Genomic DNA, 57,195 nt, shown 5'->3' on the forward strand with positions numbered 1-57,195 from the left:
GCCCGACTTGTTCGGCACCGCGGGCCTCGACTCGCCGTAGCCGGTCGCCTTCAGCCGGCCCTTGTCGACGCCGCCGTCGTCCACGAGCCACGTGAGCACCGTCTCGGCGCGGCGCTCGGAGAGGTCCTGGTTCTCGGACTCCGAACCCACGGAGTCGGTGTGGCCTTCAATCGCGATCTCGGCGTCATCGGGCAGCTCGTCGCCGATGTGCTCGCCGACCGCCTTCAAATGCCGCACCGCCCCGTCCTTCAACTCGTGGGAACCGGAGTCGAACAGGACGTCGGAATCGAGGTTGTAGGCGATGGCACCGTCGCTCTCCAGCACCTCGGTCTCCCCGGCCCGCCGGCTCTCGATGCGGTCGCTCTCGACCTTGACGCTGGGGACCTTCACGCTGGGGACAACGACGCGGGGCACCTCGATCGCGGGGATGCGCGTACCGTCCTCGGCGCGCCCGGAGGGGCGGCGCAGCGACGGCCGCGACAGCGACGGGCGGCGCTCGGAGGAGCGGTACACCGAAGAGCGCCGCACCGAGGAGACGCGCTCACCGGCCTCGGTGGGCTTCTCCTGGCACACCTCGTCCTCGCTCTTGCCCGGGATCTTCACCTCGTTCAGGACCTTCTCGTTCTCCGCCTCCGACCTGATGGACACCCCTTCGGCGCTGAGGCCGGGGATCGAGGCCGAGGGGATCCGCACGGCGGGGATCACGGCGCCGGGGATCTCCACCGCGCCCAGGCACCCGCCGGGCGCCTCCGCCACCTCGGCGCACTGCGCGGGGACGCGCTGCGCCGGAATCGACACGCCCGGGATCTCGCCTGCCTCCTGGAGGACGGTGCCGGACTTGTCCTTGATCTCCGGGATCTGCACGGCCGCGGTGCGCACCGCGGCGATCTCCACCGCCTCGATGAAGACGCTGTCGCCGGTGCAGTCGGCGGGATCCGCGTCGGGGGCCGCCTGAGCCGCCGAAGGCGACGGGCTCGACTCGGCCGCGCCGTCGCCACCTGCGCTCTTACCGTCGGGGGCGAACCGGTCCAGGGTGCCGCACGCGGTGAGCGCAAGAGCGAGCAGGCAGACGGGAGCGGCGTGGAACAACTTCATGGGGGATTCTCCTGGCGATCGGGGGATTCGGCCCGGCCTCGGAGTGAACGACCGGGTCACGTGGGTACGACTGCGGGCCGCCGGAAAAGGTTCCCGGCGGCCCGCGGCTTTACCCTGCGTTCATCGGCCCGCGATGAACGCGGTGTCCCCCGCATCCGGTGTTTCGGCACCGGGTGCGAACACGCCCACGGCGTCGTAGGCGTGCCAGGACCCTTCGGTCTTGGTGATGCTGATGACGTTCTCACCCCGCACGAAGTCCCTCGCCGGCAGCCGGAGCTCGACGAACGACGGCCGCAGCGCCGTGCCGGGCACCGTGGCGTCGCCTTCGAGGGAGCCGCGCGTGGCACCGCCCCGGAACTCGATCTCCACGGTGTCGGTGTCGTTGACGGCCAGAGTGGCCTTCCCCGCAGCGGTGGCGTGGGTGTCGATGAGCCAGATGGCGAGCCCCAGCTCCTCCTCCGGTTCCGCCTGCAAGGAGAACCGCATGGCGAAGGTGTGCTGCTTGCGGCCGGCCCAGGAGTCGGCCGGGCCGGGGTGCAGGTAGCTCCAGTCGGTGCGCGGATTGCTCTTGCCCACGGTGAAGTCGACGCCCTTGGGGAAGCGCGCGGCGTAGAGGGCGTAGTCGGCGGGTGCCAGCGCGAGTTCGAGGCTCTTGGAGTCGAACTTGCCGACCTGCGCGAGCGGGCGGCCCCGCACGACCAGCGACTCCTCGGTGGTGCCGTCGACGGTCCGCGACGCGCCGCTGCGCTCGCCCGCCGCGTCGACGGTGACGATGGTGTAGTGCCGGGTCTGCTTCTCCGGGCCCAGTGTGGCGTGGGTGAAGCGCCCGTAGACGGTCTTGCCGATGAGGTTCTCGGGGACGGGTTCGACGTCGGCGGACTCCGAGGCGTACACGGCGTAGTGGTCGACCAGCGGTTCCCAGGAGGCGAGCCGCCAGGTGAGGTCGATGGCGCCGATGCGGCCGTCGGTGTGCAGCCGGGTCACCGGCCGGGGACTGCGGCTCACTGCGTTCCTCCGCTCACGGGGTTGAGGCCGGGCCGGCCGGCCTCGGTGACGAAGCGCGCCGCCGAGGTGACCTTCCCGGAGTCGTCGGCCTCGACCTGGTCGACGACCCTGAAGTCGGAGGTGACCTCCGCGCCGGTCATGCCGACGTGGACGTATCCGCGCTGGCCGTTGTACAGCCTGACGTGCGGGTTGCTCAGCCACAGCTCGGCGAGCTCGTCGGTGGGCGCGCCGTTGCCGTTGGAGGAGATGGACGTGGTGATGAGCTCGGTCCCGATGGTCTCGGAGTCGGGATCGGTGAAGTCGCGCTTGAGGTCCGCTGCGACGTGCCGGTGGATGTCGCCGGTGAGCACGAGGGGGTTGTCGACCCGCTGCTCGGTGAGAGCCTCGAAGAGGCGGTCGCGGTTGGCGGTGAACCCGTCCCAGGAGTCGTAGCTGTAGCTGACCCCCGGCCCCGGTGTGCGGTCGATGCTCGCCAGCACCACCTGCTGGACCAGGACGTTCCACACGGCCTCGCTGCGGCCGAGACCGTCGTAGAGCCACTTCTCCTGGTCGCGGCCGAGGAGCGAGCGGTCGGGGTCGGTGTGCTCGCCGCCCGGCGCGGTGTCGGTGGGCGGAGGATCGCGGTACTGCCGGGTGTCGAGGACGTTGAACTCGGCGAGGCGCCCGAACCGCACCCGCCGGTACAGGTCCATGTCGGGGCCCTTGGGCAGGGCGTCGACGCCGATGGGCTGGTTCTCGTACCAGGCGCGGTAGCCGACCGCGCGCCTGCGGACGAAGTCCTCGGGCGTGATGTTGTACTCGGAGTGCTCCGCCGCGTAGTTGTTCTCGACCTCGTGGTCGTCGGTGGTGACGAGCCACGGCGCGGCGGCGTGGGCGGCCTGGAGGTTCGGGTCGAGCTTGGTGAGTGCGTAGCGCAGGCGGTACTGCTCCAGCGTGACCGTCTCGGCGGCGTGCTCCTCGCCGAGCTCGCCGGCGCCCTGGCGCCACAGGTTGCCCGACGTGATGCCGTACTCGTAGATGTAGTCGCCGAGGAAGAGCACCAGGTCGAGGTCCTGCTCGGCCATGTGGCGGTACGCGGTGTAGTGGCCGTGGTACCAGGCGGCGCACGATGCCATGGCGAACGCGGCCGAGCCGGGGCGGGAGTCGCGGGCGGGCGCGGTGCGGGTGCGGCCCACCGGGCTGATCTCGCGGCCGGCGCGGAACCGGTAGTAGTAGTCGCGGCCCGGTTCGAGCCCCTTGACCTCGGGGTGGACGGAGTGGCCGAGTTCGGCGGACGCGACGGCCCTGCCGCGCCGGACGATCTTGGTGAACCGGCGGTCGGCGGCGACCTCGTACTCCACGGTGACGTCGCGCCGGCCCATGCCGCCGTGGCCGTCGGGGGCGAGCGGCTCAGGCGCGAGGCGGGTCCACAGCGCGATGCCGTCGGACGTGGGGTCGCCCGACGCCACACCGAGTCGGAAGGGGTCGGCCGGCACCGCCCCGGTGAGCGGGGCGGCGTGCGCGGGCGCGCCGGTCCCCAAGGTGAACGCTGCGGCGGTGATGCCCGTGAGCGCGAGGAAGGCACGCCGGTCGGGATGGATGCTCGGTGGATCTTGGCCCATGCGACGGTTCCATCTACTCGGGGATGGACGCTTACCGAACGAGCCTCAGAGTTTTCGATTGACGTGCTGTGTTGCCAGGGTGAAACGGATGTGGACCCTGAGGAACAAGTTCACTTCACAGCGTCGCCTAAACCGGGGGCGAAGTACACCAACCGGAACGTGAGTTGCCGGAATCGGTCAGCGGCTCGGCGGGTCGGGCGCGTCACAACGGCGTGCGGGCCGCCACCCGGCATGGGCGGCGGCCCGCATCGCTGTCCCCCGGGTCCTCCCGGGTCAGCGCGCGGCGCTGCCCGCCGCCGCGTCGGCCTCCTGTGCGGCGCGCGGCCTGCCCCAGGGCAGGAGGCGGTCGACGGCGTAGCGTCCGCCGTTGAAGCCGAGCGCGAGCGCGGCCGCGCCCAGCACGAGGACCAGTTCGAAGGCCGGGCCGCCATCGGCGCTGACGAGCGGCTGGCCGACGTGGGCCACGGTGTAGGCGGCCGCCATCTGCGCGGCGAGCAGCACGCCCGCCACCGGCAGGAGCGCACCGATGACGAGGGCGATGCCGCCGCCGAACTCGATGACCATGGCGAGCGCCGCGGCGGCCGCGGGCATCGGCACGCCCATGGCACCGAAGCCCTCGGCGGTGCCCGCGACCCCTCCGCTGATCTTCTGCCATCCGTGCACGATGAAGACGATGCCGACGGCTATGCGCGCGATGAGCGCGGTCGCATCGGCGGCGCGACGCATCGTCGTGGTCGGTGCGAACATCGGTGACTCCTCGATGAGCTGCTAGTTACAGGGAAAACTCTTCCTTGGAAAGGGTATCCTATCCGCTACCCCGCCCACACGGAAAGCGACCGGATGCGATTTGTGCCGCACCGCCGCCGTGCCGCGCGAACGCCCCTGGTCCGCCCCGTTGTTCGCTAGGCTCGCGTGGGCACCTTCGGCACCGCGGAACCGCGTTGCCTGGCAGAGCCTTATCGAACAGGTGTATGATCGGGACTTCCCGTACCCGCACACCGAGCCGAAGGGGATGCCACCGCCGTGGTCACCGAGGTCTTCACCCGCAAGTACTGCGACCCCCACGCCCTCCTCGACGAGAAGATCGAGGCCACCGAGGTCATCCAGTTCGCCTGGGATGGCGCCCTCCGCGAGGTCGACTCCTGCGGCGAGTGCAAGAAGGAGTACGACGCCCGCGTCGAGCCGCTCCTCGACTACTCCCGCCCGGTGAAGAAGCAGCGCCGCGCCAAGAAGTCCGACTCCGAGTCCGGGGACGCCGCCGACTCCTGAGCCGTGCCGCCGCGGGCGCGGCACCCGCCGCCCCGACGGCGGTTCGACCCCTTTGCCTGTCTCCGTACCGAATCTGATGGAATCGCCCGACTAAACGGTCGTGTTCAGGTGCGCTCACGAAAAGCGGTAACATCGCGCGACGTAAGCACACTTGCCCCAAAAGGGTCTATATCGGGCGCGGAGACAGGATATTGAGCATCTGGCGCACTAAGAGCATCGAACAGTCGATCAGGGATACCGATGAGCCCGGCCACAAGCTCAAGAAGGACCTCACCGGCTTCGACCTGATCGTCTTCGGCATCGGTGTGATCATCGGCACCGGCATCTTCGTCGTCACCGGGCGCCAGGCCGCCGAGAACGCCGGCCCGGCGATCGTGGTGTCCTTCCTGATCGCCGGCCTGGTGTGCGCGCTCGCGGCCATGTGCTACGCCGAGTTCGCCTCCACGGTGCCGGTGGCGGGCAGCGCCTACACCTTCGGTTACGCGAGCCTCGGCGAGTTCGTCGCCTGGATCATCGGCTGGGACCTCGTCCTGGAGTTCACCCTCGCCGCGGCCGTGGTCGCCACCGGGTGGTCGGGGTACGCCGGCGACCTCATCGGGATCCCCACCAGCGTGCCCATCGGCGGCGGGCTCACCCTCAACTTCGGCGCGATGTTCATCGTCGTGCTCCTGGGCACCCTCGCCACACTCGGCACCAAGCTCTCCAGCCGGGTCTCGGCCGTGATCGTCGCCATCAAGGTCGGCGTCGTGCTGTTCATCATCGCGGCCGGCGCGCTCTACGTGAAGGTGTCCAACTGGACCCCCTTCATCCCTGCTGCCGAGCCGCTCCCGGCCGCCGACGTGTCGGTCCGCCACCTCCCGCTGAGCCAGGTCCTGCTGGGCATCGAACCCGCCCAGTTCGGCCTGTGGGGCGTCATCGCGGCGGCGTCGATCGTGTTCTTCTCCTTCATCGGCTTCGACATCGTCGCCACCACCGCCGAGGAGACCAAGAACCCGCGGCGCGACATGCCCGTCGGGATCTTCGGCTCGCTGATCATCGTCACCGTGCTGTACATGGCCGTGGCCGCCGTCGTCACCGGCATGCGGCCGTTCGGCGAACTCACCGGCGACGCCCCGCTCGCCGAGGCGTTCCGCCAGGTCGGCGCCGACTGGGCGGGCACGCTCATCTCGCTCGGCGGGGTCATCGGCATCACCACCGTCATCCTCGTGCTGATGATGGGCCAGTCGCGGGTGGCGTTCGCCATGTCGCGCGACGGCCTGCTGCCCCGCGGCCTGTCCCTGACCAGCAAGCGGTTCGGCACGCCCTACGTCATGACCATCATCACCACGGTCGTGGTGGCCGTGCTGGCCGGGCTGGTGCCCATCGCCGCGCTGGAGGAGATGGTCAACATCGGCACGCTGTTCGCGTTCGTCGTGGTCTCCATCGGCGTCATCGTGCTGCGCCGCACCCGCCCCGACCTCCCCCGCGCGTTCCGCGCCCCGTGGGTGCCGTTCCTGCCCATCGTCGCGGCGCTCGCCTGCGTGTGGCTGATGCTCAACCTCACGGTCGACACCTGGATCCGGTTCCTGATCTGGATGGCCATCGGCGTCGTCGTGTACTTCTGCTACGGCATGCGCCACAGCCGCGTCGGCCGCGCGAACCGCACCCAAGAAGGACTGAACACCGGCGAGAAGTCGGACTGAACAAACGCGGCGGGCGGCCCTCCACCGGGCCGCCCGCCGCTGCTCCACCGGGTGGACTCAGGACAGCGGGGTGCCGTTCTTCCAGACGGCTGCGACTTGGGGGACGCCCGGGCGGTAGGCGAGGTAGACGGGGTTGGGGGCGTCCAGCAGGACGAGGTCGGCGCGGGCCCCCGGCGCCAGGTGCCCCACATCGTCGCGGCGCAGCGCCCGCGCTCCGCCCGCTGTGGCGGCCCACAGGGCCTCCTCAGGGGTCATGTGCATCTCGCGCACCGCCAGCGCGATGCAGAACGCGATGCTGGACGTGAAGCACGACCCCGGATTGCAGTCGCCCGCCAGGGCGACCACGGCGCCCGCATCGAGCAGCGCGCGGGCGTCCGGGTAGGGCTGGCGGGTGGAGAAGTCCACGCCGGGCAGCAGGGTCGCGACGGTCGCCGAGTCGGCGGCGCCCCTGCCCGACTCGGCGAGCGCGTCGACGTCGGCCGCCGCAAGGTGCGTGCAGTGGTCCACCGACGCCGCGCCCATCTCCACGGCGAGCCGCACGCCCGGCCCTTCGCCGAGCTGGTTGCCGTGGACGCGGGCCAGCAGCCCCCGGTCCATTCCCGCGCGCAGCACCCGGCGCGACTGCTCCTCGTCGAACGCGCCCCGCTCGCAGAACACGTCGACCCACCGGGCGTGCGGCGCGCACGCGTCCAGCATCGGGCCGGTGACCTCGGTGACGTAGCCGTCGGTGTCGCCCGCGTACTCCGGGGGGACCACGTGCGCGCCGAGGAACGTCACCTCCTCGGTGAGGCCGGCCGCGATGCGCAGCGCGCGCTCCTCCTCGGCGACGCTCAAGCCGTACCCGGACTTGATCTCCAAGGTGGTGGTGCCCTGCGCCTGCGCCTCCGCCAGCAGCGACGCGGCGCGGGCGTGCAGTTCGGCGTCCGTCGCGGCGCGGGTGGCCGCGACCGTGGTGCGGATGCCGCCTGCCTCGTAGGGCCGCCCGCTCATCCGGGCGCCGAACTCGCGGCTGCGGTCACCGGCGAACACGATGTGGGAGTGGCTGTCCACGAAGCCGGGGATGACGCAGCGCCCGGCGGCGTCCACCCTGGTGTCGGCGTCGGGCGCGCGGTCGCGCGGCCCGGCCCACGCCACCCGGCCGCCGTCGAGGACCAGCGCCGCGTCGGCGAGTTCCCCGGTGCGCCCCTCCCCCAGCTCCGGATCGTTGGTGACAAGGGTGCCGATGCCGTCGATCAGCACGGATGTGGGGGTCTCGGTCACGCGAACAGCTCCTTGATCTCGGCGTGCAATGACGCGGGGGCATCGGGCATGGACCGGTGGACGCCGTCGCGGACGATCCAGCGCCCGTCCGCCATGACGTGGCGGACGTCCGCTGCCGTCGCGGCGAACACCGCGGTGTCGGTGGCGCGTTCCGGGTCGAAACCCGCGGTGCGGACCCCGTCGAGGCCGATGGTGACCAGGTCGGCGCGGTAGCCCTCGGCGAACCAGCCGGCCCGCTCCCAGCCGAGGGAGTTGCCGTGGCCGTGGCCGTGCAGCGCCTCCAGCAGCCACGGGGAGCCGCGGGTGCCGCGGGTGCCGGTGCGCAGTCGCTCGTGCATCTCCACCGCGCGGGCCTCCTCGAACATGTCGATCGTGGAGTGGCCGTCGCTGCCGAGGCTCACGGGCACCGGCTCCAGGTCGGCGAGGCGGGGCAGGCCGTCGGCGAGGTCCCGTTCGGTCGTCGGGCACAGGCACACCGTGACGGTGGAGCCGGCGTCGCGGAGCAGCCGAACGTCGTCGTCGCCGAGGTGGGTCGCGTGGACGAGGGTGGGGTGGACGGCGTCCAGGAACCCGGTGTCGGCGAGCAGGCCGGTGGGTGTGCGCCCGTAGGCGGCCACGCACGCGGCGTTCTCGGCCGGCTGCTCGGACAGGTGGATGTGCGGCCCGGTCCAGGTGTCGTCGGCGCTCTGCTCGTGCAGTTCCACGAAGCGCCGCACGCCCTCGGCCGGTACGGCGCGCACCGAGTGCAGGGCGGCGCCCTTGCGCGCGTGCGCGCCGTCGGGGCGGAAGGCGTCGACGCGGGCGGCCCAGTCGTCCACGTCGCGGTCGCCGAAGCGGAGCTGGGTGCCCTCCAGCGGAGTGTGCGCGCCGTCGGCGGTGAGCCCGCCCTTGAGGTAGCAGGTGTCGAGCAGGGTGATCCTGATCCCGGCGTCGGCCGCGGCCGCGACCAGCGCCGCGCTCATGGCGTTGGGGTCGGCGTAGCGGACGCCGCCGGGCGCGTGATGCAGGTAGTGGAACTCGCCGACGGCGGTGACGCCGCTCAGCGCCATCTCGGCGTAGACGCCGCGGGCCAGCCGGTAGTAGGAGTCGGGGTCGAGCCGGGCGGCGGCCCGGTACATGCGCTCCCGCCACGTCCAGAAGCTGCCGCCGTGCTCACCGGTGCGCCCGCGCAGCGCGCGGTGGAAGGCGTGCGAATGGGCGTTGGCGAAGCCGGGGACGGTCAGCCCGGCCAGGCGTTCGGCGCCGTCCGGCGGCGCGGCGCGTGCGCCGATGGCGGTGATGCGCCCGTCGGCGACGTCCAACAGCACGCCGGGGGTCGCGGCTGCGGCGCTGGACGCGGTATCGAGCAGCGCCCACTCACACCAATAGCGCGCGGTCAGGGCCACGGTCGCCTCCTCAGCATCGGATCGGCCCGCCGCAGGCCTCGTCGCGGCGGCGGATACAACGGTCGGCCCGGCAGCGGGCCTGTGCCCGGGATCTGTTACCCCAATCAGCCCGTGGTGCTTCGCGCCGCTTCAATGCCGTTGGCTTAATGCGCGGGTTTCGACCTCGGCCCGGCGGAGGGGTGGGCGCCGAGAGCGTCCTCGCCCGCAGCGGACCTGGGCAAGGCTGCCGGTGAGCCTGGCTCCGGCCCCCTGGGCCAAAGGACGCTCTCGCCCCCGAAAGCCCGCGCCCCGGGGCGCCCTCCTCCTGGGGCAGGCCCGCCCCCTCCTCCGCGGCCTCCCTGGACAGTGCCGGGTCATCGGGTGAGGAGGTCCGTGAGGGTGTCGGCGAGTGCGGCCACGCCCGCGTGGCAGTCGGCGGGCTCGGCCCACTCCTCCGGCGCGTGCGAGACGCCCGTGGGGTTGCGCACGAACAGCATCGCGGCCGGTGCGACAGCGGAGAACACCCCGGCGTCGTGCCCCGCCCCCGTCGGCAGTGCCGGTGCGCCGCCGGCCAGCGCCGCCACCTGGTCGCGCAGCCCGCGTTCGAAGTCGACGACGGGTGTCAGGGACTCCTGGTAACTGGCGAGCGTGACCCCGTTGCCGCCGGAACTGCGGCGGGCCGCCGACTCGATCTCGTCCACCATCGCGCGCAGGGTCGCCTCGTCGGGGGCGCGCGCGTCGAGCCAGGCGCGGACCCGCGACGGGATGGCGTTGGCGCCGTTGGGCGAGACCCGCACCTTCCCCACGGTCGCCACCGCGTCCAGCCGCTGCGCCGACGCGCGGGCCGCGAGGACCGTCTCGGCGAACGGCAGCATCGGGTCGTTGCGGTCGGCCAGGCGGGTCGTCCCGGCGTGGTCGGCCTGCCCGGCGAAGTCGAGCCGCCACCGGCCGTGCGGCCAGATCGCCTCGGCGACGCCGATGGGTGTGTCGCGGTGGACGAGGGCGCGGCCCTGCTCGACGTGCAGTTCGAGGAACACCCCGATGCGGCCGACCACCTCGGGGTCCGGCCCGATGCGTTCGGGGTCGAGGCCCGCCGCCTCCATGGCGCGCGCCCACGTGACGCCGTCGCCGTCGGTGAGGGCGCGGGCCCGCTCCGGCGCGGTGACCCCGGTGAGCAGCCGCGACCCCAGGCACGGGACGCCGAAGCGGGCGCCCTCCTCCTCGACGAAGACGCCGACGGCGAACGGCCGCCGCGGCGCGACGCCGCGCCGCTTCAGCTCGTCCACCGCTGCGAGCGCGCTGACGACCCCGAGCGGGCCGTCGAACGCGCCCCCGTCGGGCACGGAGTCGAGGTGGGACCCTGTGACGACCGCGTCGGGTCCGGGTTCGCCCCACCACGCCCACAGGTTGCCGTTGCGGTCGCCGCGCACGTCCAGGCCGCGCCGCTCCGCGGCCTCGGTGAACCACGCGCGCGCCTCCGCGTCGGCAGCGGTCCAGGAGAAGCGGCGGTACCCGCCGGTCCCGCCGAAGCGGCCGATGGGCAGCAGCTCGGACCACAGGTCGTCGAAGGTGTGGCTCATGCTCGTCCGTCCTATTCGCGTGTGTCCCGGGTGGGGGTGGGTGGACGCAGCGGCGTCGGCCCGCCCCCACCGCAGTCTGCCCGCGCAGGGCCCGTGTCCCGGAGCCGCCGCGCCCGCGCGGTCAGCCCTCGCGCATCGGGACGCGGAGCCCGTTGTCCTCGGCGACCGCATCGGCCTCGGGGTAGCCGGCGTCGACGTGGCGCAGGACCCCGGTAGCGGGGTCGTTGGTCAGGACCCGGTCGAGCTTGCGGGCCGCGAGGTCGGTCCCGTCGGCGACGCTGACCTGCCCGGCGTGGATGGAGCGGCCCATGCCGACCCCTCCGCCGTGGTGGATCGACACCCAGGACGCGCCGGAGGCGGTGTTGACGAGGGCGTTGAGCAGCGGCCAGTCGGCGATCGCGTCGGAGCCGTCCTTCATGCCCTCGGTCTCGCGGTACGGCGACGCCACCGAGCCGGTGTCGAGGTGGTCGCGGCCGATCGCGAGCGGCGCGCTGATCTCACCCGAGGCGACCAGCTCGTTGAACCGGGCGCCCGCCGCGGCCCGCTCCCCTTGGCCGAGCCAGCAGATGCGGGCGGGCAGCCCCTGGAAGGCGACCTTCTCGCCCGCCATGCGGATCCACCGCGCGAGGTGGTCGTTGTCGGGGAACAGGTCGAGGATCGCCCGGTCGGTGCGCGCGATGTCGGCCGGGTCGCCGGAGAGGGCCGCCCACCGGAACGGGCCCTTGCCTTCGCAGAACAGCGGGCGGATGTAGGCGGGGACGAAGCCGGGGAAGTCGAAGGCGCGGGAGAATCCCGCGGTCCGCGCCTCGCCGCGGATGGAGTTGCCGTAGTCGAACACCTCGGCACCGGCGTCGAGGAACCCGACCATGGCGGCGACATGCGCCGCCATGGAGTCCTGGGCGCGGCTGGTGAACTCGGCGGGCTTCGCCGCGGCGAGGTCGCGCCACTCCTCGAACGCCACCCCGGCCGGCAGGTACGCCAGCGGGTCGTGTGCGGAGGTCTGGTCGGTGACGATGTCGATGGGCGCGTCGCGGCGCAGCAGCTCCGGCAGCACCTCGGCGGCGTTGCCGAGCAGGCCGATCGACAGCGGACGCCGGGCGTCGCGCGCCTCGGTGGCCAGGCGCAGCGCGTCGTCGATGCCGTCGGCGCGCACGTCGAGGTAGCGGTGGGCGATGCGGCGCTCGATCCGGCTGGCGTCGCACTCCACGACGATGGCGACGCCGCCGTTCATGGTGACTGCGAGCGGCTGGGCGCCGCCCATGCCGCCGAGGCCCGCGGTGAGGGTGATGGTGCCCGCCAGGCTCCCCCCGCTGCCGCCGCCGAGTTTGGCGGCGACGGCGGCGAACGTCTCATAGGTGCCCTGGAGGATGCCCTGGGTGCCGATGTAGATCCACGACCCGGCGGTCATCTGCCCGTACATGGTCAGGCCGAGGTCGTCCAGGCGCCGGAACTCCTCCCAGTTCGCCCAGTCGGGCACCAGGTTGGCGTTGGCGATGAGCACGCGCGGCGCCCATTCGTGGGTGCGCAGGATGCCGACCGGGCGGCCGGACTGCACGAGCAGGGTCTCGTCGCCCTCGATGTCGCGCAGCGAGGCGCTGATGCGGTCGAAGCTGCGCCAGTCCCGGGCGGCCTTGCCGGTGCCGCCGTAGACGACCAGGTCGTCGGGGTGTTCGGCGACCTCGGGGTCCAGGTTGTTGTGCAGCATGCGCAAGGCGGCCTCTTGCGGCCAGCCCTTCGCGCTCAGCCGGGTGCCGCGGGGGGCGCGGACGGGGCGCGGTCCTGACGTGGTCATGGGCGTGATTCCCCTTTTTTCTGTGGGCGGGCGGGTCCTCAGTGGGCGGGCCGGTCAGCGCAAGGGGGTGACCCCTGCGGCGGCGCGCCGCACGGTGCCGTCGGCGACGAGGGCCGTCGCGGCGTCGATCTCGGGGGCGAGGTGGCGGTCGGGGCCGGGGCCGGCGACCTTCTCCCGCACCGCTGCGACGACGGCGCCGGTGGCGGGGCCGGGCCGCAGCGGTGCGCGCAGGTCGACGGCCCGGGCGGCGGTGAGTACTTCGATGGCGAGGATGCCGGTCAGCCCGTCGACGGCACGGCGCAGCTTGCGCGCCGCCGACCACCCCATGGACACGTGGTCCTCCTGCATCGCGGAGCTGGGGATGGAGTCGACGCTCGCCGGTGCGGCGAGCCGCTTGAGTTCGGAGACGATGGCGGCCTGGGTGTACTGGGCGATCATGTGGCCGGAGTCGACACCGGGGTCGTCGGCGAGGAACGCCGGCAGGCCGTGCGAGCGGGCGACGTCGAGCATCCGGTCGGTGCGCCGCTCGGAGATGGAGCCGAGGTCGGCGACCGCGATGGCGAGGAAGTCGAGGACGTAGCCGACGGGGGCGCCGTGGAAGTTGCCGTTGGACTCCACCCGGCCGTCGTCGAGGACCACGGGGTTGTCGATGGCCGCGGCGAGTTCCCGCCCGGCGACCGCTTCGGCGTGCGCGAGGGTGTCGCGCGCGGCCCCGGCGACCTGCGGCGCGCAGCGCAGCGAGTAGGCGTCCTGCACGCGGTTGCAGTCGGGGCCGCGGTGGGAGGCGACGATGGGCGAATCGGCGAGCAGGGCCGCCATGTTCGCCGCGGCGGCGGCCTGGCCGGGGTGCGGGCGCAGGGCCTGGAGGTCGGACGCGAACACCCGGTCGGTGCCGAGCAGCGCCTCCACGCTCATCGCGGCGGCGATGTCGGCGGTGACGAGCAGGCCGCGCAGGTCGTGGATTGCCAGCGCGAGCATCCCGGTCATGCCGTCGGTGCCGTTGATGAGCGCGAGGCCCTCTTTCGCGGCGAGTTCGAAGGGGCGCAGTCCGGCGGCCGCCAGCGCGGCCGCCGCGTCGGTGTCGGCGCCCGAGGCGTCGAGCACCCGCCCCTCCCCCATCAGGGCGAGCGCGACGTGCGACAGGGGCGCGAGGTCGCCGGAGCAGCCGAGGCTGCCGTACTCGTGGACGACGGGGGTGATCCCGTGGTTCAGCAGCGCCGCGAGCAGTTCGGCGGTCTCGGGCCGCACTCCCGTGTGGCCGGAGGCGAGGGTGTGCAGCCGCAGCAGCATCAGGGCGCGGACGACGTCGCGCTCGACAGCGGGGCCGGTGCCGGCGGCGTGCGAGCGGATCAGCGAGCGTTGCAGGCGGGCGCGGAGCTCGGGGGCGATGTGCCGGGTGGCGAGCGCGCCGAACCCGGTGGTCACCCCGTAGGCGGGTGCTGTTTCGGATGCCAGCGCCTCGACCCGCTCGCGGCCGTCGGCGAGGGCCTTGCGGGAGTCGTCGGAGAGGCGGACGGGCGCGTTGTCGCGGGCGACGGCGACGACATCGGTGATGCTCAGCGGCTCTCGGCCGAGGGTGATGGGCGCTGCTGTGGGCATGCCCCCATTGCACATCCGGCGCGGCGTCGGCGGGAGCACCGAACCGCGGTTCGTGTCTGAGATTTCAGATACTCAGGGCGGGGGCGGACGGGGGCCGCCGGGGGTCGACGCGTCCGGCGGGTCCCGCCAGATGCGGGCGACGGTCATCTCCGCGAGGAAGTGGCACTGCGACGGCCGGAGGTGGGCGACGTGGCGCGAGACCGCGAGGCGGGGCTCCTCCCAGGTCTCGGCGCGCACGATCGCGCCGAAGCATCGGGCCTCGTGGGCCAGCAGCGGAATGTCCGGTGGGTCGTGACTGGGCTGCGCCGGATACACCTGAATCGCTCCAGATGCCGCGATACGTGCGGCAATTGGGGGTCTCGCCGTGAATGCTCTCACATTCACGAGCGGAAACCGACGGGTCGGTATACAGAATTCCCGACGTCCGAATCGCTACTCTCCGCAGGTGGACACGGAGCGCAACCCCGCTCCCGCCATTTCGGACACTTCGTCACCCCCCGTGTCGCCACCCCGGCGGCGTCGAAGGCCGCCGCCGCGGGTCCCACTGCGCGATACGCCGCGAAGCGGGCGCAGTAGGGGAGTGCGAAGCATTCGCGACGGCAGCCACCCCCCTCGTCCGAGGGCACCAGGGGCGTCCCGCACACCCCCTTCACCCAGGACACCAGGAACGTGGGAACGGGCGGTCAGCCCGGGGTTTCCGCTGCGAGTTTGGCGCGCATTTGCGCCGACCAGGCCGTTGCCGCGCGCAGGACCGGGCCCGGCAGTTCGTGGCCGCCCGGGTGCTGGTGGAAGGCGACGTCCGCGCCGCGCTCGGTGAGCTGGTCGGACAGCAGCGCCGCCTGGTCGTACGGGGTGATCGTGTCGGCGCGGCCGGCGCCGACGAACACCGACGCGCCGGCCAGGTCGACGCGGTCCGGCTCCCTGCCCTGCAAGGGTGCCGCCGGTGCGAACAGCGCGGCGCCCCGGAGCAGGTCCGGCCGCAGCAGGAGCAGCGCCGCGGCGATGTTCGCACCGTTGGAGAACCCCACGGCGACGATCTTCGCGGGGTCCAGCCCGTACTCGCGCGCCGCGAGTCCCGTGAAATCGGCGAGATCCCCCGCTCGGCGGATCACGTCGGGCACGTCGAAGCGGCCCATGCCCATCCTGCGGAACCACCGGTTCGCACCGTTCTCCTCGACGGCGCCGCGCGGGGACAGCAGCGCCGCCCCGGGGGCGAGCGCCGCGCCGAGGTCGAGCAGGTCGTGCTCGTCGGCCCCGGTGCCGTGCAGCAGGAGCAGGGTCACCCCGTCGCCGTGCCCGGGCACGTAGACGTGCGGTGTGCTCTGCGCGTCGGTGCCGGGGTGGAAGCGGCGGGTCTGCGGCCTCGGCATGGTCATGCCTCCTTCGCGAGCGCGATCTCCGGCAGCGAGCGCTCGATCTGGGCGCGGTCGGGCTCCAGCCAGGGCGGCAGCCGCAGGGACCGGCCGAGTTCGAGCAGCGGCTCGTCGTAGTCGAATCCGGGGCCGTCGGTGGCGATCTCCAGGAGGACGCCGCCGGGCTCGCGGAAGTAGATCGAGCGGAAGTACTGGCGGTCGCGGATGTCGGTCACGCCGACGCCCTCGTCCAGCAGCGCGCGCCGCCAGTCGGACTGGGACTGCTCGTCGGGGGCGCGGTAGGCGACGTGGTGGACGGTGCCGGCCGCGACCAGCCCGCTGGGCGCCTTGGGGTCGGCGAGGACGTCGACGACCCGGCCGACGCCTTCGGTGCCGGGCGCGGTGCGGAAGCGGTAGCGCCCGGCGTCCTCGGCGACCAGCTCGAACCCGAGCTTGCCGGACAGCATCGACGCCGTCCCCTCGTAGTCCCGTTCGGTCAGGGTGACGGCGCGGACGCCGCGGATTGCGTGCTCCTGGGGGACGGGGCCGCCGTCCCAGGGGTCGGTGTCGTGGTAGTCGGCGCTGGCGACCAGTTCCACGATCAGGCCGTCGGGGTCGCGCAGGCTCAGTACGTCCTCGTCGATGCGCTCGGCCGGCCGGGTGGACGGGATGCCGGTCGCGGCGAGGTGGCGCTGCCACCAGCCCAGCGAGCCCTCGGGGACCGAGAAGGAGGTCGTGGTGGCCTGCCCGGCGCCGAGCCGGCCCTTGGGCGCGCCCGGCCACGGGAAGAAGGTGAGGACGGTGCCGGGGTTGCCGGCGCGGTCGCCGTAGTAGAGGTGGTAGGTCCCGGGGTCGTCGAAGTTGACGGTCTTCTTCACGAGCCGCATGCCGAGCGCGTTGAGGTAGAAGTCGGCGTTGGCCTGCGGGTCGCTGGCGATCGCTGTGACGTGGTGGATCCCGGAGGGTCGGACGGCCATGCTCGGCTCCTTCGCGCTGGACGGGTGCTCGCAGTCTACAGAACAGTTGAAAATTAAATTGAATTCCCGAACGCGCCCCACTGTCCCCTCCCCCCTCGAGCGGCGGCTCGAACAGCGAGAATCGGTGCGTGCCCCCGCCGGCACGAACCCGCAGTGGACCAGAAAGGGTGAACGCGCATTGAGCATCGTCCCCGCGGCGACCCGCGCCCTGCGGCTGCTGCGCTTCCTCGCCGCGCAGCAGGGCCCCGTCTCCGCCGCCGCCATCGCCCGCGACCTCGGCCTGCCCCGCTCCAGCGTCTACCAGCTGCTGGAGGCCATGGCCGACGAGGGCTTCGTGACACGGCTGCCGGAGGAGCGGCGCTGGGGACTGGGCGTCGCCGCGTTCGAGATCGGCTCGGCCTACCTGCGGCACGACCCCCTCGAACGGCTGGCCGGGCCGCTGCTGACGGTCCTCGCCGAGCAGACGGGCGCGACCGCCCACCTCGGCGTCCTGCACGGCGCCGACACGCTGTACCTGCTCAAGGAGCAGCCGCGCTACGCGCCGACCCTGGTCACCGGTGTCGGCGTGCGGCTGCCCGCGCACCTCACCGCATCGGGCCGGGCGATCCTCGCGCAGCTGCCGCGCGCCCAGGTCCGCGCCCTCTACCCGGCGCGCACCGGGTTCGTGGACCGGACAGGACGCGGCCCCGCGTCGCCGACCCAGCTGCGCGAGCTGCTGGACGTCGAGCGCCGCCGCGGCTGGTCGAGCGAGGACCAGCAGGTCACCGAGGGATTCGCGTCGGTCGCCGCCGCGGCGTTCGACCACACCGCCCGCCCGGTGGCGGCGATCGGGCTGACGGTGCCAGGCGAGCGCCCCGTGACACCCGCGGCGCTTGCGTCGCGGGTACGCGACTCCGCCGCCGAACTCACCCGCCGCCTCAACGGCCGCGCGCCGGGCTGATCGCCCGCGCGCCGCCGCCCGCCGTCCCTCGCCGCTACTCGTCCTCGAACAGCCGCAGGTTGGGCGCCTTGCCGGTCGACGGCTCGACCTTCAGCGACTTCAGCGAGAAGGACATGACGTCGGTGAACACCGGCGCCGCGCCCTCGCCGCCGTAGTAGTCCTTCTTCGGGTTGTGCAGCACGACCTGGACGATGAGCTCGGGGTCCTCCACCGGTGCCATGCCGACGAACGTGCTTGTGTAGCCGCCGCCCTTGTACTTGTTGGTGTCGGGGTTGATGCGGTTCGCCGTCCCGGTCTTGCCCGCGACCCGGTACCCCGGGATGGCGGCCTGCTGCGCGGTGCCGTGCTCGCCGGTGACGGCCTCCAGCATCAGCTTCACCTCGCCGGCGGTCTTCTTGCTGACGACCCGCTCCTTCTTCCCCTCCTCCGCCGGGGTGAACTCGCCCTGGTCGTTCTCCGTGCCCGCGACGACGGTCGGCTCGACCCGCACGCCGTCGTTGGCGATAGTGGCGTAGACCCCCGCCATCTGCACGGCGTTGACGCTCAACCCCTGACCGAAGGAGACCGACGGGAGCTGGGTCCCCCACCAGTCGTCGGGGTTGCTGAGGATTCCCGCGTTCTCCCCGGGCAGGTCCAGCCCGGTGGGCTTGCCGAACCCGAACTTGCCCAGGTAGTCGTAGAGCTTCTGGGCGCCCAGCTGCTCCCCCACCTGGATGGTCCCCACGTTGCTCGACTGCGCCATGATCCCGTTGAGGGTCATGCGCTCGGTCTCGTGGAAGTGGGAGTCGCGGAACGTGCGGTCGTAGCGCTTCACCGAGTACGGCACGGTGTAGACCGTGTCGGGCGTGGTGAGCCCCTCCTCCAGCGCGCCGGCCGCGGTGATGACCTTGTTGGTGCTGCCGGGCTCGAACGCGTCGCCGACCGCGCCGTTGCGGCGCGCCTCGGGCGTGGTCCCGTCGATGTCGTTGGGGTCGAAGGAGGGCGCGTCGGCCATCGCGACGACCTCGCCGGTCTTGCGCATGACGACGACCGAGCCGCCCTCGGCGCCCAGCGCGTCGACCTGCTTCGACAGCGCCTTCTGCGCGTTCCACTGGATGTCGCGGTCGAGGGTGAGGCGGACGTTCTTGCCGGGCACGGGCTCCTTCGCCAGGCCGCCGGCCATGGGGATCTGGGTCCCGGTCTTGCCGATCTCGACCTGGCGCTTGCCGGCCTGCCCCGCCAGCGTCTCGTCCAGGACGCTCTCCAGCCCTTCGAGCCCCTCGCCCTCGGAACCGGTGAACCCGACGAGGTTCGCCGCCCCGGTCTCGGCGGGGTAGACCCGCTTGTAGTCGCGCTCGGAACCGATCCCCTCGAGCCCCAGCTCGTTGAGCGCCATCCACTCCTTCGGCGGCACGTTCTTCTTGACGACCTGGTAGCGGCTGGGCTTGGCGTCGACCTTCGCCGCGACGGTGCCCGGGTCGAGCCCGAACCGGTCGACCAGCTCGTCGACGACCTTGTCGCGCTGCTTGGCGTCGATCACCTCGGGGTCGACGAAGACCGTGCGCACCTCCACCGACATCGCGAAGGGGTTGCCGTCGGCGTCCGTGATGTCGCCGCGCATGGTCGGCACGTTGAGGACGCTGAGCCGGGTGTTCTCCGCGGCGGTGGCGTAGTGCTCGGCCTTGTAGCCCTGGATGTAGACCAGGCGGCCGGCGAACACCAGCAGGACCACGCCCATCAGCACGGTGGCGATCTTGATGCGGCGCCGGTGGTCGACCCGCTGGAACCTGCGGCGCAGCGGAGGGATGCCCCCGCCCCCCGACGCGGCCGGCCGGGGCCGCCGCGGCGGGGGCGGCGACGCCCCCGCCGGGCGCCGGCTCGGCGCGCCCTCGCGCTTCGGCCGCCGCCCGGTGGAGCCCTGGCCGGGACGCCGGGGGTCGCGGGATCTGGGCGCGCTCAATTGGGTTCGGCCTGGTTCTCGGTTCCCGGCAGGCCGGTGCCGCTGTCGCCGCTCTCCGAGGTCTTGCCGTCCTCCAGGTCGAGGACCTCGGGCGCCTGGCCGGACTCCATGCCGTACCCTTCGGCCTTCTCTGCGATCGCGCCGGGCGCGGACTCCCGCTCGACCTTGTCGCGGAGGTCCTGCTCCTCGTGGACGAGCGCCTGCTGCCGGTCGCGCTCCATGTCGATGGCGAACGCGTCCTCGGTGAGGACGGTGCGCAGCGCGAGCAGGCTGATCAGCGCGCCTGCCAGCAGGGCGAGGATGAGCAGCACGAACGGCAGCCGCGGCGCGCCCGGCGCAGCGGGCGCGGGGCGCGGCCGCTGCGCCGGCCGGGTGGCCGGCCGTTCGGGCTTGCGCGGGCGCGGCGGCGCCTTGCGGCTCGCGGTCCCGGTGGCACCCCGGGTGTCCTCACTCGTCTGGCTCATGCGCCCTCCCGGACTCGCTCGGCGGCCCGCAGCCGGGCCGATGCCGCACGGGGGTTCCGTTCGTTCTCCTGCTCAGGGGGGACTTCGGCGCCCCTGGTCAGGAGCCGGAGTTCCGGCTGCGCGTCCGGCAGTGGGACGGGCAGGCCGGGAGGGGTGGTATCGGTCGCGAGCGCGGCGAGCGCCCGCTTGGTGATGCGGTCCTCGAGGGAGTGGTACGACAGCACGGCGATGCGCCCGCCCACGGCCAGGGCGCCGATGGCGGCGGGGAGGGTGCGCTCCAGGATGGCGAGCTCGGCGTTGACCTCGATGCGCAGGCCCTGGAAGGTGCGCTTGGCCGGGTTGCCGCCGGTGCGGCGGGTCGCGGCGGGGATGGCGTCGCGGACCAGCTCGGCGAGGCGGCGGGTGGAGTCGAGTGGAGCGGCCGACCGCTCCTTGACGATCGCGGCGGCGATGCGGCCGGCGAAGCGCTCCTCGCCGTACTCGCGCAGCACCCGGGCGAGCTCGGCCGCGGTGTAGGTGTTGACGACGTCGGCGGCGGTCCGGTGCTGGGTGCGGTCCATGCGCATGTCAAGGGGCGCGTCGCGCGCGTAGGCGAAGCCGCGCTCGGCCTCGTCGAGCTGCGGGGACGACACCCCGAGGTCGAGCAGGACGCCCTGGACACCGCTGATGCCGAGCCCGTCGAGGACGGCGGGGATCGCGTCGTACTCCGCGTGCGCGAAATCGACCCGCGGGGCGAACGGCGCGAGGCGCGCGCGGCTGCGCTCCAGCGCGGTGGTGTCGCGGTCGACGCCGACGAGCCGCAGCCCGGGGTGCGCCGCGAGCAGGGCCTCGGCGTGCCCGCCGAGGCCGAGGGTACCGTCGACAACGACGGCCCCCGGCTCCCGCAGGGCGGGGCCCAAAAGCTCGGTGATCCGGTCGCGCATGACCGGGATGTGCGAAGGCTCCGCGCCGGTGCTCCCGGCGTCGCCTGTGCCTTCCGTCAACACGGGTCCCCTCCCCCCTGGTTGCGGCTCTCCGGGCGCGGCGCCCGTCGAGTGAGACCGGTCGTGGCCCCCCTTGACCTGGACGGGCCCTCAGGCCCCGCCCCCACCTGGCGCCGGGGAAGATGCGTCAGCTAGTGGGCGGTCGGCCTGAAGGCCCCAACCGGACAAGCCGGGTCACAGCACCCCCGGCAACACCTCCTCCGAGAGGTCGGAGAACGCCTGCTCCTGGTCTGCCTCGTACGCCGCCCACGCGGCGGCGTCCCAGATCTCCAGTCGCGTGTTCGCACCGATGACCACGCAGTCCCGCTCCAGGCCCGCGTAGGCGCGCAGCCCCGCGGGAATGGTGATGCGGCCCTGCTTGTCGGGGACTTCGTCCGATGCGCTGGCGAAGAAGACACGGCTGTAGTCCCGAACGGCCTTGGCCGTGACCGGGGCCGTGCGGAGAGCGTCGGTGATGCGGTGGAACTCGCCCATGGGAAAGGCGTAGAGGCAGCGTTCCTGGCCCTTCGTGATCACCAGCCCCCCCGACAGTTCGTCGCGGTACTTCGCCGGAAGGAACAGCCGTCCCTTCTCGTCAAGGCGTGGCGAGTGGGTCCCGAGGAACATCCGGCCCCACCTCCCCAGCCTCCCGTGGCGGAGTCGCCTCCTCCACGGTGCCCCACTGTACTCCACTCTCCTCCCCGGTCAACAGAAATCACTCCTGCACAACCCGAAAGGCCAGTGAGAAACCCCAGTTCAAACGGGGTGGAGCAGGGTGGGTCCCGGCGTGTCGCACTGCGGGGCCGTTGTCAAGAGGCGGCGACGACCTATTCCGGTTCGCGGGTGTTCGGCGCAGTATCGCCGTTGAGGTTTGCATTCCACCGCTTTACGCCTAGCCTTCAAGTGATCAGAATCGGCCCTGCGGGAGGGGACACGTGTCACTCGACACGCGCTACACCGATCATGGCGACGGGTCGTCCGAGGGCTCCGATTCGGTCATCGCCGCGGCCGGCCGCATCCGCGAGGCGGTCGAGACCGTCATCGAGGGCAAGGCCGACATCGTCCGGGTCGCGATGACCGTCCTGCTCGCAGAGGGCCACCTGCTGATCGAGGACATCCCCGGTGTGGGCAAGACCATGCTCGCCAAGGCGCTGGGCCGCGCCGTCGACTGCACCGTGCAGCGCATCCAGTTCACGCCCGACCTGCTGCCCAGCGACATCACCGGTGTGAGCGCCTACCACCAGGAGCGGCGCGAGTTCGAGTTCAAGCCCGGCCCGGTCTTCGCCAACGTCGTGGTCGGCGACGAGATCAACCGCGCCTCGCCCAAGACCCAGTCCGCGCTGCTGGAGTGCATGGAGGAGGCCCAGGTCAGCGTCGACGGCCAGACCCGCCTCCTCGACCGCCCCTTCATGGTGGTCGCGACCCAGAACCCGGTCGACATGGAGGGCACCTACCCGCTGCCCGAGGCGCAGCGCGACCGGTTCATGGCCCGGGTCGCGGTCGGCTACCCCGAGCCGCAGGCCGAGCTCGACATGATCGACACCCACGCCTCGAACTCCCCGCTCGACGACCTCGTCCCGGTGGCCACCGCCGCCGACGTCCGGGCGATGATCAGCCACGTGCGCGGCGTCCACGTCGCCCCCGCGGTGCGACGCTACGCCGTCGACCTGGTCACCGCCACCCGCACCTCGCCGGCGCTGCGACTGGGGGCGTCCCCGCGCAGCACCCTGCACCTGATCCGGGCGTCGCGCGCCTATGCCGCGCTCGCCGGCCGCGGCTACGTCCTGCCCGACGACCTCCAGGACCTCGCCGTCCCGGTCCTGGCGCACCGCCTGCTGCCGAGCCCCGAGGCGCAGCTCGAACGCCGCCCGCCCGAACAGGTCGTCAGCGACATCGTCTCCCGGCTGCCCGTGCCCGAACACGTCTAGGGAGTGTTTTGAAAGGGCTTTCGGATCAGCGAGCGGCCGTCCAGGGCGGGGCTCGCAAGCCGATCTGCGAAGTTCAGCCTGGTTGGCTGTTCGAGCCGATCGGCGCGGCGAGCATCGTCCTGGTGGCCGCGAGCCCGAAATGGCTTTCAAAACACGACCTTGGCGGTCAGCGGTGCTGAGAGCGTTCACCCTCCGCGGCAGGGTGCTGCTGTGCGTCGGCGCCGCCTTCGGCATCGGAGCGGTGCTGCTCGGCGAGCGCGACCTCCTGCGTGTGGGCGTGTTCACCCTGCTCATCCCGGTGCTGTCGGCGGTGGCGGTGGCCCGCATGCCGCGCGCCGTGAGCCACACCCGCGACCTGCTGCCCGCGCGGGTCGCCGCGGGCGAGGACGCCCGCGTCCGGCTGCGGCTCACCGGGGGCACGCCCGCACTGCGGGCCGGCAGCCTGCTCATCGAGGACTCCCTGCCCGTCGTCCTCGGCGAGGTGCCCCGCTACACCATCGGGCGGCTGCCGCCGGGGGCGTCGCGCGAGGTCACCTACCGGGTGCACGCCCAGATGCGCGGGCGCTACCCCATCGGCCCGCTCCGGCTGCGCTTCCTCGACCCCTTGGGCTGCGTCCAGTTGGAGCGCCTGGTCGGGTCGAGCGTGGCGCTCCTGGTCACCCCGCCCACGGTCGCCCTCGGCGGCAGCTCCCCCACCGGCGACTCCACCGACAGCGGCGAGAGCCGCACCCGGTCCATGGCCAGCGCGGGCGACGACGACATCGTGCCCCGCGGGTACCGCCACGGCGACGACCTCCGCAGGGTCCACTGGCGCTCCACCGCGCGCCACGGCGAGCTGATGGTGCGCCGCGAGGAGCACCAGTGGCGCGACCACAGCGCGCTGCTGCTCGACGTCCGCGAACCGGCCCACGCGGGGTCCGGGCCCGGGTCCTCGATGGAGACCGCGGTCAGCTCCGCCGCGTCCGTCGCGCTGCATCTGCTGTCGCTGGGCCAGGAGCTGCGGTTCGCCACCAACGACCACGAGGTCACCGCCTTGGGCGGGGCCGACGCCGTCCTCGACACCCTCGCCGTCACGCGGCCGTCCCTGTCGACCAGCCTGCACACGGGGATCGACCTGCTGGGCCACACCGCGGTCACCGGCCAGGGCATGATCGTGGCGGTGCTGGGCGCCCTGCGGGCCGCCGAGGCCGAGGCGCTCGCCCAGGCGCGCGGCGTCCGCGAGCGCCGCTGCGTCGCCGTGCTCTGCCCCACCGCGGCGTGGACCACGCCGGCCGCCCGCACCGAGGCGCGGCACCGGCTCACCCGGGCCGGGTGGGTGGTCCTGGAGCCCGCCACCGTCGACGCACTGCCCCGGCTGTGGCGCGAACACGTGACGGGGGCCGCGCGCGGCGCCGACGCAGCGCGCTCCGCCGCCGTCCCGCCCCGGACGGGAGGCACGGTCTCATGAGGTTCCGCATCACCATCGCCGTCGTGGTGGCCACCCTGTGCGGGATCAGCCTGCTCGACCCGCTCTTCGCGACCGAGGGATGGTGGTCGGGCGCCGCGATCGCGGTGGCCGCGGTAGCCGCCACCGGCCTGGCGGGGCGCGCGGCGCGCCTGCCCTCGCTGCTGCTGCCCCCGGCGCAGGCGGTCGTGGCGCTGTGCGCCGTGACCGCCATGTACGCCGGCGACACCGCACCGCTGGGGTTCGTGCCGGCCCCCGAGGCGATCGACCGGCTGCGTGTCCTCGCCGAGGCCGGGCGCACCGCGATCAACCTGAGCCCCACCCCGGTCGAGATGTCGGCCGGGATCGGCCTGGTCCTCGCCCTCAGCATCGCGCTGTTCGCCATCGTCGCCGACGTCGTCGCGGTCACCCTGCGCGCCCCGGCGCTCATGGGGCTGGCGGTGCTCGCACTGCTGGTCGTCCCGCTGGCCGTGCACCAGGACGGCGTCCAGTGGCCGGCGTTCGCCGCGGCGGCGGGCGGGTACCTGCTGCTCCTCGCCGTCGACGGGTGGGAGCGCACCACCGCGTGGGGGCGCGGATCCGCTGCCGACCGCTCCGACAGCGCCTCCCTGCACCTGCTCGGCGCCGCGCGCATCGCGATTCCGGCGGTCGCCGTGGCGCTGCTGGCGCCCCTCGCCGTACCGGGCCTCGCCAGCGACGCGGTGTTCGACCTGGCCTCCGGAGTCCGCGCCGGCGGCGAGACCATCACCACGACGCACCCCATGGTCACCCTGCGCCGCGACCTCGCCTCGGGCACCAACCGCCGCGTCATGTACTACAACACCACCACAGAGACCCCCGACTACCTGCGCATGTACGTCCTCGACGGCTTCGACGGCCAGGACTGGACCATGGCGCCGCTCCAGGCCGCCGACCGCAACCGGGTGCGGGCGGGACAGGAGCTCCCCCAGCCCGAGGGCCAGTGGCTCGACGACGCCCCCTCCGACGTCACCTCCGAGATCACCCTGACCACCGGGTCCCGGCGCATGGCGTTCCTCCCCGCCCCGTACCCCGCGCGGGAGATGACCGTCACCGGCGACTGGTTCGTCGACCCCGAGACCCTCATGGCGTTCTCCCCCACCCAGCAGGGCGCCGGGCTCACCTACACGGTCCGCAGCACACCGGCCGCCGCCACCCGCGCCGATCTCGCCGGCGGCGACTTCCCGGCCGACGGCCAGGTGGACGACCGCTACCTCGCGCTGCCCGACGACGTCGACCCCCGCGTGGCCGAGCTGACCGAGTCGATCACCGGCGACGCCGCCGACCCGCACGAGGCCGCCGTGGCGCTCCAGGACTGGTTCACCGACGGCAGGTTCACCTACGACCTGCGCCCGCCGGTGCTCGCCGAGGGCGAGGACCCGCTCACCGACTTCCTGTTCGACACCCGCACCGGCTACTGCGAGCAGTTCGCCGCGTCCATGGCGGTCATGGCCCGGCAGGCGGGGATCCCCGCCAGGGTCGCGGTCGGCTACACACCCGGCGAGCGCAACGGCGACCGCTGGGTGGTCACCGAGCGCAACGCCCACGCGTGGCCGGAGCTGTACTTCCAGGGGTTCGGCTGGCTGCGGTTCGAACCCACGCCGTCCTCCGCCGACGGACAGGGCACCGCGGTGGTGCCGTCCTACGCGTCCGAGGCGGCCGCGGCGCGGCCCGACACCGACACCGGAACCGCCGCCCCCAACGCCGACGACCTTGCCGAGCGGCAGAGCCCCGACACCGGTGAGAGCGCCGCCCCCGCCGAGCGCGACCCCGCGGCGGGCGCCGACTCCGCCGGCGGGGCACGCCCCGACCCCAATCCCCTGCCCGCGCTGCTCACCGGGGCGGCACTGGTGCTGGCGCTGTCGGCGCCCGCGCTGACGCGGCTGCTGGTGCGCCGGTTCCGGTGGGCGCGCGCCGCGACGCCGCGCGACCGCGCCAACGCGGCGTGGCGGGAACTGCGCGACGACCTCACCGACCTGGAGATCGGGTGGAGCGGCGCCGAGACCGCCCGCGCGCTGGCGCAGCGGGTCGCCGCGGAACAGCGGCTCACCGGGCCGGCGCGGGAATCGCTCGAACGGATCGCCCGGGCCAGGGAGCGCGCGCTCTACGCACCCGACGCCCCAGAAACGGGACCGTCGGCGGCCGACTCGCGCACGGTGCGCGCGGCGCTGCGCGCCGCCGCCGAGCGGCGGGTCAGGGTGCGGGCGGCCGTGCTGCCGGTGTCGATCCTACGCCGCCCGGCGCCCGCGGCGGCCCCGGGCCCCACACGCGCCTAGCGTCCGGGGTACGGGCCCTTGGTGCAGGCCCGTGCGGCGCTAAGGGCATAGGGACATGCGCAGGCCAGGGCGGTGGCGGTGCGCGGTTCGGCGAACCGCGCAGAGCCGGCGCCCTGGCCTGTCGCCCGAGCTACTGGTCGTTGCCTTCTTGGCGGCGGCGCCAGCGCTCCTCGAAGCGGTTCATCATGCCTTGGCGCTGCTGGCGCCGCTGCTTGGGTTCGGCCGCGCCGGCCTGCTCGCCCTCGGCCGACCCGCCGGCGACCCTGCGCCAGCCGGAGATGCCCCAGAGCGCGCAGCCCAGCATGACCAGGAAACCCAGGGCACCGACGAACACCTGCTGGACGATGACCCCGCCCATGAGCAGGCACACGCCCACGGCGAATCCGGCCGACGCCTTGATGATCGAGCGCTTGTAGTGGACCTTGGGGTTCGTCTGGCGAACCGTGTTGGCGAACTTGGGGTCCTCTTCGTAAAGCGCCTGCTCGATCTGGGCGAGCATGCGCTGCTCGTGTTCAGAGAGCGGCACGGCGCCTCCCATAGACAGTCCCTTGATGGGGCAGCGGGTTCTGGGCAACTTCTCGATGGCCAGTGATATGCCCAGAATACGGTGCCTTAGCGCCTGGTGAAAAGAAAAGATGTGCGCCGGCAGCGCCAACTTCCGTCACGGTCCACTCACCTCTGTTCCGACCACTGCAACCCTCACCCTGTGAACGCGCGGCAACTCTCACGAGTCGCCACATCATATGTCATTTTCATCACGATTCACCAATGAAGCAGGACGAAGCGCCCCGGCTCCGAACCGCCGCGCCGCCTCGTCCATCACCCCCTCGGCGTCCCGCCAACCGGTCTCGGGCTCGTCGAAGGCGAGCTGGCGGTGGACCGACGCGGAGTCGGTCAGACCTTCGGCCCTGACCCCCACCAGCCGCAGCGGGGCGCCCACGAGACCCGACGCGGCGTACAGCTCCCGCGCCGCGGCATTGATGTCGCGACCCAGGTCGGTGGGGACCGCCAGGGTGCGCGAGCGTGTGATCGTGGAGAAGTCGCCGCGGCGCAACTTGACCACGACCGTGCGCCCCGCGACCCCCGCGGCGCGCAGCCGCCGCGCGACCTTCTCCGACAGCTCCAGCAGCTCCCTGCGGATGCGGTCGGGGTCGGCGACGTCGCGGGGGAAGGTCTCCTCGGTGCCGATGCTCTTCTCGGCCGCGCCCTCGCTGTCGACCCCGCGGGGGTCGCGGCCCCACGCCAGCGCGGCGAGGTGCGCCCCCACCGCCTCGCCCAGCGCGCTGCGCAGGGTGGGCTCGGGGGTCCTGGCGACGTCGCCGACCGTGCGCAGGCCCAGGCGGCGCAGCGACTGCTCGGTCTTCTCGCCGACGCCCCACAGCGCGCCGACCGGCAACGGGTGCAGGAACGCCGTGACCCGGTCGCCCGGCACCAGCAGCAGGCCGTCGGGTTTGCACTGGGTCGAGGCGAGCTTGGCGACGAACTTGTTCGGCGCGACGCCCACCGAGCAGGTGAGCCCCTGCTCGGCCGCGACCCTGGTCCGGATGAGCTCGGCGACGCGCACCGGCGAGCCGAGCCGCAGCCGGGCGCCGGAGACGTCGAGGAACGCTTCGTCGACGCTGAGGGGTTCGACCTCGGGGGTGACCGAGAGCAGGATCTCCCGGACGGCCTTCGACACCCGCCGGATGGCGGCGCCGTCAGGGGGGAACACCGCTGCGTCGGGGCACAGCCGCAGGGCGCGCGCCATGGGCATGGCCGAATGGACGCCGTAGGCGCGGGCGAGGTAGTCGGCGGAGGACACCACGCCGCGTGCCCCGGTACCGCCGACGATGATGGGGGTGTCGCGCAGCTCGGGGCGCTCCAACCGCTCCACGCCGGCGAAGAACGCGTCCATGTCGACGTGCAGCACCGGGCAGCCGTCGTCGGGGGCCGGGCCGGTGGGCAGGGGCTCGATACCGTCGGCCCCGACCACACCGCGCAGGGCGGCCCCGCGCTCCAACTGGCGTCGGCTCATGGCCTTGAGGTTACTCCCCCGCGCGGTGCGCCAGCAGATGCAGCTGGGTGGCGATTCCGGAGAGCACCGGGTGCTCGGACGCCGCCTTCTCCAGCTCGAGGAGCTCCGCGCTGCTGTGCGCGCCCTCCTCCAGCACCCGGCCGGGCAGCAGGTCGGTGAAGACCCGGACGCCGCGGATGTCGACCGCCTCGAACCCGGCCTCGCGGGCCAGCGCGGCGAGCTGGTCGGCGCCGAACCGGCGCGGCATGGGGTCGCCCTCGCCCCACCGGCCCTGCGGGTCGGCCAGCATTCTGTGGGCGTCGGCCAGGTGGCCGGCGAACGCCCGGTGCAGCGCGCCGGCGACGGCGTTCGCCGCCAGCACGCTGATGGCGCCCGACGGCCGCAGCAGCGCCGCGGCGTCGACGAGGGAGCCGAGGGGCTCCTCGACGTGTTCGAGCACGTTGTGCATCAGGACCAGGTGGGCCTCGCCGGGCGGGAGCAGCTCGGGGAGGTCGCGGGTCTCGCCCTGGAGGGCGCGGACGCGCACCCCCGCCTCGGCGGCGCGCCGCTCCAGCGCCGCCAGCGAGTCGGGGTTGGGATCGACGACGGTGACCTGGTGGCCCAGTTCGGCGAGCGGGACGGCGGCGCCGCCGGTACCGCCCCCGGCGTCGACGATCTCCAGCGGCGCCTCGGCGCCGGCCGCGAAATCGGCCAGCAGGTGGCGCAGGGCCTCCCACACGACGGCGGTGCGCGCCGCGTTCGCCGCGCGCTGCGGTCCGGTGGCGGTCCGGTCGAGCACCGAGCATCCCCCTAGATCGTTGGGCGGAACGTCACAGAACGAGCTTCGCCTTGTTCTCCATCAGCCGCGACAGCAGACCGTTGATGAAGGCCGGCGACTCGTCGGCCGACAGCTCCTTGGCGACCGCCACCGACTCGGCGATGGCGACACCGTCGGGGATGTCCTCGGCCCACAGCAGCTCATAGGCGCCCATCCGCAGGATGTTGCGGTCGACCACCGGCATGCGTTCCAGGGTCCAGCCGATCGCGTACTCGCTCAGCAGTTCGTCGATGCGCGGGCGGCGCTCGTCGACGGCCGCGGCGAGCCGCTCGGTGAACTCGTTGATGGGCGGCTCGGTCTGCGCGAGCCGCCGGGTGATGACATCGGCGACCGACACCCCCCGCAGCTCGGCCTCGTACATGACTTCGACCGCGCGCATGCGGGCTTTGCGTCGTGCACCGCTCATCAGTTGACGCGGCCCAGGTAATCGCCCGTACGGGTGTCGACCTTGAGGCGCTCGCCCGTGGAGATGAACAGCGGGACCTGGATGACGGCGCCGGTCTCCATGGTCGCGGGCTTGGTGCCGCCGGTGGAGCGGTCGCCCTGGAGCCCGGGGTCGGTCTGCGAGACGGTCAGCACCACGGCGGCGGGCAGCTCGATGTAAAGCGGGTTGCCCTCGTTCACGGCGACGGTGACCATGGCGCTCTCCAGCAGGAAGTCGCCGTTCTTGCCCACGACCTCGGTCGGGACGAAGAGCTGGTCGTAGGTCTGGGTGTCCATGAAGACGTAGGACTCGCCGTCGGCGTAGAGGTACTGCATCTCGCGCCGGTCGACGTTGGCGATCTCGACCTTGATGCCGGCGTTGAAGGTCTTGTCGACGACCTTGCCGGAGGTGACGTTCTTGAGCTTGGTGCGCACGAACGCGCCGCCCTTGCCCGGCTTGACGTGCTGGAACTCGACAACGCTCCAGAGTTCGCCATGGTCGAGCTTGAGGGTGATGCCGTTCTTCAGGTCGTTCGTCGTCGCCACGTCGGTCGTCTCTCCAGGTTCGGGCACAGGAAAAGCGGGGGTCCCCCTGCCGGAAGAGTCTAGTGGTTGGGCGGGCCGGATCGGGCCGGGCCAGGTCGCGGCCGGTCGGTGACCGGTCGGCGGCCGCCGCGGGCGCGGTCAGACCGCGACGGCCTCGTAGGCCCGCTCCAGCAGCGCGTCGGAGGGCCCGGCCAGGATCGCGGGCGACCCGATGGCGTCGAGGACGACGAAGCGCACGGTCGCGCCGCGCGCCTTCTTGTCGACCCGCATGCTCTCGCGGAGCCCCGGCCACGCCCCGCGCGCGTAGGTCACGGGCAGCCCGACCGACGTGAGCACCTCGCGGTGCGCCGCCGCAGCGGCGGCGTCGATGCGCCCGTCGAGGCGGGCGAGTTCGGCGGCGAACACCATGCCCACGGACACGGCGTAGCCGTGCCGGAACCGGTACGCCTCGGCCCGCTCGATGGCGTGGCCCAGCGTGTGGCCGTAGTTGAGGAACTCGCGCCGGCCGCTCTCGCGGAGGTCCTCGGAGACCACGGCGGCCTTGACCGCGATGGCGCGTTCGATGATCTCGCGCGTGTGCCGGCCCTCGGGCCGGACGGCGCCCTCGGGGTCGGCCCTGACCAGGTCGAGGATGACCGTGTCGGCGATGAACCCGGCCTTGATGACCTCGGCCAGGCCGCCGATGTAGTCGGCGGCGGGCAGGCCCGGCAGGGTCGCCAGGTCGCACAGCACCCCCGCGGGCGGGTGGAAGGCGCCGACCAGGTTCTTGCCCTCGGGCGTGTTGATGCCGGTCTTGCCGCCCACGGCGGCGTCGACCATGCCGAGGAGGGTGGTGGGCACCAGGACCGTGCGGACGCCGCGCAGCCAGGTGGCGCCGACGAACCCGGCGAGGTCGGTGGTCGCGCCGCCGCCGACGCCCACGACGGCGTCGCTGCGGGTGAACCCGGCCTGCCCCAGCCGCTCCCACAGACCCGCGGCGACGGACGCGGTCTTCGCGGCCTCGCCGTCGGGCACGGGCAGGGCCAGGACGCCGTGCCCGGCGTCCGCCAGCACCCGCTGGACCGGCCACGCGAGCTCGGCGAGCCCTTCGGGGTGGATGACCGCCACCTGGGCCGCCTGCTCCCCGACGAGCCCGGGCAGCTCGGCGAACACCCCGCTGCCGACGACGACGTCGTAGGGCGCGGCGGCGCCGCCCACCCCGATGCGCGTCGCGGTCACCGGCCGCCGCCCTGGAGGGCCTCCAGCGCGCCCACGATGGTGTCGACGACCTCTTCGGGGTGGTAGCCGCTGGTGGACACGGTGGTGGTCGCCAGCGACTCGTACACGGGCAGGCGCTCGTCGAGGAGCTTCTTCAGCCGGGCGCGCGGGTTGCCCATGAGCAGGGGCCGGGCCTGGTCGAAGCCGACGCGCTTGGCGGCGTCGGCGAACTCGACGTGCAGGTAGACGACGTGCAGCGCGGCGAGATCGGCGCGGGTCGCGTCGTCGAGGACGGATCCCCCGCCGAGGGACACCACGCCGCCGGCCCCGGCGAGCGCCTCGGCGACGACCGCGCGCTCGAGGGCGCGGAAGCCCTCCTCGCCGTCGTCGATGAAGATCTCGCCGATGGGCTTGCCGGCCCTGGCCTCGATCTCGTCGTCGGTGTCGGTGAACACCGTGCCGATGCGCTCGGCCAGGATCCGGCCGACCGTGGACTTGCCCGAGCCGGGCGAGCCGATGATGACCGCGATGGGTGCACTCACGTGCGACCGTCCTCTCCGGGGACGCGGAAGGCGGGTGTCCTGCTGTGCGGGTGCCGGCCCGCGGCGGTTCTCACGATAGTCCTCAGGTGATGGCGAGGGAGTCGACGTAGCCGCGGAGGTTGCGGGCGACCTCGGCGACGGAGTCGCCGCCGAACTTCTCGACCGCGGCCTCGGCGAGGACCAGCGCCACCATCGCCTCGGCGACCACACCGGCCGCGGGAACGGCGGTGACGTCGCTGCGCTGGTGGTGCGCCGGCGTGCTCGCCCCGGTCGTGACGTCGACGGTGTCGAGCGCGCGCGGCACGGTGGCGATGGGTTTCATGGCGGCGCGCACCCGCAGGGGCTCGCCGGTGGTCATGCCGCCTTCGACGCCGCCGGCGCGGTTGGTGCGGCGGCGCACGCCCTCGGGGCCGGGGTCGATCGCGTCGTGGGCCAGCGAACCGCGCCGCGCGGCGGTGCGGAAGCCGTCGCCGACCTCCACCCCCTTGATGGCCTGGATGCCCATGAGCGCCCCGGCGAGCCGGGCGTCGAGCCGGCGGTCCCAGTGCACGTGGCTGCCCAGGCCGGGCGGCAGCCCGTAGGCCAGGACCTCGACGACGCCGCCCAGGGTGTCGCCAGCCTTCTTGGTGTCGTCGACCTCGGCGACCATGCGGGCGCTGGTGTCGGCGTCGAAGCAACGCAGCGGGTCGGCGTCGATGCGGTCGAGGTCGCCCGGCTCGGGCAGGGTGCCGTCGGGGACGGCGACCTCCCCCATGGACACGACATGGCTGAGGATGTGGACGCCGAGCGCCTGGGCGCAGAAGCGGCGGGCGACCTCGCCGATGGCGACCCGCGCCGCGGTCTCGCGGGCGCTGGCGCGCTCGAGGACGGGGCGGGCTTCGTCGTGGCCGTACTTCTGCATGCCGACGAGGTCGGCGTGGCCGGGCCGGGGCCGGGTGAGCGGCGCGTTGCGCGCCACCCCGTCGAGGTCGGCCGCCGCAACGGGGTCGGCCGACATGACCTGCTCCCACTTGGGCCACTCGGAGTTGCCGACCTCGATCGCAACGGGGCCGCCCATGGTGGACCCGTGCCGGATTCCTCCGACGAGGGTGACCTGGTCCTGCTCGAACTTCATCCGGGCGCCACGGCCGTACCCGGCGCGACGGCGGCGCAACGCGGCGGAGATGTCGTCGGAGGCGACGGACACACCGGCCGGAAGGCCCTCCAGGATCGCGACGAGTGCCGGGCCGTGGGACTCCCCTGCGGTCAGCCAGCGCAACATGGGAACGATCTTCCCACGCCGGGGCGGGTGTCGGCGCCGCGGCCCCGACCGTTCGGGGCGCCGCTCAGCCGAACACCAGCGGACTGGGATCGCCCGCGAGGATCAAGATGAACGCGCCGATGAGCATGAACGGGCCGAACGGGATCGCGCTCTTGCGGGTGGCCTTGCCCACGGCGATGAGACCCAGCCCGATCACCGCCGACGCCAGGAACGCCAGGAAGGTGCCCGACACCGGGGCGCCGAGCGTCTCCCAGCCGAGGTAGAGGCCGAGCAGTCCGGCCATCTTGACGTCGCCCCAGCCCATGCCGGCCGGGTAGATGAACCACAGCACGAAGTAGAAGACGCTCAGGCCGACGAGGCCGATGAGGCCGTCGACCAGCGAGTCCGTCGCGCCGGGCGTGGTGAGCGCCGCGCCGCCGAGGAGCACCAGGGCGATGGGGTAGCCGGGGAACACCAGCAGGTTGGGCAGCCGCTTCACGCGGGCGTCGACCACGCCGAGCAGGACCGCCCACACCGCCAGGAAGCAGAACGCGGCGAGTTCCAGCGGCGACCGGTCGCCTCCGGTGAGCACGACCGCCGCCGCCAGCACACCGGCCAGGACGGGCACGGAGGCAGGGGCGCGCACCGCTGCCGCGCACGCGGGGCACCGCCCGGCCAGGACGAACCGCGCGGGCAGCGGCGCCCAGCGCGACCAGGCGACCTCGGCGCGGCACTCGGGGCAGGACGGCGGGGGCGGCGGCGGAGGCCCGGCGTCCGGGTTCTCGGGGTCATCGGGGGGATAGGGGTGGAACAGCGGCACGACCCGCCCGGCGAGCACCCCGATTCCGGCGCACGTGAGCGCGAGGAGCGCGGCGAGCAGCAACTGGGGGATCGTCGGCATGGTCGAGAAGTGTAGGGGACGCCCACGGGCCCGGCGAGTGCGGTGCGCGGGCCCCGGGGGTCAGCCGCGGCGGGCCAGGCGGGGGCGGCCCGCCGCACCGGCCGGTCAGCCGCGGCGGGCCCGAACGACCGCGCTCAACTCGACCCCGCCCGGCAGGACGTGGGCGAGATCGGCGGCGAGCCGCTCGGCGACGCGGCGGATCGACGCGTCGTCGCGGGTCTCCATCTCCAACCGGACTCCGATGTCGGCCTGCTGGGAGTCGTGGATGCGCACGCGCTCGATACCGGCCTCGGTGTGGGTGATGCGGTAGATCATCGCGAGGACCTGGGGGTCCTCTTTGGGTTCGGGGATCGCGCCGTGCTGGGCGAGGCTGGTGAGGAACCGCCCCTGGATCGGGTACGTGACGGGGCCGGCGACGTCGACGACGAGTGCCTCGGCGCCGTCGTCGACGGCGGCGCGGCACGCGTCGACCGCGGTGTAGGGGACGGGCCGTGCGTCGGCGCGCCACAGCTTGACGGTGTCGACGCTGGTGAAGGCGAGCACGCCGCGGCGGCCGTCCTTGCCGGTCATGACCGGCATTCCGACCTCGCTGTGCTTTTCCCGCCGCAGGCCGTCGGCGCCCTCCTCGACCTCGGTCGCCACCGCCGCGACCGGGATCAGCAGCCGCGAGGAGCCGATGGCGCTGAGCACCTGGCGCTCGCCGGTGCCGCCGGCGGAGAAGGAGTCGAGCGCCGCGCGCACCGCGGGGTCGGCGCCGCCGTCGTCGTCGCGGAACCCTTGGGCGCCGATGATCTGTCGTCCCGTCACGTGACGCGACTCTACTTCGTCGCGGAGGCGCCCAGGGTGCGTACGGCGGTTCCGCCCGCCCCGCCTGACGCGGGCCGGAAGCCGATCGGGGTACCGGTCCGGCCGGTAGTGCCCGGGACGCGCTTCGGCTGCCTCCCCGGCCGGTACCGGCGCGGGCCCGGCACTCCGACAACCGGTTAGCCGGGATCGGCGCGCAGGGACTCCTGGAGCCGATCGAGGATCGCGGCGAGGCGGTCGGCGTCCTCGGGGCCGAGCCGGTCGAACATCAGGGCCCGGACCTGGGCGACGTGGTCGGGCGCCGCCTCGCGCAGGGAGCGTTCGCCCTTGGGGGTGAGGATCGCCCAGGAGCCGCGCCGGTCCTCCTCGCAGGGCTCGCGGCGGACGTAGCCGTCGCGTTCGAGCCTGCCGATCTGGTGGGTGAGGCGGCTCCTCGACACGATGACGATGTCGGCGAGTTCGCTCATCCGCAGCCGCCGCCCGGCCGCCTCGGACAGGTGCACGAGGATGCCGTACTCGATGAGCGACAGGCCGTTGCCGCGGCGCAGGTCGCGGTCGAGGGACTCCTGGATCAGCGAGTTCACCCGCAGAAATGCCCGCCACGTGCGCTGTTCCCGGGCGCTCAGCCAATCCGACCTGCTCATGACCTGATTTTAACTTGCGTTGCGTGGACGAATCTGCAAGTATCTTCCTAGAAAGAAGTTTCCTAGAATGGGGCAATCATGGCAGATCACCAGCTCACACCCGGCATCTGGACAATCGACCAGGTCCACTCCGAGATCGGCTTCACCGTGCGCCACATGATGGTGAGCAAGGTGCGCGGGCGGTTCGAGAAGTTCGACGCGACGCTGAACGTCTCCCATGACCCGTTCCAGTCCTCCGCCAGCGCCACCATCGACGCCCGGTCGATCAACACCGACAACCAGCAGCGCGACGACCACGTGCGGTCCGCCGACTTCTTCGACGTCGACAGCAACCCGGAGTTCACCTTCGTCTCCACCGGCGCCGTGCAGAAGGGCGACGACTTCGTCGTCACCGGCGACCTGTCGATCAAGGGCAACACCCGCCCCATCGAACTGGCCGTCGAGTTCAACGGCACCACCCGCGACCCCTACGGCCTGCTCCGCGCCGGCTTCCACGCCGAGACCGAGATCAGCCGCAAGGAGTTCGGCGTCGACATCGAGATGCCGATGGACGGCGGCGGCGTCGTCGTGGGCGACAAGATCAAGATCGAGATCGACGCGGAGTTCACCCTTCAGGAGAACTGACGATCGGGCCCCGATCGCGGCCGCCTAGCATCGGGGGCGCCGGCGCAGCCGCGCCGGCGCCCCCTTCGCGCATCCCGAGGAGCCCAGCCCCGTGCCGGCACAACCGTTCAGCCCCGAAGTCGTCAGCGCCGTCACCGCGCACATGAACGGCGACCACCCCGAGGACACCCTGGTGATCTGCCGCGCGTTCGGCGGGCGCCGCGACGCCACGGCGGCCCGCATGGTCGGCCTCGACGCCGAGGGCGGCGACTACCTGGTCACGGCCGACGGCGCCGAGGAGCCGCTGCGCGTCCCGTGGTCGTACCGGCTGACCGAGCGCGCCGAGATCCGCCGCGAGGTGGTCCGGCTGTACCGCGAGGGCTGCGCGGTCCTTGGCCTCGAACCCCGGTAGCGGCGGCCCGTACCCCTGGACTCTCAGCGGCCTCCGCGCCGTTCCTTCCGCTTCGGGCGCCTCGGAATGGCGGGAACGGCACGGAGGCCGGCCGCCGAGGTGGACCGAAAGTCCACCCCCTAAGGGAAATACCGGGCTCGGGGCGCCGCCGCCGCGGCGGCGGCTCGCCTACCCTGGGCGGTGACACGCCCGCGAGCCCACGAAGGAACGCCGCACCAGACGATGGCCACACCCGAACCGTCAGACCCCGCAGCCCCCACGACCCAGATCGAGGCAGGCCGCACACGCTGGGTGACCCGGATCCTGCGCCCCGGCGAGCCCGCGGCCGCCGCGGCGCCCGCCGCCGCGCCGTCGTCCGATGCCGAGCCCACGGCCGTGCGGCCCGCCGCCGCGCCGCGGACCCGCCGCCTGGGCGCACCGCGCGGCGACGCCGGGGGGCGCAAGCCCGCCCGCAAAGGGGTCCGGCTGCCCGGCGCGGTGAACCGGATGATCTCGCGCGCGGTCACGGGTCCCGCCGCCGAGCTCGACTACGCGGTCCCCGCGGAGCTCCGCCGCTCCTACGAGGTCGTCGACCACATCGGGTCGGGCGGCGAGGCGGTGGTCTACCTCGCCCATCCCACCGGCGACGCCGACCGCAGCATCGCCCTGAAGATCTACCGCCCCGGGCACGACATCAACCGCGAGCTGCTCGACCGGCTGCGGGCGCGCGGCGCGGCCGACCCGCACACGCCGGCCATCCACGGCTACGGGTACGCGGGGAGCGTGTGGGGCGAGCAGATCGCGTGGGAGGCCCAGGAGTACTTCGCCGCCGGTTCGCTGCGCGCGGTCATGGACGACGCACCGCTGCCCGAGGAGCGGGCCCGCGCCGTGGTCGGCGCCGTGGCCGAGTGCCTCCGGCACTGGCAGGAGACCCTCCAGCACAACCACACCGACGTCAAGCCCGAGAACCTGCTGGTCCGCGGGCTCGATCCGCCGGTGTTCGCCCTGACCGACTTCGGCGGCGCGGTGCGGGCGACCATGAGCCGGGTCTACGGCGGTTTGGCGATCACCGAGGACTACGCCGCTCCGGAGGTCGTGGAGGGCCGCCGCGAGGCCGCGGCCGCGTGGTGGTCGCTGGGGATCATGGTGCACGAGCTCACGACCGGGCGGCGGCCCGCGCGCGGTGAGAACTGGCTCAGCGCGCGCAGCACCGAGATCGACGTGTCCGCCATCACCGACGACCGGTGGCGGCTGCTGGCGCGCGGGCTGCTGACCCCCGTCCCCAGTGCGCGCTGGGGCTATGAGCAGGTCCGGCAGTGGCTCGCCGGTGAACGGCCCGAGGTGGTCAAGCCGCGCAGGCACGCCCCGATCCTGTTCGCCGACGTCAACCACGAGGACCCGCCGAGCCTCGCGTTCGACCTGCTCGACCGCTCCGACAAGGGCGAGGTGTGGCTGCGCACGCACTGGCCGTCGCTGCGCACCTGGCTCGACCGCGAGGTGAACGACTACACCTTCGACCGCGCCTACCTCACCTCGCTCGCCGAGCACCCCGAACGGGCGCACCTCGCCATCAGCGCGCTGGCGGCCCGGTTCGTCCCGGGGATGCCGCCCCGGTACCGCGGCCACGAGGTCAGCGCCGAGGGGGTGTTGGCCATGGCGACCGGCGAGAGCAGCCGGTTCGCGGTGCTGCGCGAGGCCGTCGAGATGGGCGCGCTGTCGCTGGCGGCCCGGCACTTCTGCGATCACCCGGAGTGCCGCGCCCAGGGCACCAACCGGTGCGCGCTGCTCGAACGCGTGCAGCACGAGGTGCCGCTCATCGTCGACCGCACCCGGTCGACGGTCGAGGGGCTCGGCCAGCCGAACCCGGCCGGGCTCACCCCGCCGGAGCCCCACGAGTGGGACGCCGCGTGGGCGCACGCGGCGGAGCTCGTCCTCGACCCGGAGGCCCCGTCCCGGTACCGGCGCCGGTTGCGCGCGCAGTCCTGGCACCCGGCCCAGCGCAGCGACGCGCCGCGTTCGCCGTGGTGGCGCGAGCAGCGCACCACGGCGGTGCGCGGCGACGACGGCACCGTCGCGACGAACGCCGCCTTCGTCACGGCGGTCCTGATGCTCCCGAGCGCCACCCGCGCCGGCGGGGCGCAGCGCGAACGCGACCGGTTGAACGGCAAGGTCCGCCGCCAGGCGCTGCTCGACCGCGCCCGGCAGCAGGTCGGCCGCTCCACCGGCTCAGGCGAGGGTGCGCGCGAGAACCGGGAGCTCGACCCCGCCGCGCGCGCCGCCCGGGTCGAGCGCGGCATGCGGCAGATCCGCCGCGCCATGGGCTCGGGCCGGTGCCGCCGCTTCGCGTACCCCGCGGCGCTGCTGGGCGTGCTCGACGGTGTCGGCGGGCTGCTGTACCCGGCCGGCGGCTACTACACCGATGTGGCCTTCACCGGCGACTCCATCGAGGGCGTGCGCGCGTTCAGCGGCGCCGCGCCCGTCGACGCGGTCTCGACGGCGGCCTCGGCGGTGCTGTCGCTGCTGCCGGGCGGGGTGGCGCTCATGTGGGGCTTCCCGCTGCTGCTCGCCATCGCGCTGGTGCTGCTCGGCCGAACGGCGGCGAACCAGCAGCGCAAGGCCCGCACCCAGCTCATCTCCTACCGGCTCGCCCTCGCGGGTTCGGCGCTAATGGCGGTGCGCCTGCTGGCGAGCGGGCTGTTCCTGCTGTGCATGGGAGTGCTGATCCCCTTGGACCTCCTGCTGAGCTGACCGCAGGGTCGGCGGACCGGTCGGCGGCGGGCGCCGGCGGGCCCCGGACACGGTCGCGATCAGCGGGGAGCCGCCGGAGTAGGATCTGCGGGTGAGCGATGCGATCGAACTGACGGCCGGGCACTACCGCGCCGTGGTCCACCCGTACGGTGCCGCGCTGTGCGCATTGGAGTACGCGGGGCGCGACCTCGTCTGGGGCTACGATCCCGGCGGGGCCCCCGCCTTCTCCCAGGGGCAGTTGCTGCTGCCGTGGCCCAACCGGATCGCCGACGGCCGCTACACCTTCGGCGGCGCCGAACACCGCCTGCCCCTCAACGAGCCGCAGCGGCACAACGCCATCCACGGGCTGGTCTCCGACCGCATGTGGCGCACCGTCGACGCCGGGCCGGCCGCGGCCCGGTTCACCGTCGGCATCGACGCGCCCGCCGGGTACCCGTTCCAGGTCGAGTGCACGGCCGCGTACGCGCTCGACCCCGAGCAGGGGCTCACCCTGGCCCTCGGGGGGCGCAACACCGGCGCAGTGCCCGCGCCGTTCGGCGCGGGCAGCCACTTCTACCTCACGGTCGGCCAGGTGCTCGACCACACGGTGCTCCGGCTCCCGGCGGGGCGGCGCCTGCCGGTCGACGAGCGGCGGCTGCTTCCCACGGGGGCGCCGGTGCCGGTCGCGCATCCCGGCGACGACTTCCGCGACCCCCGGCCCCTGGGGGCCGCGTCCTTCGACACCGCGTTCACGGACCTGCGCCGCGGCGCCGACGGCGCGGCGTGGACGGTGCTGTCGGGCGGCGGGCACGCGGTGGGCCTGTGGGCCGACGCCGCCTACCCCTGGTTGCAGGTGTTCAGCTCCGACCCGATCGAGCCGCACCGCGGCCAGCTCGCCGTCGAACCCATGACCTGCCCGCCCAACGCGTTCGCGTCGGGGATCGACCTGATCACGCTGGAGCCGGGCGGTTCGGTGTCGGCCCGGTTGGGCGTCCGCGACGTCGCACCGCTCACTCCGACCCGTTGAGCAGCTCCCGCAGGCGCGCCAGGTCATCCGCCGTGTCGATGTCGTCGGCCGCCGCGATCCCGTCGCACGGCACCTCGGTCACGTCGGGGTGGGACCGCAGGAACGGGCGGGCGCCGACGTCGCCCTCCGCCATGGCGCGCACGGCGGGCCAGTGCTCGCGGCCCAATAGCACCGGGTTGCGCACGGCGCCGTTGTAGGTGGCGGCGGCCACGCGGGCGCCGTCGGCGTGTGCGGCGCGGAGGCGGCGCACGGCCTCGGCGGACACCAGCGGCTGGTCGGCGAGCGCGACGACCACCGCGTCGGGCCCGTCCGCCGCGCCGTCGAGGGCCTCCAGGCCCGCCCGAAGCGAGGACCCCATGCCGCTGCGCCAGTCGGGATTGCGCACGATCCGCGCGTCGGGCACTGCGGTGTCGGCGGCGCCCAGCACGACCAGGACCGGCGCGCAGCCGCCCGCGCGGAGCAGCCGCGCGCCGCGGCGGGCCAGCGTCTCCCCGCCGAGTTCGATGACGGCCTTGGGGCGGCCCAGCCGGGCCCCCTCCCCCGCTGCGAGCAGCAGCCCGGCGACAACGCGCGCGCTCACCGGTCGTGCTGCTCGCCGGAGGTGAACCCGTGGCCGCTCCAGTCGACACGGGAGTCGCTGAATCCGCCGGTGCTCCAGTCGTGCGGCTGGTCCCGGGGGGAGCCGTCGGCGTGCTCGTCGCCGGGATCGGTGCCGTCGGTGCCGCCGGTGCCTTCGGGGCCGGGACTCCCGGGGCCGGTGCGGTCGCGGCCCGCGTCCGGCTCGGAGGGCCGCGCGGGCTCCGCGCGGCGCGGCGCGCCGGGGCCGTCGTAGCGGCGCCGGCCCTCGTCGGCGAGCCCGTCGGCGGGGTCGGGCGCGCCCTTGACCTCCTCGTCGATGAGCTTCGCCGCCTGGTCGTCCACGCTCGTGGTCAGGGGACCCGCGTTGTGGGGCTGGCCCTGGATGAGCGCCGCGGCCTGCTCGTCGATGGTCGCCGTCATAGGCGAGCCGCCCTGGTCGACCTCGACGGTCTGCGGGGCGTGGGTGCCCTTCTCCTCGGGAGTGAACTCCTCACGGGCGGGGTCGGCGTGGCCGCTGCGGAAGAACTTCTTCGGCTTCTTGGTCCACTGCACGAGCGCCCAGGTCCCGAAAATCCCGAACGCCAGTATCAGTAGTCCCGTGACCACCAGGAACTGCACCATCGTCGCCCTCTCGCCGTGTCGCGCGGTCGCGCCCCTTTACGTGATCATTGCCCTCAGGACGGCGGCGGCAACATCTCAGCCCCGGGAATCGCCCTTCTCGCCGGGCTCGTCGGGCTCGTCGGGCTCGCCGGCCGGAGGGCGCTGCGGGAGGAACCCGCCTTCGGGGATGTCGGCCTCCGGCAGCCGCTTCGACGGTTTGGGGACCTGGCGGAGGAAGCCGCCCGGCGGTTCGGGTGGCGGCGGCGCGTAGTCGTCCTTGGTGCCCGGCGGCGGTCCGTAGGGGCTTTCGGACGGCGGCCGGCCGATGCCCTCGCCGATCTCGCCGGGCGCCACGTTCTGCGAGGGGTGGCTCTCGTCCACGATGGTCTCGGGCTCCTGACCGGCGTTCTCGTCGGCGTAGAGGTCGGAATGCCCCGTGCGGCCCCGCTCGGAGTCGCCGATGCCGCCGCGGAAGACGCGCCGCGGCTGGTTGATCATCGTGATCCGGAACCAGAGGAACGACACCACCCCCACGACCAGGAGCACGGCGAGGACTCCGAACCACGGCGACATAGCGGTCTCCCGTCGCAGGGGCCGCGCCCCGCGCGCGGCCGGATCCCCCGACGCCTATAACACCACCGGGCAGGGGCGCTGTCAGTACCGGAGTGCGATCCGGTGCAATGGTGCGCACCCGAAACGCCGTGCAGCGCACGGCCGAATTCAGCGGGTCAGGCTCATCCCCAGCGGCTCGGAGTGGATCCGGCCGTCCGTCTCGTGCAGCGGGCGGCCCGTGCCGCCCCACCGGGTCTGGATCAGCTCGGCGGCGATGGACACCGCGGTCTCCTCGGGCGTGCGCGCCCCCAGGTCCAGGCCGATGGGCGAGCGCAGCCGCGCCAGCCGGTCCTCGGAGACCCCCGACTCGCGCAGCCGCGCCATGCGGTCGTCGTGGGTGCGGCGGCTCCCCATGGCGCCGATGTAGCCGGCCGGGGTCGCGAGCGCGGCCTTGAGCACGGGCACGTCGAACTTCGGGTCGTGGGTGAGGACGCAGATCGCGGTCCGCTCGTCGACCTCCGGCGCGACCTCGGCGAGGAACACGTGCGGCCACTTCACCACCACCTCGTCGGCTTTGGGGAAGCGCTTGGCCGTGGCGAACACCGGGCGGGCGTCGCACACGGTCACCCGGTAGCCGAGGTAGGCGCCGACGTCGGCCACCGCTGCGGCGAAGTCGATGGCGCCGAACACCAGCATGCGGGGCGCCGGCGCGAAGGACTGGACGAACACCTCCAGCTCGTCGCCGCGCCGCTGGCCGTCGGCGCCGTAGCGCAGGATGCCGGTGCGGCCTTGGGCGAGCATGCCGCGCGCGTCGTCGGCGACCGCCTGGTTCAGCCGCTCGCCCCCGAGGTCGCCGTCGGCGCGGTCGGGCCGGATGACCGCGCGGCGGCCCAGGTGCGGGCCCGAGGCGACGGTGGCGACGGCGACCGGCCGGTGCGCGTCGACATCGGCGATGACCTCGCCCAGGTCCGGGTGCGTGGTCGGGTCGACGGGCTCCACGAGGATGTGCAGGGTGCCGCCGCAGGTCAGGCCGACCGCGAAGGCGTCGTCGTCGCTCACCCCGTAGGTCTCGCGCACGGCCGTGCCGGTGCCGATGACCTCCTGGGCCAGTTCGTAGACGGCGCCTTCGACGCACCCGCCGGACACGCTGCCGATGACCTCGCCCGAGGCGCTGACGGCCATGGCGGCGCCGGCCTCGCGCGGCGCACTGTGGTAGGTGTCGATGACGGTCGCGATCGCGAACGTCTCGCCGCTGCGGTACAGACCGGCGACGCCGGTGCGGATGTCACGCACGGGATCCTCCCCTTTCGGTGGGTACTCGCCGCGGCGCCGGTCGGCCCCGGGGTCCGGTGCCGCCGATGACGGTGGCCAGGTCCTCCAGCGCGCCCAGGCTGTGCCCGGACACGAAGTCGTCGATGTGCGGCAGCGCGGCCCGCATCCCGCCCGTGATGGGCTGGAACCCGGGCTGGGCCTTGTGCGGGTTGACCCACACCACCCGGTACGCGAGCCGGTGCAGGCGCGCCATCTGCGCGCCGAGCAGGGCGCAGTCGCCGCGCTCCCAGCCGTCGGACGCCACGACCACGAGGGCGCCGCGCGCCATGCCGCGCTGCCCGTGCAGGTCGAGGAACTCCTTGAGTTCGGCGCCCAGCCGGGTGCCGCCGCTCCAGTCGGGAATGGCGGCGCCCGCCGCCCGCAGCGCGGCGTCGGCGTCGCGCCGGGCGAGTTCCCTGGTGACGCGGGTGAGCCGGGTCCCGGCGCTGAACACCTCGGTCTGCCCGGGATGCCCGCGCACCACGGCGTGGGCGAGCCGCAGCAGGGCGTCGGCGTAGGGCTCCATGGAGCCGCTGACGTCGACCAGCAGCACGACGCGGCGCGGCCGCGCCACCCGGCGCCTGCGCGGCAGGTGGAACGCCTCGCCGCCCTGCCGCAGGGTGGCGCGCACCGTGCGGGAGAGGTCCAGCCGGCCGCGGTGCGCCGGCCGGGTGCGCCGGGTCCGCCGGTAGGGGCGGCGCACGCTGATGAGCGACAGCAGCCGGGCGACCTCGGCGCGCTCCTCGGCGCTCAGGGCCGCGATGTCGCGGGAGCGCAGGACCTCGGTGTCGGCGGCCGCGCCGAGCAGGTCGGGGTCGCCGCCGGCGTCGCCGCCATCAGCGGGCCACTGCGCGGGGCGCGCGGCAGGGACGGGCGCGCCGCGCCGGCCGGGGCGCGGCGGCGGCCCGCCGAAGTACAGGGCGAAGCACGCGTCGTAGCGGGGCAGGTCGGCGCGCGCGGAGCAGAGCGTGAGGCGGCCCGCCCAGTAGACCGACGCGGGGTCGGCGGGGTCGAGGTCGCGCAGCGCGCGCAGGAACGCCTGCCCGCTGCCCGTCCCCGCGGGGACCCCGGCGGCGCGCAGGGAACGGACGAAGCCCAGCATCGTCTCCGTCGCGTCGCGCCCCGCCGTGCCCGCCATCGGCGCCGCCTCAGCCCCGGTGCCCGTTGAACAGCGCGGCGAGGGAGCCGCGCACGGCCTCGTGGTCCTCGTGGTGCTTCACCAGGGCGCCGAGCGTGCGGGCGGCGGTGTCGGGGTCGACGTCGCGGGCGCCGATCGCGAGCAGCGCGGCGGTCCAGTCGATGGTCTCGGCGACACCGGGCGGTTTGAGCAGGTCGACACCTCCCGACGCGGGGTCGCGCAGCCGCTGGGCCGCCGCTGCCACGGCGCGGACCAGATGCTCGGTGGCGTCGGGGACGCGGCGGCGGATGATGGCGACCTCGCGGTCGAACCCCGGGTGCGGCATCCAGTGGTAGAGGCAGCGGCGCTTGAGCGCGTCGTGGACCTCGCGCGTGCGGTTGGACGTGAGAACCACGACCGGTGGCACCTCGGCGCGCACCGTGCCCACCTCGGGGATGGAGATGGCGAAGTCGGAGAGGAACTCCAGCAGGAACGCCTCGAACTCGTCGTCGGCGCGGTCGATCTCGTCGATGAGCAGGACGCTGCGCGCCGCCCCGCCGCCCTCCAGCGCGGTGAGCAGCGGGCGGGCCAGCAGGAACCGGCGGTCGTACAGCCCCGCCTCCAGTTCGGCGACGCCCGCGGCACCGGCGGCCTGCGCGGCGCGCAGGTGCAGCAGCTGCCGCGGGTGGTCCCAGTCGTAGAGCGCCTGCGCGGAGTCGATCCCCTCGTAGCACTGCAAGCGGATCAGCGGCCCGCCGAGTACGGCCGCCACCGCCTTGGCGAGTTCGGTCTTGCCGACACCGGCGTCGCCTTCGAGGAACAGGGGGCGACGCATCCGCAGGGCGAGGAAGCACGCGGTGGCCGCGCCGTCGTCGGCGAGGTAGTCGTGCCCGTCGAGCAGGGTGCTCAGCTCGTCCGGTGTGGCGGCGGTCTCGACCGCCCCGATGGCGCCGCTCATGGTGCCGATGCCCCCCATCGTCGTCACATGCAGGCTACGCGTGCGCGGCCCGACGAGGAGGGCCCGGAACCTCCGAAGATCCGGTGCGGTCCTCGTGGCCGCGTACATACCCACCATGGTCGCGCATGCCGCCGCCGCGCGGCTTCGCGGAGCCGCGCGGCGGTCGGTGCGGGCCGCATGGCGGCCGTGCCGGTATCGGGGGTTTGCCGGATTAGTTGACGATGAGCGCGTACAGCGCGATGACGACCAGGATCGTCCAGACGAGCAGGGCGACCCGGTCGACGCCGCGGTGGCGCCGCTGCTGCCGAGTCTTCGTGTCCATAACCGGTATGACGCCGACAACACCCGCCGGGTTTCGAATTCGGGGCCGAATTCTCGCGGCGCGGTGCGCGCGCCGCGAATTCCGGCGGCCGCGGCGCGGTCAGGTGGCGCGCGGCGGCTCCTCGGCCTCGCCCCGCTCGTGCACCATCGCGCGGAACGCGGCGAGCTGCGCCGCGGCGAGCTTGCCGTCGTTGCTCTGGATGCCCATGGCGCCCACCGTGGTGCCGTCGGCGAGGTCGATCGTCGGCCACGGCTCGCCCACGGGCATCCGCACGTCGATGATCTCGGCCCACTCCAGTACGTAGGTGCGGATGCAGTTGACCACGGTGACCCGCCCCTCGGCGGCGATCACCTTGGGCCGCGCGAGCACGCCGAGCACGGCGACGCCGACCACGCCGAACAGCACCATGGACGCGCGGTCCTGCGCCTTCCACTCGGGGGGCAGGATCACCGCGAGCACCAGCATGGCGCCCATCAGGACCGCGGCGAGGCCCCAGGCGACGTAGCGGAGCGTCCGCGGCCGCCACACGGTCGTCGGACGGGGGGTTGCACGGTCGTCCACTCCGTCGTCCACGACGCCCTCGCTCTTCGGCACTTCTCGCCATCCTCCCGGGTCGGTCGGCCGCGGCTCACGACACGCGCAGATTGCCGGAGTCGCGGATGCGCGCCAGGACGAGTGCGGTGTCGAGGGCGGCGTACACCGCCTCGGCCCCCTTGTCCTCGGTGCTGCCGGGCAGGCCGGACCGGGCGCGCGCCTGCTCAAGGGTGTCACAGGTGAGAACGCCGTTGGCAACGGGGCTGGACTCGCGCAGGGCCACCTCGGTCAGGCCCGCGGTGAGGGACTGGCACACGTACTCGAAGTGCGGGGTGCCGCCCCGGATGACCGCGCCCAGTGCCACGACGGCGTGGTGGTTGCGGGCCAGTTCCTGCGCCACGACGGGGAGTTCCACGGCCCCGGCGACGCGGACCACGGTGGGCTCGGCGACCCCGCAGTCGGCCGCCATGGCCAGGGCGCGTTCCAGCAGGGAGTCGACGATCTCGGCGTTCCACCGGGTGGCGACGATCCCCAGGGTGAGGTCCGCCGCGTCGACGGTGCGCGGTTCGGGGCGTCCGGTTCCACTCATGGGTGCTGTGTCCGTTCACGGTTCGGTGCGGGGCGGGCGGCGGTCATGTCAGGACGGCGACCCCGGGCAGGTCGTGCCCCATGCGGTCCCGCTTGGTCTGGAGGTAGTGCAGGTTGTCGGGTGTGACTGCGGCGGGCATGGCGACCCGCTCGGTGACGGCGATGCCGCCGCGCGCGATGTCGGTCGCCTTCCCGGGATTATTGCTGAGGAGCCGGAGCGAACCGACCCCCAGGTCCGCGAGGACCGCCGCGCCCGCGGTGAAGTCGCGCGCATCGGCGGGCAGGCCCAGCCGGAGGTTGGCGTCGACGGTGTCGGCCCCGGCGTCCTGCAACTGGTAGGCGCGCAGCTTGTGCAGCAGGCCGATGCCGCGCCCCTCGTGCCCGCGCAGGTACACCACGACGCCGCGGCCCTCCTCGGCGATCGCCGCCATGGCCGCGTCGAGTTGGCTGCCGCAGTCGCAGCGCCGCGACCCGAACGCGTCGCCGGTCAGGCACTCGGAGTGCAGCCGGACGAGGACGTCGGTGCCGTCGCCGAGGTCGCCGAAGACCAGGGCGAGGTGCTCGGCGCCGTTCGCGCGCTCCCGGTAACCGACGGCGCGCCACCGCCCGTACCCGTTGGGCAGGGTCGTCTCGACGACCCGCTCCACCGGCGCGGGCTCCGGGACGAGGACGGGCGCGGGTGCGGGTTCCGGGGCGGGAACGGGGCCGGGCGCGGGCTCCGGCGCGGGCGCCGCGAGCCGCTGCGCGAGCGCCTCGATCGAGACCAGGCACAGCCCGTGGGTGTCGGCGAACGCGCGCAGCTCGGGCAGCCGCGCCATCGTGCCGTCGTCGTTGACGACCTCGGCGAGGACCCCGGCCGGGCGCAGCCCCGCGAGGCGGGCGAGGTCGATGGCGGCCTCGGTGTGCCCGCGGCGCTCCAACACCCCGCCGGGCCGGGCGCGCAGCGGCAGCACGTGGCCGGGCCGCACGAAGTCCGCCGCCGCGGTGGCCGGGGCGGCGAGGAGCCGGACGGTGTGCGCCCGGTCGGCGGCGGAGATGCCGGTGGAGACGCCGTCGCGGGCGTCGACCGTCACCGTGTAGGCGGTGCGCAGGCTCTCCTCGTTGCGCTCCACCATCGGCGGCAGGCCGAGCCGGTCGCAGTCGGCGCCGGGCAGCGGCACGCACACGACGCCCGACGTGTGGCGGATGGTGAACGCGAGCAGCTCCGGCGTCGCCGCCTCGGCGGCGAAGATGATGTCGCCCTCGTTCTCGCGGTCCTCGTCGTCGACCACGATGACCGGCCGTCCCGCGGCGATGGCGGCGACCGCGTCGCCGACGTCGTCCAGGACGATGGCGTCGGGGTTGGTGTCCGTCATGTGCGCACCTCCGGGATCCGTGCCGCGTCCATGGCACGGTATTGGCGCATCCAGTCGCGGATGCCGATGATCGCGAGAACGAAGAACACCGCGTAGACCGCGCCGGTGACCCACAGGCCCGCCATGAACGCCAGCGGCACGCCCACGAGGTCCACCACGATCCACACGAACCAGAAGTCGACCAGGGCGCGGGACTGCCCGAACGTGGCGACCGCGCTGCCGACGAAGATGAACGCGTCGGGCCACGGCGCCCACGACATGCCCGTGTAGTCGAACAGCAGCGCCATGGCGACGGTGCCGCCCAGCAGCAGCCCGGCGAGCAGGGCGCGCTCGCGCGGGGTCGCCGGTCGCACGGGCAGCGCAGCACCGTCGCGGGTGCCCTTGATCCAGCGGTACCAGCCGTAGGCCACCAGCGCGAGGAACATGACCTGCTTCAGGGCGTTTCCGGTGAGGCCGGCGTCGATGGACACCGCGAACAGCAGCACCGAGCCGGTCAGCTGGACCGGCCAGGTCCACAGGCTGCGCCGCACCGCCAGCGCGACGGTGCCCAGCGCCGCGAGGTTGCCGATGAGGTCGGCCCACCGGATGTTCTCGCCGAACAGGGTGAACCCGGCGTTGGCCCATTCCAGCCACCACACGCCCGCGCCGCCCATCACAGGGCCCCGGTGGGGGCGCCGGTCAGCCGCTCGACGTACTTGGCGATCACGTCGACCTCCAGGTTGACGGGGTCGCCGACCTGCTTGGTGCCCAGCGTCGTCGCCTTGAGGGTGGTGGGGATGAGGCCGATGCCGAAGGAGCCGTCGGCGGCGTCCGCGGCGTCGGCGACGTCGGTGACGGTGAGGCTCACCCCGTCGACGGCGATGGAGCCCTTCTCGGCGACGTAGCGCGCCAGCGCGGCGGGCAGCGAGATGCGCACCTCGTCCCAGGCCGTTCCGGGCGTGCGCTCCAGCAGGGTCGCCGTGCCGTCGGCGTGGCCCTGGACGATGTGCCCGCCCAGCCGGTCGGCGGCGCGCACCGCCTGTTCGAGGTTGACCGGGGCGCCGGCGGTCAGCGCGCCGAGCGCGGAGCGGTGCAGGGTCTCGCGCATGACGTCGGCGCTGAAGTCGCCGTCCGCTGCGTCGGTGACGGTCAGGCAGACGCCGTTGACGGCGACGGAGTCGCCGTGGCGGACCTCGGCGCTGACAGCGGGTGCGTGGACGGTGAGCCGGGCGGCGTCGCCCGCGTCGGCCCCGACGGGCGTGATCGCGACGACCGCGCCGAGTTCCTCGATGATCCCGGTGAACATTGAAAGAGCCATCCCTTGACAGGTATGGCTCCGGGGTTACACGTGTGCAGCAATCTGCCGTAGGGGCCGGGACGGCGCGGCGCCGCGGACGGCCCCCTTGCACGAGGGCCCACCGGTCCCACGCGCGCTGCCTCCCATCCGGACTTTCACCGTCGGTACCGGAATTCCACCGGTTCAACCGGCCGATGGATTCGGCCGGGTCGCGGACTGTCACCGCCGGTTCGGACTTTCACCGACCCCGGAGCACGCGTGCGTGTACTTCTACTCGAACAGTGTGCCACCCGCCCGTGTTCCCGATCAGAGCGGGGTATCCCGATCCGGACCGGCCAGGGCCGGGGCCGGATCCTCAGCTGCTCACTTACAGGGCCGGTCCGCCCGCGATCGAGGGAGCCCTTCACCGGGCGGCGGCCTCGGCCTGGGCGCGGAGGGCGGTGACGGCGGCGGCGGGGTTCTCGGCGCCGTAGACCGAGGAGCCCGCGACGAACACGTCGGCGCCGGCCTCGGCGCAGCGCTCGATGGTCTCGGCGCTCACCCCGCCGTCGACCTGCAAGCGCACCGACACCCCGCTGCCGTCGATGAGGGCGCGGGTGCGGCGGATCTTGGGCAGCACCATGTCGAGGAACTTCTGCCCGCCGAACCCCGGTTCGACGGTCATCAGCAGCAGCATGTCGACCTCGCCGATGAGGTCGGTGTAGCCCTCGACGGGGGTCGCCGGGTTCAGCGCGAGCCCCGCGCGGGCGCCCTGGGCGCGGATCTCCCGCAGGGTCCGCACCGGCGAGCGGGCCGCTTCGGCGTGGATCGTGACGCTGCCGGCGCCCGCCTCGGCGTAGCCCGGCGCCCAGCGGTCGGGGTCCTCGATCATCAGGTGGCAGTCCAGCGGCAGCGCGGCGGACTTGTGCAGCGCCGCGACGATGGGCAGGCCGAGGGTGAGGTTGGGCACGAAATGGTTGTCCATGACGTCGACGTGCAGCCAGTCGGCCGTGTCGGCGACCGCGGCGGCTTCGTCGGCGAGGTGCGCGAAGTCGGCGGCGAGGATGCTGGGAGAGATCTGTTGGGCCACGGTCCGCAGTGTAGAACGGCCGCCCCGCGCCCGTGCTGGTCAGCCTCCCGGCGGCACGCGTGTCAGCGCTTGCGCAGCAGCGCGAGGAACATCGCGTCGGTGCCGTGGCGGTGCGGCCAGAACTGGACGAACCTCCCCTCGGGGCCCGCTGCGAGGTCGGGGACCTCGGGCAGGGTGTCGGCGGCGCGCAGCACCTCGACGTCGTCGCGGCCCGCGAGGACCTCGCCGACCAGCCCGGAGGTCTCGGGCAGGTACGGCGAGCAGGTGACATATGCCACGACCCCGCCCGGGCGGGCGGCGTCGAGCGCCCGGTCGAGCAGATCCCGCTGCATCGGGGCGAGCGCCGCCGCGGTCTCGGGCGTGCGCCGCCAACGCGACTCGGGGCGGCGGCGCAGCGCCCCCAGTCCGGTGCACGGCGCGTCGAGCAGCACCCGGTCGAACGCGCCGGGACGCCACGCCGGCCGGGTGGAGTCGGCGACGACGGTGCGCGCGGAGTCGCGCACCGACCGCTCGACCGCCCCCGCGACGAGCCGCGCCCTGGTGGGCTGCACTTCGGCCGCCAGCAGCCGGGCGCCGTTCTGCCCGGCGACCCCGGCGAGCAGCGCGGCCTTGCCGCCCGGTCCGGCGCACATGTCGAGCCAGCGGGAGTCGGCCCCTTCGACCGGGACGCGGGTGAGGGCGAGCGCGACGAGCTGGCTGGCCTCGTCCTGCACGGCGGCGCGGCGCTGGCGGACCTCGCGCAGCCCAGCGGGGTCGCCCTCGGGCAGGTGCGCGCCGTAGGGCGAGTAGCGTGCCCGCTCGGCCCCCGCCTCGACCAGGTCGGCGACCGATGCTCGGCCCGGCTTGGCGACCAGCGTCACCCGCGGTCGCTCGTTGTGCGCGGCCAGCAGGGCGGTGGTGTCCGCGAGCCCGCCGCCCGGGTCCTCCCCCAGCGCCTCGGCGAGCGCCCGGACCACCCAGCGCGGGTGGCTGTGCACCACCGCCGCGTGCCCCACGGGGTCGGCCTCGCGGGCGGGTGCCACGATGGCGAGCCATTCGTCCGCGTCGCGGGCGCTGACCTTGCGCAGGACGGCGTTCGCGAAGCGCGCCCTGTGGTGCCCGACCACCCGCCGCGCGATGTCGACCGTCGCGCTCACCGCGGCGTGCGGCGGGATGCCGGTCGACAGCAGCTGGTGCGCGCCCAGCCGCAGCACCGGCACGACCTCGCTGTCGACCGACTTCAGGGAGCGGTCCACGCAGGCGTCCAGGATGGCGTCGTAGGTCCCCTGCCGGCGCAGCGTCCCGTAGGTGAGCTCCGTGGCGAGCGCGGCGTCGCGGCCGCTCACACCCCGTTCCCGCAGCATCGACGGCAGCAGCAGGTTCGCGTAGGCGTCGCGCTCCTCGACGGCGCGCAGGACGTCGTAGGCGATCCGCCGGGCCGGGTCCTTGGGGCCCGGCGGCGGCCCGCTGGGTCCGCGGCGCGGAGAGCGGTAGGGGGAGCGGGAGCGTTCGGACACGGAGGATCAGCCTTCAGCAGGTGGGCGGGACGGGTTACCGGGCGCGGCGGCAGTGGACGGGCGACGCACCCGACCGCTGCGGGAACGCCTGCTGCCGAGGTTAGAGGGTTTGCCGACCCCCGCTGCGCGGCTTCGCGGAGATCGCACGGCGGGGCCGGCGGGTCGGGCCGGGAAACCGCACCGCGCGGGTCCGACGGGCGGCGCCCGGAGAACCGCACGGCAGCGGACGGGAGATCAGTCGCCGCCCAGGCGCTCGTCGTCGCCGGGGCGGACGCCGCGCGCCCACTCCGGGGCGTCCATGCTGCGCTTGCCCTGGGGCTGAACCGCACCGAGGCGCACCGGCGTGGTCGCCGTGCCCACCAGCACCTCGTGCTTGGCGACCGACAGCCGCCCCGGGGGCAGCGCCGGGGCCTCCGGCGCGGGGACCACCGGCCCCAGCTTGACCCGGGCGCCGCGGAACGTGGTCCAGGCCCCCGGCGCGGGCGTGCAGGCCCGCACCAGGCGGTCCACCCGCATGGCGGGGGTGTGGAAGTCGACCTCGGAGTCGGCGGGGGTGAGCTTGGGCGCGTACGACATCCCGTCGGACTCCTGCGGGCGGGCGGCGAGCGTCCCCGCGTCGATGCCGTCGAGGGTGCGGGCCAGGAGGTCGGCGCCGGAGCGGGAGAGCCGCTCCAGGAGGTCGCCGCTGGTGTCGTGCGGCCCGATGGGCTCGGTGAGCATGCCGAACACCGGGCCGGAGTCGAGCCCCGCCTCGATCTGGAACGTCGCGGCGCCGGTGACGTCGTCGCCGTGCAGGACGGCGTGCTGCACCGGTGCGGCGCCGCGCCAGGCCGGGAGCAGCGAGAAGTGCAGGTTGACCCACCCCTTCGGCGGGACGTCGAGGGCGTCCTGGCGGAGCAGCGCGCCGTAGGCCACCACGGGGCAGCAGTCGGGGGCGATGGCGCGCAGTTCGTCGAGGAACACCGGGTCGTCGGCCTTCTCCGGCTTGAGCACCCGGACCCCGGCCTCGGCGGCGACCTCGGCGACCGGGCTCGCAGCGACCTTGCGCCCGCGTCCCGCCGTTGCGTCGGGCCGGGTGACGACCGCGGCGACGTCGTGCCCGGAGTCGAGCAGCACCCGCAGCGAGGGAACCGCCGCCCCGGGTGTTCCGGCGAAGACCAACTTCATGACGCGCCCCCAGCATTCGTTCCCGACCCCGCGACGGCCCTCCCGGGCCCGTGACAGTTTAGGTGCCGACCGCCCGCCCCGCGCCCGCTTTCCCGGCCCGGGCCGCCGCGCCGCTGCCTCCGGAGGCGGCAGCAGCCGACCCGGCCCCACCACCCGGTAGCCCGGCGGGGCCGCCCGCCCGGCGGGTGCGGTCAGGCGAGGGCGGTGCGGGCCGCCTCGGCGGCGCGGGGGTCGGGGTGGAAGTCGGCGACGAGGCGCAGGGCGTGCCGCCGCTCGGGGTGCGCGCCGTTCGGGAGGCCCACGATCAGGTCGATGTCGCGGCGGGTGAGCAGCCGGTCCACGCGGCGGATGAAGTCCTGCGGCCCGTGGCGGCCGGCCGCGGCGAGGAGCTGGTCGATCAGCAGCCACCCCAGGTCGGCGTCTGCCAGCGGCCGCCCCGGCGGCAGGCCGCGGTCGGTGAGCCAGGCGCAGCAGTGGCGCCACATCAGGGGGTCGGCCAGGCCGGCGCGCACCGCGGGCTCGGCAGCGGGGCCGAGGAGGCGCAGCAGGTCGGCCGCCGCGCCCCGGCGCGCGAACCCGCCCGCGCCCGCGGCCGTGAGCAGGGCGGCCGCCGCGTCGTGCTGCGACCGGCGCCCCAGCCACGCGCGGAACTCGGCGAAGCGCTCGTTCTCGGGGTAGGCCGCCACCGCGTCGAGCAGCGCCGCCGGGGAGGCGTTGGCGTAGCCGCCGAGCACGGGCGCGCTGATCCCCGCGCCGTTGAGTTCGCGGTTCACGGCCCACCGGCCCAGCGGGGTGAGTTCGATCCGCCCGCCGCGGTGCAGAGTGAGCGACCTGTGGTGGGCGAGCTGGGCGAGCGCGCCGTGGACGGCGGACTCCACGACCGCGCGCAGCCGGGTGTGCTCGTGAACGGGGGTGTCGCCCTCCTCCAGGACCTCGACGGCCAGCCGCGCCACCTCTGGCTCGACCTGCGCCGGGGAGTCGCCCTGGTAGAGGCCGAACAGCAGCGCCGCGAGGACCCGCTCGGCGACGGTACGCCCCTCACCCTCGATGTCGGCGGGGTACTCGGCGAGCTCGGTGATGGCGACGTGCACACCGAGCCAGTGCTGGAGCACCGCCGCGTCGGTGTCGCCGAGGTCGGCGGCCTCGTCGCGGGTCATGCCGTCGGGACCGCGGCGGGTGCGCAGCACACCGGAGGCGTAGGCCAGCGCCCAGATGCCGGACGCCACGGACACCGGGGGCCCGGCCCTGTCGGAGTCGCGCACCCGGGCGGCGAGGTCGACCAGGTCGGCGAGGACCCCGGAGTCGCGCGCCGCACCGGCGAGCTCGGGTTCGCCGGGCAGCCGCACCGGGCGCAGCGCGGGAGGGGCGGTACCGGACCGGGGCGCGGCGTCCACGGCCGCGTCGACCAGTCGGTGCACCGCGCCGGTGCCGTCGGACGGCCGCCATTCGGCGGGCGCGAACCGGGCCGCGGCGCCGCCGTCTCCCAGGTGGTCCACAGCCATGGTGTCGGGTGCCTCTCGTCCTTCGGTGCCGCGTGCCACGTCGTGCGTCCCCTATCAAACAGCGTGACACGGATCGCGGTGCCGCGCGGGCGGAATGCGCGATTTCCCGCCTTTTCCGTTGCGCCGCGCCGAGGCGCGCCCGGTCAGCGGGGCCGCCGCGCCGCCCGCGGCGATCCGGCCCCGTCCCCGCCCTCTGGTAGACCTGGGTCGTGGTGGGAAAGCCGTTCCGGGCTCGCGGCCCCGACAGGCCCGTCCACGACACTCCCTAGGTGTCCGCCCTACCCCGGCGGCGCCGCGCAGTGCCCGCCGCGGTCGGCGGCGAGGGGAAGGAGAGCACAGGTGAGGTCCGCGCGACTCGGCGCGTCCCTGCGCGCGGAGCCGGGCGCGGCGCGCCCCCGCCCCGGGCCGGCGGCCCGATGACCCCGGCCCCCGGGGACGACGCGCTGTTCGACCTGCCGGGCGCCAAGGCGGCCGCGCGGCGCAAGTCGCCCAAGCCGCGCTCCCCCGCCGCGTCGCTGCCCATCGCCCGGGTGGCGGTCGACACCCCGCTGCCGCACCTCGACCGGCTGTTCGACTACGTCGTGCCCGACACCATGGACGCCGACGCGGTACCCGGCTGCCGGGTGCGGGTCTCGTTCAGCGGGCAGAGCCTCGACGGCTTCCTCATCGAGCGGGTCGCCGAATCCGACTTCGACGGGCGGATCGCCTACCTGAAGCAGGTCGTCTCCGCCGAGCCGGTGCTGACCCCCGAGGTCGCCGCGCTCGCCCGCGCGGTGGCCGACCGCTACGCCGGGACCCTCAGCGACGTGCTGCGCCTCGCGGTCCCGCCCCGGCACGCGCGGGTGGAGAAGGAGGAGCGGGCGGCACCCGACCCCGGCGCCGAGCCGGCGGCCGCTCCATCCGCCGACCCGCCCGCCGACCCCGATCCCGACCCCGACCCCGACCCGTGGGACGAGTACCCCGACGGCCCCGCGTTCATCGCGGCGCTGCGCGGCGGCGGCTCCCCCCGCGCCGTCTGGGCGGCGCTGCCCGGCCGCTCCTGGACCGATGCCGTCGCCGCCGCGGCCGCCGCCGCGCTCGACGCGGGGCGGGGCGCCCTGATCGTCGTCCCCGACGGCCGCGACGCCGCCGCCATCGACGCCGCCCTGCTGGCGCGCCTGGGCGCGGGACGGCACGTCGCCCTCACCGCGGGGCTCGGGCCGACCGAGCGCTACCGCCGCTTCCTCGCCGTGGTGCGCGGCGACGTCAAGGCCGCGGTGGGCACCCGGGCCGCGATGTTCGCGCCGGTGCGCGACCTCGGCCTGGTCGTGCTGTGGGACGACGGCGACGACGTCCACGCCGACCCGCACGCCCCCTACCCGCACGCCCGCACCGTCCTCGCCATGCGCGCGCACCGGGCCGGCGCGGCGGCGCTCATCGGCGGCTTCACCCGCACCACCGACGCCGCGCTGCTGGTCGAGTCGTCCTGGGCGCGGCCCATCACCGCCGACCGCGCCGTGCTGCGCCGCCGCGCCCCGCGGGTGCGGGCGGCCGGCGACGACGCCGAGCTCGCCCGCGACGAAGCCGCCCGCTCCGCCCGGCTGCCGAGCCTCGCGCTGCGGGTCGCCCGCGAGGCCGCGCTGACCGGCCCCGTCCTCGTCCAGGTCCCGCGCCGCGGCTACCTCGACTCCCTCGCCTGCGCGCGGTGCCGCGCCCCCGCCCGGTGCGCCGCCTGCCAGGGCCCGCTCGCGCTGCGCAGTGCGCACGCCATGCCGTACTGCCGCTGGTGCGGGCGCCTCAGCGGGGACTGGCGGTGCGCCGGGTGCGACCACGGGCGCATGCGCGCGAACGTGGTCGGCGCCCGCCGCACCGCCGAGGAGCTGGGCCGCGCGTTCCCCTCGGTGCCGGTGCGCACGTCGGGGCGCGAGGAGGTCCTCACCGAGGTGGGCGACCGCCCCGCGCTGGTCGTCGCGACCCCGGGGGCCGAACCGGCCGCCGCCGGCGGGTACGCCGCAGCGCTGCTCCTCGACGGGTGGGCGCTGCTGGGCCGCGCCGACCTGCGCGCCGCCGAGGAGGCGCTGCGCCGCTGGTTCACCGCCGCCGCGCTCGTGCGCCCGGCCGAGGACGGCGGCCAGGTCGTCGTCCTCGCCGATCCCGCGCTGCCGGCGACCCAGGCGCTGATCCGCTGGGACCCCGCCGGTTTCGCCGAGCGCGAGCTCGCCGACCGCCGCGCGCTGGGCTTCCCGCCCGCGGTGACCATGGCCTCGGTCACCGGCGCCCCCGCCCAGGTGAACGAGCTGGTGGCGGGCGTGGAGCTGCCCGGGTCGGCCGAGGTCCTCGGCCCGGTTCCGGTCCACGGCACGGGTA

At 74.1% G+C, this 57,195-nt stretch carries 53 protein-coding genes and 1 riboswitch (2 of these 54 cut by a window edge); of the genes, 11 read left to right on the forward strand and 42 right to left on the reverse strand.

All coding sequences use genetic code 11. The features are described 5' to 3' along the window. The 4 genes from CLV63_RS34595 to CLV63_RS15285 all read right to left on the reverse strand — a co-directional run. Nucleotides 1-1,095 carry the 5' portion of an OmpA family protein gene (locus CLV63_RS34595; RefSeq protein ID WP_106583691.1) on the reverse strand. Its footprint begins 54 nt before the window's first position, so 1,095 of the gene's 1,149 nt are visible here — the first part of the coding sequence; its start codon is at nt 1,093-1,095; its stop codon lies beyond the left edge, outside the window. A gap of 120 nt (nt 1,096-1,215) precedes the next feature. Further along, a complete protein-coding gene (locus CLV63_RS15275) occupies nt 1,216-2,100 on the reverse strand; it encodes a polysaccharide lyase family protein (RefSeq protein WP_106583692.1) in 885 nt (294 codons plus the stop codon). Next, nucleotides 2,097-3,701 (reverse strand): alkaline phosphatase D family protein, encoded by a 1,605-nt coding sequence (locus CLV63_RS15280; RefSeq protein ID WP_106583693.1) that lies wholly within the window; start codon nt 3,699-3,701, stop codon nt 2,097-2,099. The genes CLV63_RS15275 and CLV63_RS15280 overlap by 4 nt, the downstream gene beginning before the upstream one ends. Nucleotides 3,702-3,974: 273 nt before the next feature. Then, on the reverse strand, nt 3,975-4,448 hold the full coding sequence (locus tag CLV63_RS15285) for a DoxX family protein (RefSeq protein WP_106583694.1): 474 nt from the start codon (nt 4,446-4,448) through the stop codon (nt 3,975-3,977). Between the two features lie 276 nt (nt 4,449-4,724). Between CLV63_RS15285 and CLV63_RS15290 the strand changes: the two genes are divergently transcribed. Together CLV63_RS15290 and CLV63_RS15295 are read left to right on the forward strand one after the other, a co-directional pair. Then, a complete protein-coding gene (locus CLV63_RS15290) occupies nt 4,725-4,970 on the forward strand; it encodes a hypothetical protein (RefSeq protein WP_106583695.1) in 246 nt (81 codons plus the stop codon). Nucleotides 4,971-5,161: 191 nt separating this feature from the next. Continuing rightward, nucleotides 5,162-6,652 (forward strand): amino acid permease, encoded by a 1,491-nt coding sequence (locus CLV63_RS15295; protein ID WP_106583696.1) that lies wholly within the window; start codon nt 5,162-5,164, stop codon nt 6,650-6,652. A gap of 57 nt (nt 6,653-6,709) precedes the next feature. Here the strand turns inward: CLV63_RS15295 and hutI are convergent, their stop codons facing one another. The 8 genes from hutI to CLV63_RS15335 all read right to left on the reverse strand — a co-directional run bounded on the left by hutI (nt 6,710) and on the right by CLV63_RS15335 (nt 16,576). Further along, a complete protein-coding gene (hutI, locus tag CLV63_RS15300) occupies nt 6,710-7,912 on the reverse strand; it encodes an imidazolonepropionase (RefSeq protein ID WP_106583697.1) in 1,203 nt (400 codons plus the stop codon). Further along, nucleotides 7,909-9,297 (reverse strand): formimidoylglutamate deiminase, encoded by a 1,389-nt coding sequence (locus tag CLV63_RS15305; RefSeq protein ID WP_106583698.1) that lies wholly within the window; start codon nt 9,295-9,297, stop codon nt 7,909-7,911. The genes hutI and CLV63_RS15305 overlap by 4 nt, the downstream gene beginning before the upstream one ends. A gap of 353 nt (nt 9,298-9,650) precedes the next feature. Further along, nucleotides 9,651-10,856, reverse strand: a complete 1,206-nt coding sequence (locus tag CLV63_RS15310) for an allantoate amidohydrolase (RefSeq protein ID WP_106583699.1) — start codon at nt 10,854-10,856, stop codon at nt 9,651-9,653. A gap of 121 nt (nt 10,857-10,977) precedes the next feature. Next, nucleotides 10,978-12,648 (reverse strand): urocanate hydratase, encoded by a 1,671-nt coding sequence (gene hutU / locus CLV63_RS15315; RefSeq protein WP_106583700.1) that lies wholly within the window; start codon nt 12,646-12,648, stop codon nt 10,978-10,980. Between the two features lie 54 nt (nt 12,649-12,702). Continuing rightward, on the reverse strand, nt 12,703-14,247 hold the full coding sequence (hutH, locus tag CLV63_RS15320; protein WP_106583701.1) for a histidine ammonia-lyase: 1,545 nt from the start codon (nt 14,245-14,247) through the stop codon (nt 12,703-12,705). Nucleotides 14,248-14,319: 72 nt separating this feature from the next. Next, nucleotides 14,320-14,562 carry a hypothetical protein gene (locus tag CLV63_RS15325; protein ID WP_106583702.1) on the reverse strand — a complete coding sequence of 81 codons (243 nt, stop codon included), beginning with the start codon at nt 14,560-14,562 and terminating at the stop codon, nt 14,320-14,322. Between the two features lie 368 nt (nt 14,563-14,930). Continuing rightward, nucleotides 14,931-15,617, reverse strand: coding sequence for an alpha/beta hydrolase (locus tag CLV63_RS15330; RefSeq protein ID WP_106583703.1), 687 nt, complete (start codon nt 15,615-15,617; stop codon nt 14,931-14,933). A 2-nt stretch (nt 15,618-15,619) separates the two neighbouring features. Further along, complete coding sequence (locus CLV63_RS15335) at nt 15,620-16,576, reverse strand: ring-cleaving dioxygenase (RefSeq protein WP_106583704.1); 957 nt, start codon at nt 16,574-16,576, stop codon at nt 15,620-15,622. Nucleotides 16,577-16,754: 178 nt separating this feature from the next. On the opposite strand from CLV63_RS15335, the gene CLV63_RS15340 reads away from it, so the two are divergent. Beyond that, a complete protein-coding gene (locus CLV63_RS15340; RefSeq protein WP_106583705.1) occupies nt 16,755-17,516 on the forward strand; it encodes an IclR family transcriptional regulator in 762 nt (253 codons plus the stop codon). 34 nt (nt 17,517-17,550) lie between these two features. Here the strand turns inward: CLV63_RS15340 and CLV63_RS15345 are convergent, their stop codons facing one another. The 4 genes from CLV63_RS15345 to mraZ form a co-directional block, all read right to left on the reverse strand. After that, entirely contained in the window at nt 17,551-19,233 is a 1,683-nt protein-coding gene (locus CLV63_RS15345) for a peptidoglycan D,D-transpeptidase FtsI family protein (protein ID WP_449288803.1), read from the reverse strand. A 218-nt stretch (nt 19,234-19,451) separates the two neighbouring features. Beyond that, nucleotides 19,452-19,919, reverse strand: coding sequence for a hypothetical protein (locus tag CLV63_RS15350; RefSeq protein WP_106583707.1), 468 nt, complete (start codon nt 19,917-19,919; stop codon nt 19,452-19,454). Further along, nucleotides 19,916-20,902 carry a 16S rRNA (cytosine(1402)-N(4))-methyltransferase RsmH gene (rsmH, locus tag CLV63_RS15355; protein ID WP_394339779.1) on the reverse strand — a complete coding sequence of 329 codons (987 nt, stop codon included), beginning with the start codon at nt 20,900-20,902 and terminating at the stop codon, nt 19,916-19,918. Before rsmH ends, CLV63_RS15350 begins: the two co-directional genes overlap by 4 nt. Before the next feature lie 174 nt (nt 20,903-21,076). Continuing rightward, nucleotides 21,077-21,508 (reverse strand): division/cell wall cluster transcriptional repressor MraZ, encoded by a 432-nt coding sequence (mraZ, locus tag CLV63_RS15360; protein ID WP_106583708.1) that lies wholly within the window; start codon nt 21,506-21,508, stop codon nt 21,077-21,079. 308 nt (nt 21,509-21,816) lie between these two features. On the opposite strand from mraZ, the gene CLV63_RS15365 reads away from it, so the two are divergent. The 3 genes from CLV63_RS15365 (at nt 21,817) to CLV63_RS15375 (ending at nt 26,547) form a co-directional block, all read left to right on the forward strand. Then, nucleotides 21,817-22,809 (forward strand): AAA family ATPase, encoded by a 993-nt coding sequence (locus CLV63_RS15365; protein ID WP_106583709.1) that lies wholly within the window; start codon nt 21,817-21,819, stop codon nt 22,807-22,809. A 172-nt stretch (nt 22,810-22,981) separates the two neighbouring features. After that, nucleotides 22,982-24,256, forward strand: coding sequence for a DUF58 domain-containing protein (locus CLV63_RS15370; protein WP_170134230.1), 1,275 nt, complete (start codon nt 22,982-22,984; stop codon nt 24,254-24,256). Beyond that, the gene (locus CLV63_RS15375) at nt 24,253-26,547 is read left to right on the forward strand and encodes a transglutaminaseTgpA domain-containing protein (protein ID WP_106583711.1); all 2,295 of its coding nucleotides are present in this window, start codon (nt 24,253-24,255) and stop codon (nt 26,545-26,547) included. Before CLV63_RS15370 ends, CLV63_RS15375 begins: the two co-directional genes overlap by 4 nt. 130 nt (nt 26,548-26,677) lie before the next feature. Here CLV63_RS15375 and CLV63_RS15380 read toward each other — a convergent pair whose 3' ends face one another. The 11 genes from CLV63_RS15380 to CLV63_RS15430 all read right to left on the reverse strand — a co-directional run bounded on the left by CLV63_RS15380 (nt 26,678) and on the right by CLV63_RS15430 (nt 35,675). Further along, on the reverse strand, nt 26,678-27,073 hold the full coding sequence (locus CLV63_RS15380) for a DUF3040 domain-containing protein (RefSeq protein WP_106583796.1): 396 nt from the start codon (nt 27,071-27,073) through the stop codon (nt 26,678-26,680). A 213-nt stretch (nt 27,074-27,286) separates the two neighbouring features. Next, nucleotides 27,287-28,561, reverse strand: coding sequence for a DNA polymerase IV (gene dinB / locus CLV63_RS15385; protein WP_106583712.1), 1,275 nt, complete (start codon nt 28,559-28,561; stop codon nt 27,287-27,289). 10 nt (nt 28,562-28,571) lie between these two features. Then, the gene (locus CLV63_RS15390) at nt 28,572-29,339 is read right to left on the reverse strand and encodes a methyltransferase (RefSeq protein WP_106583713.1); all 768 of its coding nucleotides are present in this window, start codon (nt 29,337-29,339) and stop codon (nt 28,572-28,574) included. A 31-nt stretch (nt 29,340-29,370) separates the two neighbouring features. Next, nucleotides 29,371-29,784 (reverse strand): transcription antitermination factor NusB, encoded by a 414-nt coding sequence (gene nusB / locus CLV63_RS15395; protein WP_106583714.1) that lies wholly within the window; start codon nt 29,782-29,784, stop codon nt 29,371-29,373. Further along, the gene (efp, locus tag CLV63_RS15400) at nt 29,784-30,347 is read right to left on the reverse strand and encodes an elongation factor P (protein WP_106583715.1); all 564 of its coding nucleotides are present in this window, start codon (nt 30,345-30,347) and stop codon (nt 29,784-29,786) included. The genes nusB and efp overlap by 1 nt, the downstream gene beginning before the upstream one ends. A 138-nt stretch (nt 30,348-30,485) precedes the next feature. Continuing rightward, nucleotides 30,486-31,565: a 3-dehydroquinate synthase gene (gene aroB / locus CLV63_RS15405; RefSeq protein ID WP_106583716.1), complete on the reverse strand. Its 1,080-nt coding sequence runs from the start codon at nt 31,563-31,565 to the stop codon at nt 30,486-30,488. Further along, nucleotides 31,562-32,086, reverse strand: coding sequence for a shikimate kinase (locus CLV63_RS15410; RefSeq protein ID WP_106583717.1), 525 nt, complete (start codon nt 32,084-32,086; stop codon nt 31,562-31,564). Before CLV63_RS15410 ends, aroB begins: the two co-directional genes overlap by 4 nt. A gap of 82 nt (nt 32,087-32,168) precedes the next feature. Further along, nucleotides 32,169-33,347: a chorismate synthase gene (aroC, locus tag CLV63_RS15415; protein ID WP_106583718.1), complete on the reverse strand. Its 1,179-nt coding sequence runs from the start codon at nt 33,345-33,347 to the stop codon at nt 32,169-32,171. Between the two features lie 64 nt (nt 33,348-33,411). Next, nucleotides 33,412-34,227 carry a prepilin peptidase gene (locus tag CLV63_RS15420; protein ID WP_106583719.1) on the reverse strand — a complete coding sequence of 272 codons (816 nt, stop codon included), beginning with the start codon at nt 34,225-34,227 and terminating at the stop codon, nt 33,412-33,414. Nucleotides 34,228-34,332: 105 nt separating this feature from the next. After that, nucleotides 34,333-35,034, reverse strand: a complete 702-nt coding sequence (locus CLV63_RS15425; RefSeq protein ID WP_106583720.1) for an SseB family protein — start codon at nt 35,032-35,034, stop codon at nt 34,333-34,335. Between the two features lie 176 nt (nt 35,035-35,210). Beyond that, nucleotides 35,211-35,675 (reverse strand): MarR family winged helix-turn-helix transcriptional regulator, encoded by a 465-nt coding sequence (locus CLV63_RS15430; protein WP_106583721.1) that lies wholly within the window; start codon nt 35,673-35,675, stop codon nt 35,211-35,213. 78 nt (nt 35,676-35,753) lie between these two features. On the opposite strand from CLV63_RS15430, the gene CLV63_RS15435 reads away from it, so the two are divergent. From CLV63_RS15435 to CLV63_RS15450, 4 genes are all read left to right on the forward strand, one after another. Next, the gene (locus tag CLV63_RS15435; protein ID WP_106583722.1) at nt 35,754-36,299 is read left to right on the forward strand and encodes a YceI family protein; all 546 of its coding nucleotides are present in this window, start codon (nt 35,754-35,756) and stop codon (nt 36,297-36,299) included. Between the two features lie 91 nt (nt 36,300-36,390). Beyond that, entirely contained in the window at nt 36,391-36,690 is a 300-nt protein-coding gene (locus CLV63_RS15440; protein WP_245928838.1) for a DUF2470 domain-containing protein, read from the forward strand. A gap of 222 nt (nt 36,691-36,912) precedes the next feature. Further along, complete coding sequence (locus tag CLV63_RS15445) at nt 36,913-39,417, forward strand: protein kinase domain-containing protein (protein WP_106583723.1); 2,505 nt, start codon at nt 36,913-36,915, stop codon at nt 39,415-39,417. A gap of 91 nt (nt 39,418-39,508) precedes the next feature. Continuing rightward, a complete protein-coding gene (locus tag CLV63_RS15450; RefSeq protein WP_106583724.1) occupies nt 39,509-40,423 on the forward strand; it encodes an aldose 1-epimerase family protein in 915 nt (304 codons plus the stop codon). Here the strand turns inward: CLV63_RS15450 and CLV63_RS15455 are convergent. The 15 genes from CLV63_RS15455 to CLV63_RS15525 all read right to left on the reverse strand — a co-directional run bounded on the left by CLV63_RS15455 (nt 40,407) and on the right by CLV63_RS15525 (nt 54,849). Then, nucleotides 40,407-41,003 (reverse strand): nucleotidyltransferase family protein, encoded by a 597-nt coding sequence (locus tag CLV63_RS15455; RefSeq protein WP_106583725.1) that lies wholly within the window; start codon nt 41,001-41,003, stop codon nt 40,407-40,409. The genes CLV63_RS15450 and CLV63_RS15455 overlap by 17 nt on opposite strands. Next, nucleotides 41,000-41,623 (reverse strand): hypothetical protein, encoded by a 624-nt coding sequence (locus tag CLV63_RS15460; protein ID WP_106583726.1) that lies wholly within the window; start codon nt 41,621-41,623, stop codon nt 41,000-41,002. Before CLV63_RS15460 ends, CLV63_RS15455 begins: the two co-directional genes overlap by 4 nt. 75 nt (nt 41,624-41,698) lie before the next feature. Further along, a complete protein-coding gene (locus CLV63_RS15465) occupies nt 41,699-42,175 on the reverse strand; it encodes a hypothetical protein (protein WP_106583727.1) in 477 nt (158 codons plus the stop codon). Nucleotides 42,176-42,322: 147 nt separating this feature from the next. Then, complete coding sequence (locus CLV63_RS15470) at nt 42,323-43,447, reverse strand: XdhC family protein (protein ID WP_106583728.1); 1,125 nt, start codon at nt 43,445-43,447, stop codon at nt 42,323-42,325. Further along, complete coding sequence (locus CLV63_RS15475) at nt 43,440-44,603, reverse strand: vWA domain-containing protein (RefSeq protein ID WP_245928839.1); 1,164 nt, start codon at nt 44,601-44,603, stop codon at nt 43,440-43,442. The genes CLV63_RS15470 and CLV63_RS15475 overlap by 8 nt, the downstream gene beginning before the upstream one ends. A gap of 10 nt (nt 44,604-44,613) precedes the next feature. Beyond that, complete coding sequence (locus CLV63_RS15480) at nt 44,614-45,558, reverse strand: AAA family ATPase (RefSeq protein ID WP_245928843.1); 945 nt, start codon at nt 45,556-45,558, stop codon at nt 44,614-44,616. Nucleotides 45,559-45,961: 403 nt separating this feature from the next. Continuing rightward, on the reverse strand, nt 45,962-46,456 hold the full coding sequence (locus CLV63_RS15485) for a PH domain-containing protein (RefSeq protein WP_394339780.1): 495 nt from the start codon (nt 46,454-46,456) through the stop codon (nt 45,962-45,964). 34 nt (nt 46,457-46,490) lie between these two features. Next, a complete protein-coding gene (gene ribH, locus CLV63_RS15490) occupies nt 46,491-46,985 on the reverse strand; it encodes a 6,7-dimethyl-8-ribityllumazine synthase (RefSeq protein ID WP_106583729.1) in 495 nt (164 codons plus the stop codon). Nucleotides 46,986-47,028: 43 nt separating this feature from the next. Beyond that, nucleotides 47,029-48,339 (reverse strand): GTP cyclohydrolase II, encoded by a 1,311-nt coding sequence (gene ribA / locus CLV63_RS15495; RefSeq protein WP_106583730.1) that lies wholly within the window; start codon nt 48,337-48,339, stop codon nt 47,029-47,031. Then, a complete protein-coding gene (gene pnuC / locus CLV63_RS15500; RefSeq protein ID WP_106583731.1) occupies nt 48,336-48,992 on the reverse strand; it encodes a nicotinamide riboside transporter PnuC in 657 nt (218 codons plus the stop codon). The genes ribA and pnuC overlap by 4 nt, the downstream gene beginning before the upstream one ends. Beyond that, nucleotides 48,992-49,624 carry a riboflavin synthase gene (locus CLV63_RS15505; RefSeq protein ID WP_106583732.1) on the reverse strand — a complete coding sequence of 211 codons (633 nt, stop codon included), beginning with the start codon at nt 49,622-49,624 and terminating at the stop codon, nt 48,992-48,994. The genes pnuC and CLV63_RS15505 overlap by 1 nt, the downstream gene beginning before the upstream one ends. A 120-nt stretch (nt 49,625-49,744) precedes the next feature. Continuing rightward, nucleotides 49,745-49,875, reverse strand: a riboswitch (FMN riboswitch). 143 nt (nt 49,876-50,018) lie between these two features. Further along, nucleotides 50,019-50,684, reverse strand: coding sequence for a ribulose-phosphate 3-epimerase (rpe, locus tag CLV63_RS15510; protein WP_106583733.1), 666 nt, complete (start codon nt 50,682-50,684; stop codon nt 50,019-50,021). Nucleotides 50,685-50,746: 62 nt separating this feature from the next. Next, nucleotides 50,747-52,180: an RsmB/NOP family class I SAM-dependent RNA methyltransferase gene (locus CLV63_RS15515; protein ID WP_106583734.1), complete on the reverse strand. Its 1,434-nt coding sequence runs from the start codon at nt 52,178-52,180 to the stop codon at nt 50,747-50,749. A 234-nt stretch (nt 52,181-52,414) separates the two neighbouring features. Continuing rightward, nucleotides 52,415-53,347, reverse strand: coding sequence for a methionyl-tRNA formyltransferase (gene fmt, locus CLV63_RS15520; protein ID WP_106583735.1), 933 nt, complete (start codon nt 53,345-53,347; stop codon nt 52,415-52,417). A gap of 191 nt (nt 53,348-53,538) precedes the next feature. After that, entirely contained in the window at nt 53,539-54,849 is a 1,311-nt protein-coding gene (locus tag CLV63_RS15525) for a hypothetical protein (protein WP_106583736.1), read from the reverse strand. Nucleotides 54,850-55,265: 416 nt separating this feature from the next. Between CLV63_RS15525 and CLV63_RS15530 the strand changes: the two genes are divergently transcribed. Then, nucleotides 55,266-57,195: the 5' portion of a primosomal protein N' gene (locus tag CLV63_RS15530; protein ID WP_106583801.1), read on the forward strand. The gene runs 149 nt beyond the window's last position; 1,930 of the gene's 2,079 nt are visible here — the first part of the coding sequence; it begins with the start codon at nt 55,266-55,268; the stop codon falls past the right edge of the window.

The sequence above is a fragment of the Murinocardiopsis flavida genome, from assembly GCF_003014485.1.
GTDB classification, from domain to species: Bacteria; Actinomycetota; Actinomycetes; order Streptosporangiales; family Streptosporangiaceae; genus Murinocardiopsis; species Murinocardiopsis flavida.

Coding starts and splice junctions, on each gene's coding strand:
- CLV63_RS15280 (WP_106583693.1), bottom strand. CDS start 3,701: ATGGGCCAAGATCCACCGAGCATCCATCCCGACCGGCGTGCCTTCCTC.
- CLV63_RS15285 (WP_106583694.1), bottom strand. CDS start 4,448: ATGTTCGCACCGACCACGACGATGCGTCGCGCCGCCGATGCGACCGCG.
- CLV63_RS15310 (WP_106583699.1), bottom strand. CDS start 10,856: ATGAGCCACACCTTCGACGACCTGTGGTCCGAGCTGCTGCCCATCGGC.
- hutU (WP_106583700.1), bottom strand. CDS start 12,648: ATGACCACGTCAGGACCGCGCCCCGTCCGCGCCCCCCGCGGCACCCGG.
- hutH (WP_106583701.1), bottom strand. CDS start 14,247: ATGCCCACAGCAGCGCCCATCACCCTCGGCCGAGAGCCGCTGAGCATC.
- CLV63_RS15330 (WP_106583703.1), bottom strand. CDS start 15,617: ATGCCGAGGCCGCAGACCCGCCGCTTCCACCCCGGCACCGACGCGCAG.
- CLV63_RS15335 (WP_106583704.1), bottom strand. CDS start 16,576: ATGGCCGTCCGACCCTCCGGGATCCACCACGTCACAGCGATCGCCAGC.
- CLV63_RS15345 (WP_449288803.1), bottom strand. CDS start 19,233: ATGGGCGTGGTCCTGCTGGTGTTCGCCGGCCGCCTGGTCTACATCCAG.
- CLV63_RS15350 (WP_106583707.1), bottom strand. CDS start 19,919: ATGAGCCAGACGAGTGAGGACACCCGGGGTGCCACCGGGACCGCGAGC.
- mraZ (WP_106583708.1), bottom strand. CDS start 21,508: ATGTTCCTCGGGACCCACTCGCCACGCCTTGACGAGAAGGGACGGCTG.
- CLV63_RS15375 (WP_106583711.1), top strand. CDS start 24,253: ATGAGGTTCCGCATCACCATCGCCGTCGTGGTGGCCACCCTGTGCGGG.
- dinB (WP_106583712.1), bottom strand. CDS start 28,561: ATGAGCCGACGCCAGTTGGAGCGCGGGGCCGCCCTGCGCGGTGTGGTC.
- nusB (WP_106583714.1), bottom strand. CDS start 29,784: ATGAGCGGTGCACGACGCAAAGCCCGCATGCGCGCGGTCGAAGTCATG.
- aroC (WP_106583718.1), bottom strand. CDS start 33,347: ATGTTGCGCTGGCTGACCGCAGGGGAGTCCCACGGCCCGGCACTCGTC.
- CLV63_RS15420 (WP_106583719.1), bottom strand. CDS start 34,227: ATGCCGACGATCCCCCAGTTGCTGCTCGCCGCGCTCCTCGCGCTCACG.
- CLV63_RS15430 (WP_106583721.1), bottom strand. CDS start 35,675: ATGAGCAGGTCGGATTGGCTGAGCGCCCGGGAACAGCGCACGTGGCGG.
- CLV63_RS15435 (WP_106583722.1), top strand. CDS start 35,754: ATGGCAGATCACCAGCTCACACCCGGCATCTGGACAATCGACCAGGTC.
- CLV63_RS15445 (WP_106583723.1), top strand. CDS start 36,913: ATGGCCACACCCGAACCGTCAGACCCCGCAGCCCCCACGACCCAGATC.
- CLV63_RS15460 (WP_106583726.1), bottom strand. CDS start 41,623: ATGGTGCAGTTCCTGGTGGTCACGGGACTACTGATACTGGCGTTCGGG.
- CLV63_RS15465 (WP_106583727.1), bottom strand. CDS start 42,175: ATGTCGCCGTGGTTCGGAGTCCTCGCCGTGCTCCTGGTCGTGGGGGTG.
- CLV63_RS15475 (WP_245928839.1), bottom strand. CDS start 44,603: ATGGCGGGCACGGCGGGGCGCGACGCGACGGAGACGATGCTGGGCTTC.
- CLV63_RS15480 (WP_245928843.1), bottom strand. CDS start 45,558: ATGGGGGGCATCGGCACCATGAGCGGCGCCATCGGGGCGGTCGAGACC.
- ribH (WP_106583729.1), bottom strand. CDS start 46,985: ATGAGTGGAACCGGACGCCCCGAACCGCGCACCGTCGACGCGGCGGAC.
- ribA (WP_106583730.1), bottom strand. CDS start 48,339: ATGACGGACACCAACCCCGACGCCATCGTCCTGGACGACGTCGGCGAC.
- pnuC (WP_106583731.1), bottom strand. CDS start 48,992: ATGGGCGGCGCGGGCGTGTGGTGGCTGGAATGGGCCAACGCCGGGTTC.
- CLV63_RS15505 (WP_106583732.1), bottom strand. CDS start 49,624: ATGTTCACCGGGATCATCGAGGAACTCGGCGCGGTCGTCGCGATCACG.
- fmt (WP_106583735.1), bottom strand. CDS start 53,347: ATGAAGTTGGTCTTCGCCGGAACACCCGGGGCGGCGGTTCCCTCGCTG.
- CLV63_RS15525 (WP_106583736.1), bottom strand. CDS start 54,849: ATGGCTGTGGACCACCTGGGAGACGGCGGCGCCGCGGCCCGGTTCGCG.